Here is a 55,933-nt window from a genome sequence, read left to right on the forward strand (position 1 = left end):
GTCTCAGCGGACTGGTGACCTGCTCTCTCCGTCTGGGCACTCTCAGGTCGCTCCGTGGGATCAGGACTCGACTTCTGGAGTGGTGTATCAGCATCGCTCTCCGTCGTTGTGCTGTCCGGCCGCGCTGACGTTGCTGCCTCGTCTCCGGCGTCCAGGTCATCCGAATCTGACCGCTGGCGCTCGCCGTCGCTCGTTCCGTCCGATTCCGGCGTTATCTCCGTCTGCTCGGGTGCCGACCGGCCACGCGGCGCTGTCGAGCGCAGTAGCCCTTCCCGTAACAACGCGTCCTCGACGGCGGTCCGGACCTGCTCCCGAACGCCCTCGTCGTCGGCGAAGCGGACCTCCATTTTCCGCGGGTGAACGTTCACGTCCACGTCGCCCGCGGGCACGTCTAGAAAGAGGACGGCGAAGGGGTAGCGGTCCGGCGCGATCTGGGTCCCGTAGGCGTCAACGACGGCGTCTCGAACGGTTCCAGCCCTGACGTAGCGACCGTTGACGTACGTCGAGAGGTACTCGCGGCCGGAGCGGTTCGTCTCGGGGTGGGAGACGAGGCCGTGGACGCCGTCGAGTGGTCCGTCGGGGAAACTACCAGCGTCGTCTCCACCCGCGTTCGCTTCCGACCCCGCACCGACCGAAATCATCGACTCGGCGACCTCCCGCCCGTAGACGGACATCACTGTCTCTCGCAGGTCGCCCTGGCCGGTCGTCGAGAACGTTTCGCGGTCGCCGTGTGTCAGCGAGACGGCCACGTCCGGGTTAGCCAGTGCGTAACTGGCGACAACGGTGTTGACGTGTGCGAACTCCGTCGACTCCTGTTTGAGGTACTTCCGGCGGGCCGGGACGTTATAGAAGAGGTCTTCGACCGCTATCGTCGTCCCTTCCGGACAGCCGGCGGGACCGACTGACGTGACGTCGCCGCCTTCGAGAACGAGTTCCGTCCCGACGTCGCCGCCGCGGGGTCTGGTCCGGATCGTCAGCCGCGACACTGCCCCGATTGCGTGCAGCGCCTCGCCGCGGAACCCGAGCGTTCCCACGCCACCTTCTAGGTCCGCAATGTCGCGGATCTTCGATGTCGTGTGTTTCTCGACGGCCGTCTCGACAGCCTCGCGATCCATCCCGACACCGTCGTCCGTGACCTGAATCCCGTCGGTTCCGCCGGCTTCGACGACGACATCGACCCGGTTCGCGTCGGCGTCGATGGCGTTCTCGACCAGTTCCTTGACGACGGAGGCCGGTCGCTCGACCACCTCGCCGGCCGCGATGCGTTCGACGGTCCGGTCGTCGAGTCGCTGGATATCGGTCATACGTGCCTCCGCATGTGATTGCCACGGGCTAACGGACGGAGCGACTTGATACTGTCTGCCCTCGTCCCGCCTATCAGCATAGTCATGAAAATAGTTAACACAAAACAGTCCTGACCGTCGCATGGTGACGACCCATGTGCCACCACAGAGAACGCTCTTGGACAGAAGCGACGGCGGACGACGAGGCAACTGACGAGGACGAGGAGGAACTCCCGTCCTTCCTCAACGAGGAGGCGACCGAAACCGAGGTGCTGACCGACGGCGGCGACGAGGCGTAGCAGGGTTTCCCCTCGGCAGCGGTGTTGGCAAACCAGCTTTTTTTATCGTGTGTGCGTTTCGCAAACCCGATAGCTAAAGTACGCTCGCCATCAGTCGCCACTATCCTGTGGATATCGACATGGAACAATACGACCAACTCTACCGGCTCTACAAGAGCGTAGACACGACGACGCTGCGCGGCTATCAGGAGTTCGTCGACCTGTTTCCCCCGCTCAGCTCGACTGTCGCGCTGGAACAGTGGGAAACCGCCAGCGACCGCCTGGATGAACTCAAGGCCGACATCACCGAGGAGTTCCCCGGAACCGGCGAGACCTACGCGGAAATCGCGGCCCGGCTGACCCGCGACGAGGCCTTCACCGCGCTCGACCTCTACTCGAAGTACGACCGGTCGGTGAACGTGCTTGTGCTGGACGTCGACGAGACGCTCCGGTCAGCGGGCGACACCGACAACGAAATACCCCGCGATACGCTATATCTTCTGACGCAGTTTCACGAAGCCGGCGTCCCCATCGTCGTCTGTACCGGCCAGACCCTGGAGAACGTCAAGGGATTCATGATACAGGGCCTTGGCAACGACCTCGTCTCCTCCGGGCGGATGAGCATCGTCTACGAGTCCGGCAACGGCGTGTTCACGCCCAAGCACGGCGAGGACACCAAGCGCCTCCTCTACGAGCGCCTCGACGGCGCGGTCGTGGACGTGTTCGAGACCGTCCGCCGCCGGGTCCTCTCGGAGGCCCCCGACGTCGTCGGCAAGCGCTGTCACCTCCAGGGCAACGAGTTCAACGTGACGCTGAAACCCAACGCCGAGGTCGGCAGCGACAACGCCGTCGAAATCATCGACGAGTCGTTGCGGTACCTCTGTGGTCTGGTCGGCGACGCCATCGCCGCACAGGTCGACGCCGAAGTCGAGGACCCCGCAGGCTACGCGCGGGCCTACTTCAGCCGCGATCCGGAGATTCTCGACGTGTTGGCGGCCGGCGGCCTGTCGACCGACGCCGACATCGACGACGCGCCCGATGCGTTCCGCGAGGTCCTCGAACGCGTCGATCTGGGCTACTACGAGGGCGACGCGGCCGAACTCGTGAGTCTCGAACTGGACAAATCCGCCGGGGTCGAGGAGGCCTTCGACGTCCTCGGCATCGACGACCCGTTCGCGCTCGTGATGGGCGACAGCAAGAGCGACCTGCGGGTGATGCGCTGGGTCGACGAGAACGACGCTGGCGTCGCCGCCGCGCCCGCACACTCCTCGCCGGACGTCCTCGACCACGTCAGTTCGAGGGACGATTTGGTGTACGAGGCCGGCGACGCCAGTACGGTCCTCCGGACGATCTACGGGCTCAGTCTCATCGAGGAGTTGGGCGAGGAGAGCGAGTGAGCTACAATTTCCCGTTTTCTAACGGTCTCGAGCGACTGAATCGGACGGGCTTTCCACCCAACAGTTAGGCGTCCACCGACCGAACTGCTACCATGAGCCTCGATAACGTGTTCGGACAGGTACCGGACCCGCAGTCGTACTCCTTCCCGGACTACTCGCTCCCGCAGGGCGACCCCGTCAAACCCATCGCGCTGACCGACGACGAACTGACGGCGCTGCTCGACCTGTACGACGCGTTCAGCGCCGTGGACCCGACGGGTATGGACTCGAACCCGTTCCTGCGGGCCACCAGCGAGTTCCTCCAGCAAACGCTCGGTGCGCCGCTGTCCCGCCCCGACGAGGAACTGAACGACGACATCGCCGCCTTGCTCAACGACTTTTCGGACGATCTGGGCGGGCGGTCGATGGGCGTCGTCGACGCCACGCCGGCCCACCACCGCACGCTGTACTTCTTCCTGACCAGTTGCAAGGCGTACCACATGGCCCCGCATCTGCAGTTCGACCCGGACTCGGCCGCCGTCGAGACGCTGTATGCCGTCTACGAACGCGTCACCGACCAGGCGTTCTATCTCAAACGGCCGAAAAGCGTTTTGGAGTGAGTTCGGGCGTGTGCCAGGCAGACGCTCCGGTCCGTTTATCGGGGAGCGAAAGAAACTGCCGGCAATGACAACCGACCAGCCCGAGATTCCGGTCGTATGCGAGGCCTGTGGGACGCGGACATCGGTCGCATTCGAGGACGTCGAGGACGCCGTCGCGCGCCACAACGAGCAGCTTCACGACGGCGAGCCGGTCGCTGAGGTGGATCCCGACGTACTGGAGGAACTCGCTGACCGCCTGGCAAAAGATATCGGCCTGCTAGAGTAATCAGCCGTCCAGCGGGAGCCGCTCGTAGGCCTCACGGTCAGCGTCGGCGGCGAGCGTGCGCGGCCGCAGCCGGCAGACGTTCTTGACGGTTCGCGGGCCGAGGACGTGCGGCGAGACGAACCGCGGTCGCTCCGGCGCGGTTCCGGGGCCGTCGCCCAGTGCGAGGACCGCGCCGCTGAGGTCGGTGAGCGGGATACACGCCAGGTCGCCGTTCGCCGATTCGAACTGGACGTGGGTCGTCTCGCCGGGCATCGACGCCGCCTCTAGCAGGTCGAACACGGCGACGCCGGTGTACTCCCGTTCGATACGGTCGCCGGAGGCACACTCGAACGCGACCGGTCCGGAGACGACATCGAACGGGAGCCGCTCGGGTGCAACGTCCCAGGGGAGCAGTATCGGGTCAGCCCCGTCGATGCGGACCGTTGGCTGTCCCTCCGGTGTCTGCGTCATACATCTCCTTTCTGCCTGAGAACCTTCAGCGGTTCGGGACGGCCGTGATTCGCCATCCACATCTGACACTCACTCCCGAGAGTGGAGCGAGTACGCGATAAAGAGGACGCCGACGAACTGGAAGGCGCGAGTGACGAGCGTCAGCGGTTGCTGGAACTGACTGGAGAGCAGGCCCTGGCGAAGGAAGACTGAGCCGGCGAACGCGACGACGAAGGCCACCGCCGTGAGGCAGAACAGCCCGACGGAGAGGTACTGCATCGCACGGCTGTTGTGTCGCCGATACCCCCGGTAGGCCTGGTAGCCGACGTACCCACCCAGTACTGTCGAGCCAAACGCCAGGGCGGTGATGAGCCAGTTCATGAGCGTCTCTATGGCGACCATGTCAGAGGTTCTCCCACATTTTTGTGAATCGGTCCGCGGTGTCCTGTTCGTCCTGTCCCGGGAACGCCGGCGGTTCGGCCCGCTCGATTTCGGTTTCGAAATCACCGTCCGCAAGCGCCAGCGAGAACTCCGAAAGCGTGGCAGCGAACACGCTGTAGTCGTTGCCGCCCGTCTCTATCTGGGTCTGTTCCTCGATGAGGCCGTACTCCTGAAGCCACTCAACCCGTCTGTACACGGTCGGTTGTGACATCTCACACTGGTCGGCGAGCTGTTTCGCGGACATGGGTTTGACACTCGTTGCTGCGAGGATGTCCCGGGCGTACTCGTCACTGAGCAGGTCGAGGATGTCGCCCACGGCCGGGTCCTCACTCACGTACTGGACCAACGTCCCGTCCCCGAATAAAAGGTCCCGTCAGTTTCCGAGTCAGAAGTCAGCTGCGTCATAGAAGGGCACAGTGTCAGCGGAGACCGGCGGGGTCAGGGACCCGCCTTCGGGCGAAGTGGGGCAAGGGGACCAGTTCGCGGGCGGCCTGGCCCACATTCCTCCCAGGGTGGCAGCCCTAGGGAACCATAGGGCAGTGTGGTGGACAGACAGCGGCCATCGCTGGAGGGCGCTGGTGGCACGGTGTTGTTAGGGCCGCTGCAGTCAAAGCAAGGAGGGGTTCCATAATATAACGTGCAGTCGAACTTCTGACCCAGAAAACGGCGGTTTGATATGCCAGTGTGGGCTTTCACTCGCCGTTGGGACAGCCGATTGACTGGCCGACCGTGACGAGTCGGTCCGCGGACACGCCTCTACCGCGAACCTTGTACCGGTAGCGCTCACAGCTCCACGACACTGATGTTGTCAGCCCGTGGCTGACCTGTGCCGGTTGTCCGTCGATCGTCAGCGCTTCGCTGGCGTTGTCCCCGTCAGTGGGTCGGTCGTATTTGCCCACAGTGATCAGACTGGTCCGGTTCATATAGCGGAGGCCGACGCTGTGGACCTGTCCCCGTGTCTGGGTCGCGTAGGTCAGTTCATATCCTGGCGGGATGTCGGGCTCCGGAACCTGGACCTCGGTGTCGGCTTCGAGCGCCCCGACCGACTCGTAGGTCTGCTGGTCCGGCGTCTCAGGGACCCTGACAGTCGTGTTGTCCGGGAAGTTAGGGGTAAACACATCCTCGGAGACACCGGTGTCGTAGGTGACGTTCGTGTGCGTCGTTGTCACGACTGTTCGCTCACCGTCGGCTGTCCATGCAGTGCGCTTTTTGACCGGGAAAAACCGCTCCGTGTCTACCCATATCGTCTGCTCGTAGGCCGCTGTGCCGTCTTTCGGTGCCACCTGAATGACGTAGGCTTCACGCCCATCGATTGATTCAGTACCGCGGTAGCTGACGGTCATCGAGCCGGCAGAGACGGTCGGCCGCTGCTCGCCGCGGGGAACAACGGGCAACGGCTCAACCGACGGTGAATCGGTTGTCGTGTCGGTTGCCGTCTCCATGTTAATATTCGAAAGCAGACGCTGCAGCCGCTCACCCTGGTCTGAATCGGTTCTACTGAGAGAGATACGTGTGGCGTTCGTGCGGTGCTGGTCGTACAGCCACAGCATCGACCCGTTCGACACCCGGTGGTCGTATCGCTCGACGGTGCTGTTGACGACCGCCAGCCGTTTCTTCTGGGTCCCCGGCCGGAGCGCGGCGTCGTAGGTCGTCCGGCTCGCAACTGTCCCGTTCCGGGTAATCGTCGTCGTCTGTGTCGCGTTCACGCCGTCTATCGACTGGTAGCGTTGTTGCACATCCGCATCGATCTGGGGCTGATCGGCGGTTCCGGTACTCGCGAACGCAAGCGACCAGGTCGCAACAGCCAGTACACCAACAACGACTACCGTCGCGATGGTAAGAACCAGTCGTTCCGATGTGAGGTGTCGAGTGACCATATCTCGGGCTACCGGGCGCAGGGGACTGTCCGGCTACGTTTGATCTGTCTGAGCAACAATATTACGTAGCACATAATTGGCAGCGCAGGTAAAACCTCCTATCTGATGGTTCCGGAACGCTGACTGCTGTGTCGTCAGGGAAGTCGGGGGAAAACACGTCCTGGGGAACTCCGGTGTCGTACGTGACGTTCGCATACCTCGTCGTCACGACTGTGTGCTCCTCATCTGCCGTCCAGGCAGTCCGCTGCTTGGCCGGGAAAAACCGCTGTGTGTCGACCCAGACCGTTTGCTCGTATGCTTTTGTCTCGTTTCTCGGCGTCACATGGACGACGTATGCTTCACGACCGTCAACCGGCTCCGTGCCCCGGTAGCTGACGGTCATCCCCTCGATAGAGTTGACTGGCCGCCGCTCACTTCGAGGGACAACGGGTAGAGGTTCAACTGACCGGGGATCCGCTGTTGACTCGTCGAGTTTCGTGAAGAGGCGCTGTAACCGCTCACCTCTGTCGGACTCAGTCTCGGAGAGGGGAATTCGTGTCACACTTCGACGGCTTTCGTTGTACAGCCACAGCGTTGCCCCGTCCGAGATCCGTACATCATTCGCCTGTGACGTACTGTTGATGAGTACGAGCCGTTTCTTCTGGGTCCCCGGTTGAAGCGTCACGTCGTAGGTTGTTCTGCTCGTAATTGTCCCGTTCTCTGAGACTACCGTCGTCTGGGTTGCGCTGACGCCGTCTATCGACTCGTAGCGTTGCTGTACGTCCCCGTCAATCTGGGGTTGGTCGGCGGCGTCATCACTCGCGAACACAAGCGACCATGTCGCAACAGCTAGCACACCAACGACGACCACTGTCGCAATGGTGGGAACCAACCGTTCGGATGAGAGATATCGAGTGACCATTTGTCGGGTACAGGGCTGGGGCCGTCCGACGCTGTGTGCGCAGCCCGAGCGGGAGTGTTACCTATCACATAACCGGCATCTCAAGTAAAACCTCCTGTCCACCGCAGTCAGTAGTCGCCGAGTACGCCGAGTCGTCTGGCCCGCCGGGTCGTGTACTGAAACACGACGTACCCCAGCAGTACGTAGCCGGCCGGGACACCGACGAGGAGCCCCAGGTCGAGGGCCGAGAACTGCCAGATTCGGGTCCCGTCGACCATCGCCCGCTGGAGGAGCGCGCTCCCGTGGGCCAGCGGCAGGACCCGCGTCCAGCCGAGTTCGAACACGGGCGCGGAGATGAGGATGATGAACCCGAACTGGAGCAGATTGAGCCAGTTCCCGATACGCTTGTACAGCACCGCGACGCCGCCGGCAGCGAATCCCAGACCAAGCACCGAGGCGATAGTCAGCGACGCGACGACGACAACAGTAAGGACGTTCAACTGGAGCGTCGTCCCGGTAATCGCAAGCATCACCGCAAGCACCACCGTGGAGGTGAGGAACGTCCGGACGACTTTCGCGACGCCCTTGCAGAACGCGACCGGTGCGAAGCCAAACGGCGTCATGACGTGCCGTTCGAGCGTTCCCCACTGGGCCTCGCTCCCGATATCGTTCGAGATTGACTGGTACGCGCCGACGGAAAGCGACCACAGGAAGTAGCCGACGATGATGCCCTCGATAGAGTCTGTTATCGCCTGCCCGGCAAGCATCCGACCGCCGTAGAACAGCAGGCCGAAGAAGAACACCGAGATGACGATGCCGCCGATGGCGTTGGCCGGATAGCGGACGAAGATGAGGTACTCGCGGTACAGCACCGCCCGTGCGAGGTCGAGATAGCCTGCTCGCATGGCGGTGTTGTCCGCGCGGTCAGCACTCGCAGTCATCTGCCTGATTCCGCCTCCCTCATCGTTCTTGCCCCGTGATTTCGACGAACACGTCCTCCAGGTCCGGTTCGACCGTGCCGACACCGGTCAGCGTCACGTTGTGGTCCCGGCACAGGGCCAGCAGGCGGTAGAACCCGTTACTGTCGGTCGCTACCTCGACGCGCTTGCCTCGTTCGGCGCTCGTCACATCGACCACCTCGAAGCGCTCCCGGATCATCGTCAGCAGGTCATCGGTGATATCCGGACTGGTAACGGCGAACGCGTTCGCGGTGAACTGGTCGAGTACGGCCGGCACGCTGTCATCGGCGATGATCTCTCCCTCATTCATGATGATGACCCGGTCACAGACGTCTTCGATGACGTCCATGTCGTGGCTGCTGACGACGGCCGTGAGATCGCGCTCGTCGACGATGCGGCGTAGTTCCCGACGCAGCGTCAGCGAGCTCTCCACGTCGAGTCCCAGCGTCGGTTCGTCGAGAAACACTAGGTCGGACTCGCTGGCCAGGACGCTAGCCAGCGACACCTTCTGTTTCATCCCGCGTGAGAGGTCCCGAACCGGCTCGTCGGCCTTCTCCAGGAGGTCGAGTTTCGCCAGCAGGCGCTCGTGCCGGTCGGCGACGGCATCCGGCTTGACACCCTTGATCGTCGAGAAATAGCGCAGGTTCTCCCGGACAGTCAGCCGCCAGTAGTCGTTTCGCGCCCCTTCGAGCATCCCGTCGACGTGACGGTAGGCCGCTCGCGGGTGCTCGCTCATGTCGATACCCTGTATCCGAACACTCCCGGAATCAGGCAACACCAGCCCGAGAATTGATTTTATCGTCGTCGTCTTGCCCGCGCCGTTGGGTCCCAGCAGGCCGACGACCGTGCCCTGCTCGATACGAAACGACACGTCGTCGACGGCCGTCACCGCATCCGCACCGCTGCCGAACTGCTTCGATAGCCCCTCGACGGCGAGTGCGGGCGTCGCTCCGTCCCTCGGCGCAGCCGACTGCTCGGCGGTCCGCGAGCCCTGCCGAGGAGGGCGCTGGGATGACATTACCATCACTGAGGGCTTCAGACCCAAAAGGTCAGTCACGTCCTGTGGCGGGTCTGCCGTCGGTGTCGCTGTTCCGCACTCGGCGACTGGCCTGTCTGCTCAGGCAGGTTCGAGACCCGTCACCTCGAAGCGCGCGCCGCCGGCCTCGCTCTCGGTGGCTGTGACCGTCCACCCGTGGACCTCTGCGAGCCGCTGAACGATTTTGAGCCCGAACCCGGTCCCGTTCTCGCCGGTCGAGTAGCCCTCTTCGAACACCTGCTCGCGGTCGTCCTCCGGGATGCCTGGCCCGTCGTCGGCGACATAGAAGCCGTGTCGATCCGCGTCCTCGACGGCCCCGACTTGCACGGTTATGTTCTCCCCGTCGTGTTCCGCGGCGCGGCCGGACGGTACCTGAGCGTCAGTGGACCCGTGTTCCACGCTGTTCCGGAGGAGGTTCGACAGCAGCCGGCGGAGTTTCGCCGTATCAGCTTGGATCTGACAGTCGGTTTCGACGACGAGCGTCCCCCGGTCCCCTTCCACGGTCTGCCAGCATTCTTCAGCGATGTCTGCGAGCGCGACGGATTCGAGGTCAGTCGCCGTTTCGCCGGCGCGGGCGAAGGTCAAGAGGTCCTCTATCAGCGCTCGCATTCGCTCGTGGGCGCGCGATACCTTGTCGAGCGCGTCGCTGTCACATTCTGTTTTGGCCAGTTCCAGATTCCCCTCCGCGACTGTCAGCGGGTTTCGGAGGTCGTGGCTGACGATGCTTGTAAACTCATCGAGGCGCTCGTTCTGGCGTTCCAGCCGCTGTTCGTAGGCCTTGCGCTGGGAGATGTCCCGTCCGATACCGACCGCTCCGGCTATCTCTCCGTCGGTATCCGTCAGCCGGGTGCCGGTGAACTCGTAGGGGACGAGCTCACCGTCGGCGGTCCGGATCTCGGCTTCGACGGTCGTCCGCCCCTGATTTAGCGCCTGGTCTATCGCCCCGTGAATCGTTTCCCGCTCGTCCGCGGGGAAGAACTCACAGACTTCCAGCTCAGTAATCTCGGCGTCGCTGTACCCCGTGACCTCGGGGAGGCGCTTGTTCCACCGCCGGAAGCTCCCGTCCGCGTTGATGACGTAGAACAGGTCATCGAGGGTGTCGAGCGCCTGGTCGATGAACTCCCGTTCCTCGCGGAGCTGGCGCTCGCGGTCGAGGCGGTCAAGCGCCGCTTTCGCATGGACTGAGAGCGTCTGTGCGAGCGTGACATCCGTGTCGTCGAACGCACTGACCTCGCATGAGCCGATGAGGAGGACGCCGTGGTCCCCGAGCGGGAGCAGGAGTTCGCTGCGGATGTCCGTGTCCGGATTGTACCGGTTCGGGTTCGAACTGATATCGTCGTGGATTCGCGTCTCGCCGGTTTCGAAGGCCTGCCACGCAAGCCCGTCACCGGGCGTGAACACCGGCGGGACGCCGATGAGTTCCTCGACCTGGTCGGTCCAGGTGACCGGAGACAGGCCGTTGTCGTCGGCGAAATGCACCGCGTTGGCCGGCATATTGAGGATGGTCCGTGCCGCATCGACCATGATCTGGGCGATTGCGTCCTCGCTTGTGGCCCGCATGAACGCCCTGGCGGTGGTGTGTAACTCTTCGATAGCGCGCTCGCGCCGCGTGTCGTCGCGCGCGTCACCGCCGGAGCGGGCGGTTTCGTCACGCTCGCGCGTCCGTTCGACAGCACCGACGACGCTGTCCGCGAGTCGTGCGTACGGGTCGGATCCGGCGTCGGCCCGGACGTACTCGGTGACACCGGCCGAAACCGCTTTGCTGGCGACTGCCTCGCTCCCTTCGCTGGTGAACAGGACGAACGGCAGGTCCGGATACCGTTCGCCGACCGCTTCGAGGAACCCGAGACCGGTCCGTTCCGGCAGGTCGTAGCCGGAGACGACGCAGTCGAACGCACCGCCGTCGAGTCGCTTGGTTCCGTCAGTGACGCTCGACGCCGTCTCGACCGTGACACCGTCGTGCTTCCGTTCGAGAGCGGTTTCGGCCGCCTCGACAACAGTCGGATCGTCGTCGACGTGGAGCACGCGGATCCGGTCAGTCATTGCCTCTCACCAGTGACAACTACCGTATAGATGTTCGGGCGCGAGTATCGCCGTTGAAAATCAGCCGACGCCGCTACGCGTCGTCCAGTTCGGCCTGCCACTCCTGCACTTTCGCCATCAGCTCGACCGGCGGCGTCTCGTTGACATCTAGGTCGGTCAGCTCCGAGAGAACGGCCTCCGTCTCAGGGTCGAGCGACGCTGCTCCCTCGTCATCGGGGGCCTCGACCGTGTCCTCTCCGGGCACGTGTTCCGGGCTGCCGTCAGTCGCTACCGGCTCGTCAGCGCCGGCCGATGCGTCGCCCGACTGGCCCGCACCGTCCCTGAACTGCCCCGAATCCAGGTCGAAGACGGCCTGTGTCGTCCCGCCGCTGTCCCCCTCGCTTCCACGAATCTCGATAGCTTTGTCGTCGCGTAGCCGGTCGAGTACGTCCTGTGACCGGTCGACGACCGGTTCGGGGACGCCGGCGAGGTCGGCGACGTGGACGCCGTAGGAGCGGTCGGTCGGCCCGTCCCGAACGGTCCGGAGGAACGTCACATCGCCGTCCCCTTCCGCAGACCGCGGCTCGCCGTCGACCGCGACGTGGACGTTTTCGACGGTCGGCAGTTCCTCGCCCAGCGCCGTCAGTTCGTGGTAGTGGGTCGCAAACAGCGTCTTCGACTGAATAGAGTTGACGATGTACTCCGTTGCCGCCCAGGCGATAGAGATACCGTCGAAGGTAGCCGTCCCGCGGCCCACCTCGTCCAGTATCACGAGTGATTCCTCGGTGGCCGAGTGGAGGATGTTCGACAGCTCCTGCATCTCGACCATGAACGTCGAGCGGCCCTGTGCGAGCTCGTCCAGCGCGCCGACACGCGTGAAGATGCCGTCTACGAGGCCGACCGTCGCCGACCGCGCCGGCACGAAACTGCCTACCTGGGCGAGCAGCGTGATGAGCGCGGCCTGGCGCATGTACGTCGATTTCCCGCTCATGTTCGGCCCGGTGACGATGAGGAACTGCCGGTCGTCGTCCATGTAGAGGTCGTTCGGGACGAACTCGGTAGTCTGCTCGACGACCGGGTGGCGGCCAGCTTCGATGGACAGTTCGTTGCCCTCGGCGACCGCCGGCCGGGTCCAGTCGTTCTCGACGGCGTGGACTGCAAGCGACGCGAACGCGTCCAGTTCCGCCAGCGTTCGGCCCACGTCCTGCAGCAACGTCGCGCGCTCGGCCACCCGCGCTCGGAGTTCCTGGAACCGCTCGTACTCCATGTCGTGGCGGCGCTCCTCCAAGCGTAACACGTCCCGTTCTTTCTCGTCGAGTTCGGGCGTCGTGTAGCGTTTGGAGTTCTTCAGCGTCTTGATATGCTGGTACTTCTCGGGAACGGCGTCGGTTTCGCTCTTGCCGACCTGAATGTAGTAGCCGTCGGTCTTGTTCCGGTCGACCGAGAGGTGGGTGATGCCGGTCCGCTCCTTCTCGCGGTCCGGCAGGGTCTCCAGCCACTCTAGGGCGGCCTCGTGCTCGTCGATGATCTCGTCGAGGTCGTCGTCGTACCCCCGCTTGAACAGGCCGCCCTGGCGCACTGTCCCCGGCGGGTCCGCGACCAGCGCGCTGTCGAGTTCCGCCGCCGTCGAATCGGCTGCCTCACGGTCAGCCCCGTCGAGGGCGTCGGCAAGGGGCGACTCGGCCAGCCGCTCGGTTTCGGTCACGGCATCAGCGACCTGCCCCAACAGTGACAGGGTCTCCTGGACCGCTCGCAGGTCCCGCGCGTCCGCACTGCCCGACGTGGCCCGCGCCGCCAGCCGTTCGAGGTCGTATGCATCCGACAGCGTCTCCCGGATCCGCTCGCGGGCCATCGCCGCCTCCGACAGCGCCGCTACGCAGGACTGCCGCCGTCGGAGCTCAGCCCGGTTTCGCCGTGGTCGCTGGAGCCATTGCTGGAGCAGTCGCCCGCCGGCGGCCGTGACCGTGTGGTCGATGGTGTCGAACAGCGATCCCGAGCTGTCGCCCTGCATCGTCTCGGTGAGTTCGAGGTTCCGCTGGGTCGTCGCATCGAGGTCGACGTGGTCGCGCTCGCCGTACGCTTGCAGGCGCGTGACCGCCGCCAGCGTCCCGACGCCGGTGTCCTCAACGTAGGATAGCACCGCCCCGGCGGCTCGCAGTGCCACGTCTTGATCACCGATACCGACGCTGTCGACCGTCTCGCTCCCGAACTGTTCGCGGACGGTATGGCTCGCTCGACCCGGCTCGAACGACGCCGAATCGTGGAGCGTCAGCGCTGCGTCCGTCCGATCGCGTAACCGGTCCAGAAACTCGTCGTCGTTCCGCAACTCCGGTCCGGGAAGAATCTCTGCCGGTGCGAACGTGTAGAGTTCGGTCAGCGCCTCGCCCGTGTCGGCGTCATCAAGCTGTGTGACTTGGAACTGGCCCGTGGTCACGTCTGTCGCGGCGATGCCGTAGGTGTCACCGCCGTCCCGGCTGGTCTCCCGGACAACCGCGGCGAGGTACTGCGCCGATTCGTCGCCGGTCTCCAGATGTGTCCCCGGCGTCACGACCCGCGTTATCTCGCGGGCGTGGCCGTTTTCGGTTTCGTGTTGGTCAGCAATAGCGACCCGGTAGCCCCGCTCGACCAGTGCGGAGACGTACGGCGTCAGGTCGTCGACCGGGACCCCCGCCATCGGATACGACGAGCCGTGCGAGGATTTCTGGCTCACCTTCAGGTCGAGCTCGTCGGCGACGATCTCGGCGTCCTCGGCGAAGAACTCGTAGAAGTCGCCACACTGCATCGCCAGCAGGTCCGCGTCAGTCCCCTCCTTGAGTGTGAGGAACTCCCCGACGATTCCCGTCGCCTCTGTCATACACGTCCGTGTGGCCGTCCCGGGCGTAAGGATTGCGGGTCGGTCGCGGCCGCCGGGCGCGGCCAGTGAAGGGGCTACAGGCCGTAGAGCCGAGTATGAACGCAAGCGCGACTATCGAGGCCTACTACGAGGCGCTCCGGGCCGGCGAGCCGCTCGGCCCCTTTTTCGCCCCCGATACGGACCGCTCGGTCGTCAAGTTCGGCATCTCCGAACAGCTGGTCGGGACTGACGCCGTCAGAGCGGGGCTGCGAGCGCAGACCGAGACGACGATGGACTGGACCGTCGACAGCCGCGCGCTCCGGGTGACGGAACGCGAGGGCTACGCCTGGTTCAGCGACGACGTGGTACTGTGCTGGACCGACACCGAAGGCACGGTCCGTCACGAGTACGGCACCCGCTGGAGCGGGACCCTCGAAGCCACCGGTGGGGCGCGCGAGTGGCAGTTTGTCGGCATGCACGTCAGCACGGCCGACTCGATCGAGGGCTGACCCCGTCTGGAACTGGAGCGGGCGAACGGATACGGCCCGGTTTGGCTTACTTCTCCGTGACAAGCGCTCAGTAAGGGTACTGCCATTCAATGCCATTCCGGTTCTCGACGGTCGGCGAACGACTAACTGAGATCTGGGTTAACTTTTATTAAGTATCCCTCTGATGACAGCAATGATGGTTGATGAACAATTACCTCTCAACTCCAGTCAGAGTCGAAGACAGTTCCTCAGGGGCGTCGGGTCGCTGCTGGCCGCATCAGCGTTCTCGGTCTCCGTGTCCGACGACGCTGCCGCACAGGTAACAGACGGCGACGATTCGCCCACACGGACCGTCCCGTCGCCCGACGGGACGGTGACGCTCTCCGTGGACGTCTCAGACGGCGTGGTAACGTACGAGGTCACGCACGACGACACCACGCTCATCGAAGAGTCCGAACTGGGCTTCGAGTTCCAGAATCAGGACGCCTTTGGCTCCGGTCTGGCAGTGACAGGGAGCGAGCGGACCGAAGTCGACACCACCTGGACGCCGGTCTGGGACCGCTACGACGAAATTCCGGAGCGGTACACGGAGCTCCGTCTGGGAATCGCGGAATCGGCCGGCCCGGAGCGGTTCGGTACGCTCGTCTTCCGGGTGTTCGACGACGGTGTCGGCTTCCGGTTTATCTTCGGAGAGCCCTTCGGCGACCAGTTCGTCATCACCGCCGAGCGGACCGAGTACAACTTCGCCGGGGACTACACCTCCTGGTGGATCCCCAACGACTACAACAACTTCGAGGTGGAGTACGAGGAGACGCCGCTGAGCGAGGTCGCTGGCGAACTGGACGACACCAGTTTCGACGGCGTCCACACGCCGATGACGATGCGGACCGATGACGGCCGCTATCTCGCCGTCCACGAGGCCGACCTCACCGACTACGCCTCGCTCGCGCTCACGTCGTCGGACGCCGGCGACACGACCTTCGAATCGACGCTCGCGCCGCTACCTGACGGGACGAAGGTGTCGGCCTCGGCCCCGCACGTCACCCCGTGGCGCACGGTCCAGGTGGGGACCAGCGCCGGCGACCTCGTCGAGTCGAACCTGGTGGTGAACCTCAACGATGACTACGACGAGTCGGTGTTCACCCAGGGCGTCGACTGGATCGAGCCCCAGAAGTTCATCGGCGTCTGGTGGCTGATGATCACCGGCCGCGCGCAGTGGGAGTACACGACGAACGATGACGGCACCGTCACCGGCAACCACGGCGCACAGACCGGCCGCGCCAAGCAGTACATGGACTTCGCCAGCGAGCACGACATCCCCGGCGTTCTCGTCGAAGGGTGGAACGAGGGCTGGTCGAGCTATCCGGGAGATGGCAGCGGTTTCGATTTCTCCACACCGTATCCGGACTTCGACCTGGCGGAAGTGACCGACTACGGGCCGAGCCTCGATCCGCCCACCCAGATGACGATGCACAACGAGACGGCGGGGGACTTCCGGAACTACGAGTCCCAGTTAGACGATGCCTTCTCGCTGTACGACGACTTGGGAATCCGGACCATCAAAAGCGGCTATGTCTCCGACAGCGGCGACCTCGCGGGCGAGGGGTTCAACCACCACAACCAGGTGCTCGTCAACCACCACACGCTGGTCGCCGAGACCGCGGCGGCCAACCGTCAGATGCTCGACGTCCACGAGCCGATTCATCCGACCGGCCGCCGACGGACGTATCCCAACCTGATGACCCGCGAGGGGGTCAAAGGCCAGGAGTACGACGCCTTCGGCGACGTGAGCCCCGAGCACCACGTCACGTTCCCCTTTACGCGGATGCTAGGCGGGCCGGTCGAGTACACGCCGGGCATCTTCGACATGGACTCGGGGTCGGGCGGCATCGAGACCACCCGCGCGAAGCAACTGGCGATGTACCCGACGTACTTCAGCGGCCTCCAGATGGCCGCCGACTTACCCAGTTCCTATCTGGCCGACCAGCCGTCGACGACCGCTGTCGGCGAGGTCGCCCAGGCCGAGTGGGGCGACACCGAGGGCTTCTCGACGGCCGCTCGCTGGGCCAACGCCCAGGGCGAGCAGTACGTCGCCATCGACCCCAACAGCGCCGCGCCCGGCGCGACCGTCTCCTGGACCGTCGAGGACGCCGGCGAGGGCGAGTACGACCTCCACTTCCGGTACGCCAGCGACGCCGAGGAGAACGCCGTCGGTCCGGATACTGACCGCACTGCGACGGTACTGGTCAACGGCTCCGCGGCCGGTCAGCTCACGTTCCCGCCCACCGAGTACTGGAACGTCTGGGAGAGCGTCTCGACGACCGTCTCGTTGACGGGCGACGGGGACGAGATCGCGCTCTCGCTGACCGCCGAGGACACCGGCGGTTTCAATCTCGACTCGATGGCGGTCACCGAACCCAGCGCGTCGATGCCCGAACCTGAGACGGTGCCCATCCGCGGTGAGACCGTCGATGCGTTCCAGTTCATCGAGGACGTGCCGGCCGCCGGCTGGGACGACACGCGCGTCATCGACGCCGAGATCGGCGACTACATGGTCACCGCACGGCAGAAAGGCGAGGAGTGGTATCTCGGCGCGATGACCGACGAGGGCGGCCGCGCCGTCGACGTGCCCCTGGAGTTCCTCTCGCCCGCCTCGGACAGCGACGGGCAGGGGCCGGGGAACGATAACGGGGAGAAGAACGGAACGAACGGGGCCAGCGGCAACGAGAAGGGCAACGGTAACGATACCGGTCCCAACGGCCCGAAGTACGTCGCCGAGATCTATGCCGACGGCATCGACGCGGCCTACGACGAGAACCTGACCGACGTTCACGTCGACGAGGCCGTCGTCACACCGGAGACCACCCTGCTCGCGTCGATGGTCGGCAGCGGCGGGACGGCCGTCCGCTTCCGACGCGCAACGGGCCAAGAGATCAACGACCTGCCCGAGTACGAGCGGCCCGAACAGAACGTCGATGTCGATATCAGCGACGAGGTGTTCATTCAGGAGCCGTTCATCCGGGCCACCGGGCGCAACGACGGGGCGTTCATTGGCGGGACCACGGTGACGCTCCACGTCGACGGCGAGGCCGTCGGAACAGAGAACGTCCGATTCCCGCCGAACGCCGGCGACGCCACGTACGAATTCGGCTACAGCATCGACGCGGCCGGCGACTACGACGTATCGGTCACGCTCCCGGACGGCACGACGCTGGTGAGCGAGACGGTGACGGTCAAGCCACCGGCGACGGTGGCCGAACTCGCCGACCCGTCCGGCGACGACACCGGTCCCGGCGGGTACACGTATCCGACCAACGGTGACTTCGAGGACGGCGCGTTCGACTTGGAGTCGCTGACGGTCGAACAGACGCCGAGCCTCCATCGCTTCACCTTCGAGGTGGCAAACCTTTACAACGCCTTCGGCAGCAGCCGCGACTTCTCGCCGCAGTGGTTCGTCCTCTGGCTTCGCGACCCGAGCGCTGACAGCGGGGCGACGAGCAGCCTCGATGACCTCGGCGCGAACGTCGACTTCGAGTCGCCGTGGCAGTACCGCCTGGAGATCAGCGGCTTCTCCAAGAGCGCGGCCGACGCCAGCGGCACGGCGCTGACCGACGCTGACGGGGGCCCGGTCTCCCTCGGCGAAGCCGTCGACGTGGACGCGGGGACAGTCACGCTTACTCTCGACAGAGAGGCCGTCGGCGGCGCTGACGCGGGGGACCTCGAAGTCGTCGCGATGGTGCAGTCCGAGGACCGCGGGTCGCTACGGCCCGTCGCCGAAGAAGCCCAGAGCTACGTCTTCGGCGGTGCCAAGCCGGACGCGGTCGAGAACGCCCCGCGAATCATGGACCTGACGACGCCGGCGGGTGTCAGCCAGTCCGACGCGCTGGCCTACAGCGCCGACTCGCGGGCGACGCTGCCGTTCGTCTCGCTCGATTAGCCCTCGTCGAGGGCGTCTATCGCCGCTTCGAGCGTGAACTGTCCCTCGTAGAGCGCGCTGCCGACGACGACGGCGGCGGCCCCGGCCGACCGGAGCGCCAGCACGTCGTCGATCGTCGCGACGCCGCCGCTTGCGATGACTGGGATGTCGACGCTGTCGACCAGCCGGCGGACCGGGTCAGTCCGAACCCCTTCGAGTTGCCCTTCCACGTCCACGTCGGTAAAGAGGATGCCGCCGGCCCCGAGGTCGGCGTAGCGGGCGGCGGCTTCGGCGGGGTCCAGGCCGGTTCCTTCAGTCCACCCGGAAACGACCACCTCGCCGTCCTTCGCATCGAGGCTCACCAGCACGCTGCCGGGGTGTTCGTCGCTGATCTCGCGGACGACCTCTGGCGTCTCGACGGCCGCCGTACCCAGGATGACGCGGTCCAGCCCGCGGTCCAGCAGGCTGACGGCGTCCTCGGCGGTCCGGATGCCGCCGCCGAGCTGCACGTCCACGTCAGACCCCACCGCGTCGAGGACGCTTTCGATGGCCGCCGCGTTCTGTCGCTCGCCCTCGAACGCGCCGTCGAGGTCGACGAGGTGGAGCGTCCGCGCGCCGGCGTCGACCCACCGCTGTGCGGCCTCGACCGGGTCGCCGTAGGTCTTCTCCGTACCGCGTTCGCCGCCGACCAGCTGGACCACCTGTCCGTCCTGCATGTCGACCGCGGGGACGACCTCGAACTCGGGAAACATGGGCGGTGGTCCGGCGGCGGCGGTCGAAAGCGTGTCGGTCCGATGCGTACAGACGGCTGTCTGACCCAGTGTACCCCCATGCTTTTACGCCGTGATAGGAAAGTTCAGCTATGGTTTTGGCAACATCTGTCCTCACACCGCTCGCCCGTCGGCTCGAAGCAATCATGTTTGGGCGGTACGAGCGCGAATACCAACTCTTCGAACAGGCCGTGCTGGTCGTCGCTGTCGGTCTGGCGCTGGCCTGGGGACTGGCCGCGTTCGGTGTTCTATCGCTTGGTACCGGCACGGAGTCACTGCTTGCGACCGCTGCGAGCATCGCCATCTCGGCGTTCGTCGTTGTCGGCTTGCTGCAGTTTCTCGTCCTTGCGAACGTCCTCGAGCGGACAAACGAGGACGTCGCTACCAAGGCCGCGGAACTCGAAGAGGCAGCCGAGCAACTAGAGACGACTGCCGAGGAGCTAGAGACGACCGCCGACGAGGTCGAAAACGCCGCTGAGACGGTCGACGAGGCCGCCGAGGATGTTGAGCAGACAGCGGACGAAGTCGAGCAGACGGCGGATGAGGTCGAACAGACGGCTGACGAGGTGGAAGAAACCGTCGACGAGGTCGAACAGACAGCCGACGAGGTCGAGCGGACGGCTGACGAAGTCGAACAGACTGCGACCGAGACCGGTGACGAGGACGCCGCCGAGAAGGTGACCGAAGTCAAAGACAAGACGACCGAAGTCAAGGATAAGACGACCGAAGTCAAGGACAAGACCACGGAGGTCAAAGACAAGGCGACGGAAGCGAAAGACAGGACGACTGAAGTGAAAGACAAGACCACGGAGGTCAAAGACAAGACCAGCGACGCGAAGCAGACCGCCGAATCGGTTACCGACGAGGTCGAAGCGGCCAAGCAGACAGCGAGCGAGGTCGAGGAGACGGCAGCGGAAGTCGAGGAGACGGTGCCGGCCGACGAGGACCGCCTCGCTGACGAGACTGCCGAGTCGGACACCGCCGACAGCGGCTCGGACGAACGGTCCCGCTAGCGGCTATCGCCGGCGCTAGACCGATTATCCGTTCGGTACGTTTTAACCCGGTGAGAGTCTGGCATCCGTATGGTCGAACTTCTCTTTGCCCTCGGTGTTCTGGTGGCTATCTTCGTCGGCTTCAACATCGGTGGCTCCTCTACGGGCGTCGCGTTCGGCCCCGCCGTCGGGTCGAACACGCTCTCGAAGCTCTCGGCGGCCGCCCTGATGACGATATTCGCCATGGCCGGCGGCCTCCTCGTGGGCCCCGCCGTCGTCAAGAGCCTGGGCAGTGACCTCGTCGCGACGCAGTTCTCGCCGCTCATCAGCATCGTCGTGCTGTTTTTCATCGGCGTCGCGCTGTTCCTCTCGAACGTGGTCGGCGTTCCGGCGTCAACATCGATGACCGCGGTCGGGGCCATCGCGGGGCTGGGACTGGCACGCGGCACGCTCAACGCCGCCCTGATGCTCGAAATCGTCTCGTGGTGGCTCGTCTCGCCGATCATCGCCTTCTGGGTCAGTGGCGTCATCGGCCGGTACTTCTACCCCCGTCTCGTCGAGTGGTTCGCCGTCTCACAGAGCGAGGGGTCGCTACTGGATTTCGACCGGTCTGGAGCCGTTCCCCGCCCGAGCCTGGGTGAAAACACGACGCCACGCGAGTTCGTCGGCACCGTCGTCGTCATCGGTATCGGCTGTTACATGGGCTTCTCGGCGGGGGCATCGAACGTCGCCAACGCCGTCGCACCGCTCGTGGGCAACGGCTCGCTGGACCTGTACCCGGCTATCTTGCTCGGCGGCGGCGCTATCGGCCTCGGTGCGTTCACCATCGCTCGCCGGACGATGGACACGGTCGGCAACGACCTGACCGACCTCCCGCTGGTCGCCGCAATCGTCGTCGCGGCAGTCGCCTCGACTATCGTCACCTTCCTCTCCGCGCTGGGTATCCCGGCGAGTTTCGTCATTATCGCCACGATGAGCATCGTCGGACTCGGCTGGGGTCGTGCGACGCGAACGACGCGCCTCTCCGACACCGTGCAGGGAGAGGCTCCTGTCGCCTCCGTCGGTGCACTGACCACCGACGCGGAAGCCGCGGACGCCCCGACTGTCGGCGGCAAGAAGGGGACGCCAAAGCAAGCAGAGACCGAACCCATCGGCGAGGAATCGCGGGATGACATCCCGTCAGCGTCGGATCTGTTCGAACCCGGGACTACTGCCAGAGTGATCTTCCTCCAGAACATCGTCCCCTCGATTGCGACGCTCGCTGCCTATCTGGTGTTCAAGTTCCTGCCGATCGCCTGAGTGGTAATCGGCCCCGAACAACTGCCGTCAGTTTCCGACGAATCCCCGCGTTGTCCCTCATTATTTTGCACGGCCTAAAACCGAAGGGCAAAGTCTAACAGGGCGGGGTTCGAACCAATCAGGTGATGCCCACGGTAGAGTACCTTAACTACGAAGTAGTGGACGATAACGGCTGGGACATGTACGACGACGACGTCTTCGCAGAGGCGTCAGATATGGACCTCGACGGTGAGGACTACGGGTCCCTCGAGGTGAACGAAGGCGAGTACATCCTGGAAGCCGCCGAGGCGCAGGGCTACGACTGGCCCTTCTCGTGTCGCGCCGGTGCCTGTGCGAACTGTGCCGCCATCGTTCTCGAAGGCGACATCGACATGGACATGCAGCAGATCCTCAGCGACGAGGAAGTCGAAGACAAGAACGTTCGCCTGACCTGTATCGGCAGCCCGGACGCCGACGAGGTCAAGATCGTCTACAACGCCAAGCACCTCGATTACCTGCAGAACCGCGTCATCTAACGCGGCTCCTGCAGCGCACTACACTTTCTTCTTCCAGCAGCAACTGCATCCGACAGCCGTCGTACCGGAACCATTAGGGGCACCCCTGTATTGCGTATAGCCGTGCTCGGGTCGATACCGGACCTGCTTCGGCTGGTCGCCGTCCCGGTGTTCGGGTGGGCGGCCTACCGTGATGTGAAAACCCGCCGGGTGCCGAACCGGACCTGGACCCCGCTTGCTGCGCTGGCGGTCGTACTCCTGCTGTGGGACGCCTACTCCGTTTGGACCGGCCCGACAGCGGTCGGCCAGCGCCTGTTTCTCATCAGGGTCGCGATCAGTCTCGGCTTCGTCATTCCGCTGTCGTACGGCTTCTGGCTCATCGGCGGCTTCGGCGGTGCTGACGCGAAGGCGTTCATGCTCGTCGCCGTTCTCTTTCCCGTCTATCCGGTGTACTACCTGCCCATACCAAGCGTCGCGCTCCCGCTCCAGCAGACCGCTATCGGCGTGTTCTCGCTGACGGTGCTCTCGAACACTGTGCTTGCCGGCGTCGTCTACCCGCTGGCCGTCGCCGCCGGAAACCTCGCCAGAGGACGGTTTTCGCTGGCGATGTTCATCGGGCGGCCCGTCGCCGCCGCCAGCGTCACCGAGGAGTACGGCCGGCTGCTCGAATCGCCCGACGGGTTCGACCGCGGCGGCCTCGACCTTGATGCCCTCCGGATGTACCTCCAATGGCGCGGCTGCTCACTCGCTGATATTCGTGTCGACCCCGAGCAGCATCGGCGTCCGATCTCTCTGCCGGCGGTCCCGAACGATCCCGGCGACGGCTCGCTGGCGACCGACGGTGGCGACCCGGTGGCCGGCGACGGGACGAACGGTCGTGATGACGGTACCACGGCGGAGGCCGTGACTGATGCCACCGACCAGATCGACGATCCGTGGGGTGCCGAGCGGTTTCTCGCGGACATCGACCACTCGGCCTACGGCACGTCGCCGGAGCAACTCCGTGATGGACTGGACGTGCTTGTCGAACAGGACGAGGTGTGGATTTCGCCGGGGATTCCGTTCCTCGTCCCGATGTTCGCCGGGCTTGTCGTTTCGCTCACCTACGGCGACGTGCTGTTCTCGCTGTTGCAGGCGGTCGGGCTGGCCTAACGGCAGTGTTTAATTTAGCACAAGCACTTAACAGAGCCAGAAAGCCCCCGTGCTATCGGCTCCTGCGACTCGCTGCGCGCGCTTCGCGTGCTTGCGTCGTCGGAGCCGATAGCACGGCCCCTTTCAGTCCCATGCCAAGCCGGTTGGACAATCCAAATAGGCGGGACTGAAAGGGGGCGGCTGGCTGCACTCCTGCGGCTCGCTCCGGTCCTCGGTCGTTTCACTCTCTCCGTTCCTTACGTCGCCGGGGTTCGTGCAGCCAGCCGGGGCTTTCTGGCTGTTGAGAACTTCTAGTGGCTTAACAGTTGTTGGTAATACGGTTTCATTATTCAGAATGGATACTGGAATTAGTAGTCTGAACGAAACGGTTATGACTATCCCACTCTAAGTGGGAATATGGCTAAGGTGGATTCAAAAGGTCGAATTGTCCTCCCACAGGAGGTGCGAGAACGTCTTGGTATAAACCCCGGTACAGAGGTAGACATCCACGAAGAGGGCGGGAAAGCTATCGTTGAACCAGAAGACAACCCCGAAAAGATTATCGAACGCATGGAGCAACTCGTTGAAGAAACGTCTTCAGAACGTAGAGAGACGACCCCGCTCGACAGGGGAAGTGACCCAATTGCTCAGAAACACAGAGACGCTGTTCGAAGAGGAGTGGAAGAAAACAGTGATGAGTGACGTTGGTGGCCCGTATCTTTTCGATGTCGGTGTGATTGCACTTGCACACACAGAGGCTCCTGTTCGTGATGCAGCACTCTCATACGTCCGTGATGCCATCACTGGTGACATAGATGCCGTTGTCCCATATCCCACGCTGTTGGGCGCACACACTGTCCTGACGACGTACTACGGACGGTCAAATGCAGATGCGTCCCGACTGCTACAGAATTTTATGGACGCGAAACGAATCCATTGGTACGACGGGATGACCGAAGACATAGTTCAAGGAGCTTTTGCTCAGGCGAGTGAAGCCAATGTTGGTGGATGGGACGGGTACTATGCTCAGGTAGCGATTGACGAAGGGGTGGAGACAGTTTTGACTATTGATGACGACTTCAAACGATTTGATGTGTTCGATACCGAAGTCATTCTTTCATCCGACGAATTTAGAGAACTGAACAGGTTCCTTGAAAACTAATTCCAGAAGTTACTCTGAATAACGAAACCGTATTACCAACTACTGTTAACGAAATATCGTTCCACCTGACCTCCTGTTGCAGAAGACCTATTTTGCGGACACGCCTCGGCCCGAGTATGACCGACGTCGACCTCGCGTTCGACGAGCAGGAGTACATCCCGGCGGTCGCGCAGGACGCCGACACCGGTGAGGTGCTCATGCTCGCCTACGTCACCGAGGAAGCGCTCCGGAAGACCCGCGAGACGGGGGAGGCCCACTACTACTCGCGGAGCCGGGACGAACTCTGGCACAAAGGGGCCACGAGCGGCCACACGCAGGCCGTCGAGGAGGTGCGAGTCGACTGCGACGGGGACGCGCTGCTGTACATCGTCGACCAGGCTGGCGGGGCCTGCCACACTGGCTACGAGTCCTGCTTCCACCGGACTGTCGACGGCGAGACGGTCGGTGAGCAAGTGTTCGACCCCGACGACGTGTACTGATGGCTCGATCCGATACCGATATCGAAATCAGCGCGGGAACCCCCGATTCGGTGGAACGCCTCGAACAGGCTGCCGAAGCCCACGAACGGGCACAGGCACGCGTCGAGGAAATCGGTGCGGACGCGCTCCGTGACTGCCGTGAGATCTACCGTGAACTGTGGAACCTGCTCGAGAGCTACGACGGCCGGGCGACCGGCGGTGGCGACTTCGAGGCGTTCATGGAGTTTCAGGGCCAGGTCGGGACGCTGACCGACGACCTCCCCGACGATCTGCCCGAGCGCGATACCTTCGAAGAGATCGACGATTTCCTCCAGCAACGGCGGCTCACCGAGGATGATTTCGAGCAGGCCCGCGAGATGCTGTCGCCCATCGGCGACCTCGTCGGGCGGTTGGCTGAACTCGACGACGCACGCGAGCAGTACAAGAAAGCTCGGACCGATGCGAACCGTCGACGCGGCGAACTGAGCGACCGCATCGACGACCTGGAACGCCTCCAGCGGCTCGGCGACGCCGATCTCGATGCCCCGGTCGAGCGGCTCCGTGACCCTATCGAGCGCTACAACGACGCCGTCACCGAGGCGTTCACCGAGTTTCGGCGCAACACACCGGCCAGAGACGCGCTGGCGGTTATCGAACGGGCGGACGCGTACCCGCTTGTCGAGTTCCGGCCCCCACCTTCGGAGCTACTGACGTACGTCCGCGAGCACGACGCCGGAACCGAGCCGATTCCGAAACTACTGGAGTTCGCCGACTACTCCGCCTCGAAACTGGACCACTACGTCGACGACGCCGCGGCGCTCCGGAGCGCCGTCGCCACTCGGCAGACGTACCTTCGGCGTCTCGACGCTGAGCCGGTACGGATCGACTGGCCGCCGCCAGCGGCCAACGCCCTGCCGTGGTTTTGCCGCGAGTACCGCTCGGTCGTCGCCCGCTTCGCCGACGAGTCCGTCGTCGCAGCCCTACGGGAGGTGCGAGAACTCGCAGAGCGGGACGACTACGAACGGCTTCGGGAGAGCGCCGTCGCTCGTTCGGAACTCACAGAGACGGAGCGCGAGCGGCTGGCGAGCGGTGCTGTCGAGCAGGAACTGTCGGCCGCCCGCGAGGCCAGCGCGGCTATCGAGGACGCGCTGGACACTTATTCGTCGCTGTAGGTATTCGTCTGCTGGGTCGCTCTGCTGACCATCGTCTCGGCGAGTTCCTCGGCGCGGTCGAGCGTGCGCGCTTCTGCGTAGACGCGGACGACGGGTTCTGTGCCCGACGGTCGGGCAAGCACCCAGCCGTCACCGTAGTCGAGGCGGTAGCCGTCAGTCGTGTCCAGGTTGGCCGTCGCGTCGTTGGCGTGCGATTCGATGCCTTCGAGCATCGCCTCGCGCTCTTCTTCGGTCTCGTATTCGAGGTTCCGTCGGACGTTGTAGTAGTCGTCGTAGTCCGCGGCGACTTCGCTTGCGGGCCGGTCAGCGACGAGTTCGAGGAACTTCGCGGCGGTGAACGCACCGTCTCTGGCGATGCGGTAGTCGGGAAAGAGGATGCCGCCGTTGCCTTCGCCGGCAATCGCGACGTGGGTCCCCTCGTTTTGCAGTTTGCGGATGCGGCTGACGATGTACGTCGAGCCGATGGGAGTGAGCGAGAGGGTCGCGCCGGCGTCCTCGACCACGTCGACCAGCCGCTGGGAGGCGTTGACCGCCGAGACGACGCCGTCGCCGGACTCGATTTTCGCCGCCGCGAGCGCGGCCAGCGCGGCGTCGCCCTCGATGTGGGTCCCTGTCTCGTCGACGAACATCCCGCGGTCGGCGTCGCCGTCGTGGGCGAATCCGAGGTCGGCGTCGGTCGCGCGGACGAACGCCCGGAGGTCTCCGAGGTTCTCGGCAACGGGTTCGGGGTCGCGGCCGGGGAAGTGGCCGTCGGGCTGGCTGTTGACGGTGTGGACCTCACAGCCGAGTTCGCGGAACAGGTCGGGGCTCGTGAGCGAGCCAGCCCCGTGGCCGGAGTCGACGACGATAGTGAGGTCGGCGTCGGCGATGCGGTCGCGGTCGACGGCAGCAAGCACCTGCTCGCGGTATCGGCGGCGGGCGCTCTCGATGGCGGTGTCTGATCCGACAGTCTCCCAGTCCGCGTAGCTCGGGGTGTCGTCCCGAAGCGACTGTTCGACGTGATCGAGCGTGCCCCGTGTCAGTTCGACACCGTCCGCACCGATGAGCTTCACGCCGTTGTACGCAGCCGGATTGTGGCTGGCCGTGACCATCACGCCCGGGACTCCCTCGCGCTCGCAATAGGCCTGCAGTCCCGGCGTCGGGACGATGCCGAGGCGGTCCACGTCGAAGCCGACCCCAGTCAGCCCGCTTGTCGCGGCGTTGATAAACGTCCGCCCGGTCGTCCGCGTGTCCCGGGCGATTGCGACGCGGTCGTGGTCGTCACGCCAGACGTCCCCGGCGGCCTGTGCAACCCGAAGGACGTACCGTGGTGTCAGCTCATCGCCCGCGACACCTCGGACGCCGCTCGACCCGAACACTTGCATTCGAGCGAGTGTCTGAGGCGGAGGGGCTTAGGAATGTCGCTGTCTGAATCCAACAGTCATTAGCCCCGTGACCATCCAGTGAGCGTATGGCAAACGACGCACTCATCGCGGCGCTGCGAGACGCTGACGCCGTCAAATTCGGAGAGTTCGAGCTCTCCCACGGCGGCACGTCGAGCTACTACGTCGACAAGTACGTCTTCGAGACCGATCCCGACTGTCTGGACCGCATCGCCGGGGCCTTCGCCGAGCGTATCGCCGAGTGGGACACGGACGCCACACTCGCTGGCGTCGCCCTCGGCGCGGTCCCGCTAGTCGCGGTCACCAGTGTCGAAACCGGCATTCCCTACGTCATCGCCCGCAAGCAGGCCAAGGAGTACGGGACGGGCAACCGAATCGAGGGCGACCTGACCGACGGCGAGGAGGTCATCATCCTCGAAGACATCGCGACGACCGGCCAGAGCGCGGTCGACGCCGCCGAGGCGCTCCGCGAGGCCGGCGCTGTTGTCAACCGTGTCCTCGTCGTCGTCGACCGTGAGGAGGGGGCCACTGAGAACCTCGCCGACCACGACCTCGAACTGTCGTCGCTCGTGACCGCGTCGGACCTGCTCGCCGACGCGCCCGACGACATCGACGTGTAACACTGGCCGGAACGCTCTCGCCCCTGCACGGCCGGGACACACCACCGATGTGTTCTTGACGCTGGCTCGCTTACGAATGGGTGTAATGGCCAATCTCGAACTCTACGAGCTCGAAGGCTGTCCGTACTGTGCAAAGGTAATCAAGAAACTCGACGAGCTGGGTCTCGACTACGAATCTCACATGGTTCCGCGGTCCCACGGCGAACGGACCGAAGTGAAGGAGGTCTCGGGCCAGACCGGTGTTCCGGTACTCGTTGACAAGGACAACGGCGTCGACGGGATGCCCGAATCCGACGATATCGTCGAGTACCTCGAAGAGACGTACGGGCAGTAGACCCGGCACTTGCGGTCTTTCTCGTTTTTAGCTTGCAGCGAAGACGGGAAGCGCCCGCTCAGGCGACTTCTTCGCGGTCCTCGCCACGTTCCATAATCAGGTCCCGCAGGTCGGTTGCGTCTTGGATATCGTCCATCTCGTCTTTCTCGATGAGCGCGGTCCCATCGACGGATTCGCGTCGGAGTTCGTCGACGACGTACACCGACCGGGTCCGGGTCACTTCGCCGACTGATGACATAATGCGGGCCCGTTTCTCTGCCGTTTCGGTGAACGCCGAGTGACCGGCGAGGACCTGCCCGTGCTCGTCGTCGCTTTCGTTGACGCTCTTGAACGGCGCGCGGTCCGTCGGGTGGACCTCGAAGCCGATACGGGTGAACACTGTTACAATTGGCTCGTCTTCCGGTGCGACATCGGGGTCGTCCGGTGTCGGCTCGTCGTCCCGAACTTCTTCGGCCCCGTCAAGGACGCTCACTGGCGAAGTCAGCGGCGCGTCGAACAGGTCTTCGAGTTCGGCGGCCACCTCGACCGAAGCGTCCATCCCATCCTCGTATTTCGAGACTGTCCGCCGAGAGACGCCCAGTTCCTTCGCCAAGCGGCCCAGCGACCAGTCGCGGTCCTCGCGCACGTCGGCGAGAATCTCGGAGTCGATGTTGACGTAGAGTCCGCCCGGCGCGGCGTAGATGAGCGGTGGGACCTCCTCGACGAACAGGTCCATCGCGGTGTCGGGCGACAGCACGGGAACGCCGTGCCGGAAGTAGACGACACCGGGTTTCAGCTCCTCGTCGCGCGTTCGGAGGCCGATCACGATCGGGGTGGCATTCAGATACGTGCCCAGTCGCCGCATCTCGCCCCCGGTCTGTGCGTCGAAGGCGTCGATGTTGCCCAGTATCTTCAGGAGCAACACGTCCTCACCGCGACGGGCAGCGATGTCGAAACTCTTCGGACGAATCGCACAGCGGTCGCTGACGAGGAAGCCAGCGTCTTCGAGCATCGCCATGACGTTTTCCACCAGCGCCGACCGTGACATAGTACTCTGTACCTCTACTGAGTCTAGCCCGCTCACCCATTATATGTATTGCGCCGTCCGTTCCCTCTCAGGCTGAATCGAGGGCTGGGCGTGACGAAAGGCGTTTGACTGCTTCGGGGCTACAGCGTAGCGTGACCGTCGTCGGCCTCGATGATACGGACTCGCGCGAACGGGGAATGTGTACGACCTACGCCGCCGCGACCCTCGCCGAGTCGATACGGGACGCTGGGGGCATCGTCGAGCGACTGCTCCTCGTCCGGCTGAATCCCGCCGTCGAACACAAGACCCGTGGGAACGCGGCGCTGGCGGTGCATACGGACCTCGACGCCGACACAGCGCTTGGACTGGCCGGAGACGTGCTCGACATGGCTGAAACCGACGACCCACGGACCAACCCCGGCGCAATCGTCGCCGACTGCGACCCCGAAGATGTCCCGCCGCAGGTCGCAACGTTCTCTCGTGAGACAATCCAGTCGATACAGGACCCGATGGCCGCGACGACGCTGGCTGACGTGGTCGGGTTCGCTCGCTGCCAGCGGGGCAACGGCCGCGGACTCGTCGGCGCGCTCGCGGCGGTCGGTGCTTGGGCCGCGCTGTCGGACTGGACCTACGAACACATTGCCTACCGGGAGCAAGACCGGTGGGGCACTGAGCGCGCGGTCGACAGTGAGAGCGTCCGTGCGGCGGCTGATGAGTACTACCCCGAGGTGTGGGACACCGTCGACCACGAATCGGGCTATCCGGTCTGTGTGCCACGAACCCCGTGCCCGATCCTCTACGGGATTCGCGGCGACGACCCCGACGCCTGCCGCGCCGTCGCTGACGCCATCGACAGCGAACCCATCGCTCGCCGGGCGACGTTCGTGACGAACCAGGGGACCGACGTACATCTACAGGACGCCGCTGTCGACGCTGTCAGGGCCGACAGCGCCTACCGCGTCACCGGAACCGTTGTCGAAACCCCGGAGACGCGGGCGGGGGGACACGTGTTTTTCACCCTAGAAGGCGACGGCGCGACCCTCGACTGTGCGGCCTTCGAGCCGACAAAGGGCTTTCGCGACCGGGTCCGCTCGCTCAGAGTCGGCGACCGAATCACTGCCTGTGGCGAAGTGAGCGAAGGAACGCTCAAACTGGAGAAGTTTGCGGTCCGGGAACTCATTCGGACGGAATCCGTTACGCCGGACTGTCCGGACTGTAGTCGGTCGATGAAATCCGCCGGCCGGAATCAGGGCTATCGGTGTCGGGACTGTGGGACCAGCGCTGACGGCAAGACTGAGCAGTCCATCGAGCGGGGACTGGAACGCGGCTGGTACGAAGTGCCGCCGGTCGCGCGCCGCCACATCGCGAAGCCGCTGGTCCGCGGCGGGTTCGATGCGCCTCCCCACCCATCTCGCTGAGACGGAGCGGTTCGAACCGGCTACCGGTGAGTAAGCACCACGAATATTCCGGTAATACAGGGATATAACTCGATTTAGACTACGGATAACAATATTGATATACCGTTATCTGCGGCCATGAGCACTGAAGGGCCAGACACCCAGCAGCAAAATGCGGCGGACGGCGAGGTCACCGAGAAGCTATTGACTGTCGAACACGAGCCGGCTGCGGGTGGCGGCCAGCGCTCGATCCTGTATCCACCCGGCAGCACGGGCTCCGAACTGGAAGCGAACTGGCTGGCCGTTTCGTCGACCCTTCTGGTCTCTCTTGACGACGTTCAGTAGTCCTTACGCCCGATAATCGACTGGTAACAATAATAACACCTGTCGTGACTCGTGACATGGACTCCGATACCCGGTCGACGAGCGAGGTGACGGCGGCGGCTGACGCTGACGAGGGAACGCTGCCTGCCGTGGTACGCTCTCGTCCCGACGGCAGCGAGCGACTCATCTGCTACGCCCCGGATGTCGACACGGCAGACGTAGAGGACCAGTGGCTCTCCGTCGATGCCGACTTTCCGGTCTCGACGCTGCTGATGCGTTAGTCGTTCCGTCCGGTCAACGCGACAACCACGTCGTCACCGTCCTGGAGTTCTCCCCGCTTTCTGAACTGGGTTAGCGCCGCTGTCGCCGTTGCACACGTCGGTTCGACGTGAAACCCTGCCGCACCGAGCCGATCACGTTCCCGCTCCGTTGCCACCGCGGAGACGGCGACGGCGGCACCATCGGCCTCGTCGATAGCCTGCCGTATTTGCCGACCGCGCGGCGGGTCCCGGATGTGGATACCGTCGGCGAGGTCGTTGGCGGCAGCGTCGTCCGGCACATTCCCGCTCTTGTCCTCGTCGGCGATGGGACTGTACCCGACTGCTTGCGTTCCCAGTATGCGCGGAACAGCGTCCGTCCACCCAGCTTGCTCCAGTGCCCGGAATCCGCGGTAGAGGCCGAGAAACAGCGTCCCGTGACCGAGCGGCGTGACGACGGCGTCCGGAACGTTCCAGTCTCTCTGGGCGGCAATCTCGTAGGCGGCCGTCGCCGTCCCGGCGAAAAAGGCGGGGTTCCAGGCGTGGCTGGCGTACCAGCCCGCGCCGTTTTCGACGGCGTCGATACAGGCCGCGGTTACGGACTCTCTGCTCCCCTCGACCGGGACCACGTCTGCGCCGGTCCGCTCGATGCGGCGAACCTTCGCTTCCTTCGCGCTCGCGGGAACGTAGATCTCCGCGTCCAGACCCGCCCGTGCCGCGTAGGACGCGACTGCCAGCCCGGCGTTGCCCGAGGAGTCTTCGAGCACGCGGTCGGCCCCGACTTCGAGCGCCTCGGCGATGACCGTCGCCGCGCCGCGGTCCTTGAAACTCCCCGTCGGGTGGAGATACTCCAGTTTGAAGCTGGCGTCCCACTCGGGGGCGTCGACCAGCGGCGTCCAGCCCTCGCCGAGGCTGACTCGCTCGTCCATCGGAAGGAACTCGGCGAAGTCCCAGACGCCGCTGGCCCGTCCGAACTGTGCCGGTCGGCTGTCGGGCAGTGGCTGAGTGGCATACTCCAGCGGTGCCCCGCAGGAACACCGCCAGGGTTCCCCACGCGGATGCTCCCGGTCACAGACGCTACAGGTGCGCATAGGGCTACTGAGGCGCTGATCGTTCAAAAACCGGCGGCATCTCCGGCCGCAGTCATCGGTGTCTACGACCGTGACGGAGCGGACACAGCGGTGGCCGGGCGGCCGCTCCGTCGGCCGCCACGGGGAAAGGCAGGTCTGCGAGCGGGCATACGCGGCGCTTGGCGCTGTGTTTCACGGTCCTGAGCGAAGCGAACCCCTGCAGTAAACAGTGGTTTCTAGTAGGTGTCGATGTTCGTCCCGACCGAGCAGACGTACTCGCCGGTTGCGACCTGTGGGAGCCGGCGGGCGCGCCAGAACACGCCGCTGGAGTCGGCAGTGATTTCGGCCTTCGGCTCGCCGAACACGTCGGTTACTTCGAACAGCGTCTCGCCGCGGGAGACACGGTCACCGAGGTCGGGCTTGAGGTCGATGAGGCCACCGACGGGAGAGCCGTACTGTTCGAATCCGGTGGCGCGGGTCTGGGGTCGCGCATCGTGGTGGCCATCGAGGAAGCCGTAGTAGCGCAGTACGTTGAATACGCCGTCGACGCCCCGCTGGATGGAGTCTTCGTCCCAGCCGACACAGCCGCCGAGTTCGGGGTCGATTGTCGGAACGCCCTCGTCGGGCGCAGCGCGGGCCAGCTGTCCGTCGGGGCCTTTCTGGTCGAGGATGTAGCCACAGCCGAACACTTTCGCGAGTTCGAGACACTCCTCGTGGAGGCGATGGCGGGTGCCACACCGAACCCGCACCTCGTCGATCATCTGCGAGGTCGACCCCTGATGCAGGTCGAGGACGTAGTCGGCGCTGATGGCGGCGTTGAACGTCGCCGCGGCGATGCGCTCGCTCGATGTCCCCGTTTTGTCGCCCGGATACGCCCGGTTCATCTTCGTGTCGTCGACCGGATTGCGGTGCTCGGCGACTTGGAACGCGTGGTAGTTGACGACGCCACAGACCAGAATCGTCCCTGACAGTTCCGTCGGGTCGAGTTGCGGGAGCGTTCGCTGGATGACGCCGACGCCGTTCAGTTCGTCGCCGTCGCTGGCCGCCTGTATGTAGAGCGTCCGTCCGTCGTCGACACCGTTGACGACGGCGACCGGTAGCCCGAACGTCGACCCGTCGCGGGTCTCACCGACCTCCAGCCGCCCCGTGTCTTTCTCACCGGGAGCGGCGGTCGCCGTACCGAAAGTAACCATTGTTCTCACGTTTGCCTTGGGAGCCTTTACTGGTTCGGATTTCGCCAACAGTTGTGCCGGACCGACGGCATCTTGGGGCCGCCGACCCTACCAGTCGGTGTGTCCCAGTCCGAGCCACAGAGCGGCAAGGCGGCGATGGTCGCGGCGCTGAACGTGCCACGCAACGCGAAAATCGGCTTCGTGCTCGCCGGCCTGTTTACGGCGGGGCTGTTCGCCCTATTCGTCCTGCCGGGAACCCAGCGGCCAGTCGGATTCTACGTGGCGCTTTCGTTCGTCCTCGCGACATCGCTGGGCGGCCTGCTGACGGCGCTGTTTACGGCGGTGTCGGCCGTCCGTCTCGCCAGGCGCTGACACCGCCGTTCGCCTATCCCTCGGCCAGTTCTGTGAGCCGGTCGCCGCCGGTCCGAGTTCCCTTCGCGATGAGTACGTCACCCGTCTGGATCCCCGTTTCCGGACCCGGCGAGACGACCCAGTCGCCCCCCTCGCGTCCGGTCCGCTCGCTCTCCCCAGCGCCGCGCCGTATCGCGATGATGCGCATGCCCGTCGCCGTCTTCACCTTCGCGTCCCCGATGGTCGTCCCCGCGAGGTCGCTGTCGGGGTACACCGTGGTCCGGACGATGATCTCGTCGGACTCCTGGACGGCCTCGGCGACGACGGGATGGGTCGACAGCCCCCGCAGGACGCCCTCGCTCATCTCCAGTGCGGCGTCGGAGATGACCTCCGTCGACCGAGCCAGGTGGACGAGGCCCCGCAGCGACACGGGGTCGTCGATGTCGGCAGCGGCCCGGAGCGTCCACGCCTCGAACCGGGACTGGAGCGCGTCGACCTCGGCTTCGAGTTCGACGACTTCCTCGGCGACCTCCGTGCTGTCGAACAGCACCGCACCGTATGCCAGGTCGACGGCTAACTCGCCCATGTCCTTCATCAGAACGATGGAATCGACGGCGCGTTCGAGGTCTCGGACGCCCCCTTCCGGCGGCTCCGGCGGTTCGTACACGTCGCCGGTCGCATCCCGATACACCTCGGCGATACCGTCCTCGGGGCCGCGGAACAGCACCACGTCGCCCGCTTCGAGGCGCGTCTCCCGGTCGGGGTTGAGCAACCAGTTCCCCTGCCGGCGTATCGCCAGCGCACGCACGCCCGTCTCGGTTTCGAGGTTCAGGTTCCCAAGCGTCTCGTCGGCCAGCGGGGAGTCCGACCCAACCGTCGCTCGCACGAGCGTCTCGACGGCCTCGGGCAGGGCCGCCCGCATCGTGTCCGGGAGGCCGATGTCCTCCAGCACTATCTTGGCGATGTCGCCGGCGGCATCGCTGATCTTCTCCGCGGCTCCGACCATCCCCAGGACGGGGGCCAGCGACTCCGCGTCCGCCGTCGACCGGCAGGCCATCAGGAGGCTCATGCGCGCGCGCAACTGGAGGACGTCCATCTTCTCCTCTAACTCCAGTACCTCCGCGGCCACGTCGTCGCTACCCAGCAGGACGGCCGAGTACGAGAGGTCGATGAGCAACTCGGCGGTGTCTTTCATCTCGGCCAGCACCTGCTTGACGCTGACCGGTTCGTACTCGACCGTCCCTGTCGGGTCCATAACGGCCGATTCGACGGCCCCGAGCAAAAGCGTTCCTCACTGTGTGAGGCGGTCGCGTGACCTGCTGTCGGTCGCCGAGTGTCGGTGTCACTGCCGGAGTGGACAGTGCACGGTTCCGACCGATTCAGTGTCCTTTTCAGTGTGGCGAAAGGTATTCTTGCATGTCCAATATTGCCGACATTATTCGGGACTTCGGGGAGTCTAGGCCCCGTGTCGTTGCCGACCTGCACAGCACCACTTTCGAAATCAAGTACGTACGTGAGGACGTAGCGGGCAGGTACTCCGACAGGGACTTCGACGAAGCGTACAAACTGATAATGGCCAACACGGTCACTGGAGATGAGTTCAAATCACTCATCGGGGAGGGTCAGTTCAATGCACAGACGTTGTTTTTCGACGATATCGTCGTGTTTTTCTTCCCCTCGCAGCGATACGAGGGCGTCTTCGCGTCCTTCGATTACGACGGGAGTTTTCCTGTGAACGAACTGGTGAAGCAGGTCTCGGAGACTCGGACGGAATCCTGACTGACTCCCCGACGGCGTCTCGTATGTAGGCTGAACGGCCGCGTCGGCGACTCTGTAAACGCCGAAACCGTATCCAAGACGAACATCAACTGGACATCCGTCCAATAACAGTTCCTGACATTGTGCCACACACGCTTGGAAAGAAAATGTTTTTCCCGGCAGGTAGGGAACTGATTGCGTATGTCCGACGACCTCAAGAAGGGACTCGAGGGTGTCATCGTCGCCGAGTCCGAACTCAGCGTTATCGACGGCGACGCTGGCAAGCTCGTGTATCGGGGGTACACCATCGAGGACCTCGCGAAGGGTGCCAGCTACGAAGAGGTGCTGTACCTGCTCTGGCACGGCTACCTGCCGAACCGGGACGAACTCTCCGAGTTCAAGGAGGCGATGGTGGCCGCACGCGAGGTGGACGACGACGTCATCTCGACCGTGCGACAACTCGCCGAAGCGGACGAGAACCCGATGGCAGCGCTCCGGACCGCGGTGTCGATGCTCTCGGCGTTCGACCCTGCGCCCGAGGACGCCGAGCCGACCGACGAGACGGTCAACCTCGAAACTGGGCGGCGGATCACGGCCAAGATCCCGACCATCATCGCGGCGTTCACCCGTATCCGCGACGGGAAGGACCCCGTCGACCCCCGCGACGATCTCGACCACGCGGCGAATTTCCTCTACATGCTCAACGGTGAGGAGCCGGACGACGTGCTCGCCGACGTGTTCGACCAGGCGCTCGTGCTCCACGCCGACCACGGTCTCAACGCCTCGACGTTCTCGGCTATCACGACCGCGTCGACGCTGTCGGACGTCCACAGCGCAGTCACCTCCGCCATCGGGACGCTGAAAGGACCGCTCCACGGCGGGGCCAACCAGGACGTTATGGAGATGCTAAAGGAGGTCGACGACGCCGAATCCGACCCGCTCGACTGGGTCAAGAACGCCCTCGACGAGGGCCGCCGCGTCTCCGGCTTCGGCCACCGCGTCTACAACGTCAAGGACCCGCGTGCGAAGATTCTCGGCGAGCGGTCGAAGGAACTCGGCGAGGCCGCGGGCACGCTCAAGTGGTACGAAATGTCAACCACTATCGAGGACTACCTCATGGAGGAGAAGGGGCTGGCCCCGAACGTCGACTTCTACTCGGCATCGACGTACTACCAGATGGGCATCCCCATCGACATCTACACCCCCATCTTTGCTATGTCCCGCGTCGGTGGCTGGGTCGCCCACGTCTTCGAGTACATCGAGGACAACCGCCTGATCCGACCCCGCGCCCGCTACGTCGGTGCGAAGCCGGAAGACACGACGTTCGTGCCGCTGGACGAGCGGTAGGACGATTCCGCTGTCAGTCGTCCGTAGCCTGTTACTACCGCGTGGCCGTGACTGCGTTTTATCGTACGAATTCTAGCCATAGCAACGCTCTAATGGGTCTTTGTTCGCTCCGCTCGGCAGGACCACGTTTTTGCGCCGAGGGGTGCGTGAAGCGCACCCGAGACGGAAAACGGAGGTTAGCCAAACACCGACTTGAACCGCGTCACGCCGTCGTCGGTGCCCGCGATGACGAGCTTGTCAGTCGGTTCGATAGTCACGTCAGGGCCGAGATCGGTGATGACTTGGCTGTCGCGTTCGATGGCGACGACCGTACAGCCCGTCCGTGAGCGGATATCGGCTTCGCCGAGCGTCGCATTACCCAGGCCGTCAGCGGCGATCCGGATAACCTCGACTTGCTGGTCCATCGAGATGACGTCTTCGTCTTCCAGAACGGTCGAGGCGAGCATCCGGCCGCTGACCGTCGACAGCGCGAGGACGTAGTCCGCACCCGCCCGGTACATCTTCTGGACGTTCTCGCTTTCCTCGGCACGGGCGATGATTTCGACGTCCGGATTGAGGTCACGGATGACCAGCGTCGCGAACTCGGTGTCGGTATCCTCCGAGAGGGCGAGAATAACTGTTCTGGCGGCGCTGATGCCGGCGTGTCGCAGGTCGTCGGGCTCCGTGGCGTCGCCGACGACATCGACGCCCTGCTCGTCGGTCTGATCGAGTACCGTATGCGGTACCCCGGCGCTCGTAAGCGCTGACGTGATCGTCTGCCCGACTTCCCCGGCACCGATGATTACCGTCTCCCCGCGGCGGAAGCCACGCACGCTGGAAAGAGTCATTTGCTTGAGCTGCTCCAGTTGGGACTCGGTCCCCGAGACCAGCAGGACTGTGCTGCCGTCGAGCTCGGCGTCGGGGTCGGGCGGACTCACGAACTGGCCGTGGAACCACGCGCCGATGACGTTGACGCCGGTCTCCTCGCGGATGCCGCTGTCGGCCAGCGTGGTTCCGACGAGCTCGCTCCCGCGGTGGATCGGCAGTTCGGCGATGTCGAAGTCCTCACCGATCTCTATCGAGTCCCCGAGCGTCGTCGAGACACCGGTCGTCACCTTGCTTGCGAGACTCTCGCCGAGCAGGCCACGCGGCGAGAGGACGGCGTCGGCGCCGGCAAGGTCGTGGTACTTCGCGCGGTCTGGCTCCTTGACGACGCTGACAGTCTGGACGGATTCGTCGACTTCGCGGGCGGTGAGGATGATACTGGTGTTCACCTGGTCGGATGCGTCGGCCACGACCGCCCTGGCGGACGACAGATGGGCTCGTTCGAGCCCGTCGACGGATTGCGGGTCAGCGTGGATGACGTAGTATCCGTCCTCGTAGAGCTCGTTGGCCCGGTCCCGGTCCGGTTCGACGATGACGTAGTCGACGTCCCAGGTGTCGAGTTCGGTGACGAGCGTCTCACCGCGAGGAGAGAACTGACAGATGACGACGTGATCGCTGAGGCCGTTCTCGACCGTGTTCGGCGCTTTCGTCTCCATCGCCTCTTCAAACAGCGGAAACAGCAACACCGGCAGTGCGAGAAAGATGAGCACGACGCCTGTGATATCCATCACGATGATGAGTAGTAACATCTCCGTGCTCTGCCAGTCTCCATCCGAACCATAGCCCGTCGTGGTAAACGTTTCCACGACGATTTGCAGCGATTTCAGAAACGTACGCGGCTCGTTCTCGAAGGCGGACATCCCGTAGTCGTAGGCCAGCGCGTAGACGAGGATGATGCCAATGAGTCCGAGAACGTACAGCCCCGTCCGCCGCTGCCAGGTGTCCATCTACTACGTGCTTGCACAGCGGGAGTATAACAGTTCTGTCCGACTAGTGGTGACCATACCTCGGCACGGATGGCAGAGTGGGTAACACTATCCGTACGCTGTCTTGCACTTTCACTTTCACCGCGCTACGACGGGATTTAAGTCAATCGCGTTCGTTTCCCCGCGTGCAGTCACACGCTCCCCCTTTCCGTTTCAGGCCACTACCCGCTTAGTTGCGACTGTAACACCCGTCGATACCGCATAGTCGGCCCACAGTATAACATGGTCCGGTGAATAGCCCCTCCCATGCTCTCATTTGAGGATGTCCTCGCGGCACAGGACACCGTCTCCGAGACGGCCAGACACACACCGCTCGATTACTCGCACACGTTTTCGGCGATGACGGGCGCGGATGTCCACCTCAAACTCGAACTGTTCCAGCGCACGGGGTCGTTCAAGATACGGGGCGCGACCAACCGCATCGCGTCGCTTTCAGACGCTGAACGGGAGGCCGGCGTCGTCACGGCCAGCGCCGGCAACCACGCCCAGGGGGTCGCGCTGGCCGCGACGCGAATCGGCGTCGACTCGAAGATCGTGATGCCGGAACGGGCCCCGGTTTCGAAAGTGAAGGCGACCCGGAGCTACGGCGGCAACGTGGTCCTCCACGGTCGGGACTACGACGCGGCCGCCGAACACGCCCACGAACTCGAACGCGAGGAGGGCCGGACCTACGTCCACGCCTTCGACGACGAGAAAGTAATGGCGGGGCAGGGGACCATCGGACTGGAAATCTACGAGGACCTCCCCGGCGTTGATACGGTCGTCGTTCCCATCGGCGGCGGCGGACTCATCAGCGGTATCGCGACGGCGCTCAAAGGTAAGGACGAACGCATCCGCGTCATCGGCGTGCAGGCCGAGGGAGCGTCCAGCGTGGCGGAATCTCTGGAGAAGGGCCACCGCATCGAACGTGACAGCGTCGAGACCATCGCCGACGGTATCGCCACCCGTACCGTCGGCGAGCAGACGTTCGACGTCATCAGCGACCGCGTCGACGAGGTCGTAACGGTGTCGGATTCGGAAATCGCTGTCGCCCTGACGACGCTGTTAGAGCGCTCGAAAACGCTTGCCGAGGGCGCGGGTGCCGTCGCGCTGGCCGCCGTCATGGAGGAGAAGTTCGACTTCGAGGACGACGAGACGATCGTCCCCGCGCTGTGTGGCGGGAACATCGACCTGAACATGTTGACCAACGTCATCATGCGCGGTCTCGTCGAGACCGGCCGCTATCTCAAGATACGGACTGTACTTCAGGACCGCCCCGGCGCGCTGGAGGAACTCGTCGAGGTCCTTTCGCGCGAGCAGGTCAACATCTACGGCATCGAACACGACCGGACCAGTCGCGACGTGGCGATGAGTTCGGCCGAGGTCGAACTGGACCTGGAGACTCGCGGCCACGACCACGTCGATGAACTCATCGACTCGCTCACCGACGAAGGGTACGAGGTCGACGTGCTCGTCTGACTGCTCCGCCCGAGACACCAGATGGCCTGCATATGAAGGCCCTGCTGGACCAATAGGGCCTGAACTATCACGCCCGCGTCATCGCAACCCAACGGGACCGTTTCTGACCGGTTCCACTGCACACTGTCCCGCCCTCGCAAGCACAACACTGGCGCTGCAACGGCCGGAACAGGTGTGTATGTCATCACTGGCATCGCTGCACGCTAGTACTGCGCTCCAGATCTCTCGACATCCCCGTAACCGGTGGTCTGGATGGTAGCACTCCCGTTCGCTGCGCCATCGACTGTAACCGTGCCGCTGCAGTCCGGTGGCGGGCTGTTGTACTACGCGGTCGTCTTGGTGATTCTCGCCGTCGTCGCTGGGATTGCCGGGTTCCGTGGCATCGCCGGGCTGAGCTTCCGCGTCGCGAAGTTCCTCATCGTCATCTTCCTGGTGCTGGCGCTCGTCACGCTCCTGCTCTGATTCCGGCGATGTTTTAGCTGCAGCGACCACCACTTTGTGTATGCGATGGTCTGCACGTACAGTACCTGCCGACACAACAGCACGGAACGGAGGGCGCTGATGGACCCACGAACGAAGGCTAGCCTTCTGTGGGGCGTCGTTGGGACCCTCGCGTTTCTGGTTCTCACCCAGGGCTACGAACTGCTGGCCGGGATGCCGGTGTCGATCCCGGTCAAAGCCGGCGTCGCCGTAGCCGTCGGTGTTGGGGCGACGTTCGCATCATACCGCATGCAGCCGAGACTGTTCGGAAACGAAAGCCCTTAATCGCCCGCCCTCACACTCTCGAAGTACGAGCCAGGATGGCCGAACGGTAAGGCGCACGCCTGGAAAGCGTGTTCCCTTTCGGGATTCTGGGTTCAAATCCCAGTCCTGGCGTTTTCTGTGACTGACTGCGAGTGAAGAGCGCCCGCTTCTGGCACATCGGTGCGTCTCTCACCACCGAACCACCGCACCGTTTTCCCGCCCCCAGCACTGATACTCGGTCGATGGTCGAACAGCGCGACGGCGACGAGATAGACCTGCTGGACTCCTCGATTCGGACGACCAGCGGGGCGCTGTTCTCGACGACGCTGTTCGTTCTCAGCGGCATCGTCTACGCGTTCGTCACATCGCCTGGAGCCACCGGGACGTATTTCTTCGTCAGCATCTCGGTCTCGCTCGTCCTCCGTCCGATTCGGGGCATCAGCCAGACGCTGCAGAAGGTCGGCAGCGAACGGGGCGAAGCCGTCGGCCCGTATCTCGGACTAGCAACGCTATTCGCCCTCGGCTATCTCCTCGTCGCCGGTGTGGCTGTGGCCGTGCTGGCCGGTGTCATCGTCCGCAATACGGTGGTGTCACCGGGACTGCTCGTTCCCGTCGGTCTGTACGCCTTCGCCGTCGCGCTGTCGATGATTGCGACGAGCTTGGTCGGTGCCATTGGCTATCCGAGCGTGGAGACGTGGCTCACCGGAACACAGAGTGCTATCCAGCTCATCGTCCTGCTGGCGCTGGCCTCGACAGTGACGACTGCCGGCGACTTGCTGCTTGTCGTGGCTGGGGTTCGGCTGGCGGTGCTCGTCCCCGTTACCGTCGCGCTGGGCGTCGTCCCGAACCTGCCGGACCGACACGCCGTCGAGCGCGCCTGGAACTTCGCCAAGTGGAGCGTCCCGGACCAGATCTTCGACCGCCTGTCGTACAACATGCCGGTGTACGTGCTGGGCGTCGTCGCGACGCCGGCGGCCGTCGGTATCTACGAGGCCGCTGACCGGTTCGCCGACTTCGGCGCGACGATTTCCTGGCGGCTCTCCTCGCCGCTGCTCACGAAGGTCAGCGGGGACTCCTCCGCTGGCGACACACAGCTCGCCTACCTCGACGGCGCAGTCACCGGCGGGACGGGTGTCACCTTCGTTGTTTTCGGCTACCTGTTGGCCGCCCACGACGTGGTCGCGCGGATTGCCTTCGCCGGCTCGGAGGGTGTCTTCTCGGCGACCGTCCTGCTCGTCGGGGGCGTGAACATCCTCCGTGGCTTCTGGACGCTCACGTCACACGCCATGGAGGGCGTCGGGAAACCGAGCGTGAGCTTTCGAACGAAACTCTACGGACTGGTGTTCAGCGTTCCAGTCCCAGCGATATTCGGTACGGAGTTCGGAGCCATCGCTGGGGCCGCCGGATACGGCGTGATGAATCTGGTCATCTTCGGGTACGTCCTCTATTACTCCCGGTCTGTCTTCGGACGGATTCCGCTCGAACCGCGGGTAGCAGCATCTCTCACCGTCGGCCTCGGCGTCTCGTTCGCACTCACGACCGGCGCGGTCGCCGGCCTCACGCGCGCCGGTCTTTCCCCGATTGCCGTCGCCAGCGTGGCCGCCGCGACGTGTCTCGTTGGCTTCGGCGGTTTCCTCGTCGCCGTGTCAACACCAGCCAGACTCGTCGCTGTTCGGACGGCAACACTGTGGCGCAGTCGCGCTCGCTCTCTGTTCGGGTGACCACTGCCCGTTCGTCACTGCCGCCGCGGCTCAGAGCCAGCGGTAGAATTCTAGCGTGTACCCTTCAGGGTCCTCGACGAACGCGGCGAAGGCATCGGCGGCATCGACTTCAGTCGGTTCGAGTACCGGCGCAGCGCCGGCGTCGATGGCTGTCTCGAAGGTTCCTTCAACATCATTGACAGTGAACGCGATGTGGTCCACGTCAGCGCGGTTCGGCGCGATTGGGGTGGTCCGGTCAGGATCGTGGCGCAGTTGCAGGTCACCGTCGCCGTCACGGCCGAGATAGACGTTTTCGACGCCGTCTAACGTGAACCGATTCGTCTCCTCAAAGCCCAGCGCGCCGTAGAACTCCATCGCACGATCGAGGTCCGAGACGCAGATAGCAGTGTGTGCGAGATCCATGCCGCGGCGTTGTGGACGGGGCGAAATGAGTGTGCCGGTACCGCGGCTGTTCCGGCCAGTTACAGCAGGTCGCCGCGAGCGACGGGAACGACGCTGCCGCCGACCCGGACGCTGATATTCTCGCCGTTGCCGTCAGTCGAGAGATGCAACAGCGACGGTCGCCCCATCTCGTAGCCCTGCTCGACACGGGCCTCGACGGCAGGGCTGCCGAGCATCTCGTGGCGACCGAGATATGCGGCCAGGCAGCCGTTCGAGGAGCCGGTCGCAGGGTCTTCCGGGACGTTGTAGAACGGCGCAAACACGCGGACGGCGAGATCGTTGTCGTCGCTTCGGGGCTCTCGGCAGACGGCGAGCACGTTCTTTGCCTCGCGGTCGCCGGTCACGGCGTCGTAGGCGTCCCGGTCCAGGTCGATGGCTTCCAGCGCGTCGCGGTCGGCCACCGGGACGACAATCGTCGCCAGTCCCGTGGAGACGATTTCGACCGGCCAATCGTGGTCCAGTCGGTCAGCCGGCAGGCCGAGCACGGCGGCGAGGTCATCGTGGGCCAACTGTTCGCCGAACTCGGGGGCCTGCTGTGTCATCCACAGGGTTTCGCGCCCGTCCCGCTCTCGCACTTCGACCGGGACCTCGCCGACAGGTAGGTCCAGCGTCACCGTTTCGGGATTCCCGTCAGCCAGATGGTCTCGAATGACCTGTACGGTCCCGAGAGTGGGATGGCCAGCGAAGGGTATCTCGGCGGCGGGCGTGAAGATGCGGACCGGCCACGCACTGTCGGCCGGTTCGCCGGTGACAAACGTCGTCTCGGAGTAGTTCATCTCGTCGGCGATGGCCTGCATTTCGTCCTCATGGAGGTCCCCGGCGTCCGTCACGACGGCGAGCTGGTTCCCGGCGTATCGCTCCCTGGCGAACACGTCGACGATGTGAAACGGGTGGGGCATATCCGTTTGCTCGGCGTCGCTCCCAAAGAACGCTCCGGATGCCTGGCGGATGGTATCAAGCCACGCACAATCACCGGGCTATTTGCCGCCGTCAACCGTGTCGTACGCATGGACACTGTTGCAATCGTCTGTTTCGACGGGTTCGACGAACTGGACGCCATCGGGCCCTACGAGGTGTTCGAGAACGCGGCGCGCTTTGGCGCGTCGTGGGACGTGACGCTCCGCTCGGTCCGAGAGACCGACAGCGTCACTGCGAGCCACGGACTCCGGGTCGAACCGGACGGACCGCTCGCTGACGTGACTCCGGACTTGCTTGTCGTGGCCGGCGGCGGGTGGAACGACCGGAGCGAGGCCGGCGTCTGGACGGAGACCGAGCGTGGGGACCTGCCCGACGCCGTTGCGGCGGCCCACGACCGCGGTGCGACCGTCGCCGGCGTCTGTACGGGTGGAATGGTCCTCTCCCGAGCCGGCTTGCTCGATGGCCGTCCCGCAGTGACACACGGCGGCGCAATCGAGGACCTGCGGGCGACCGACGCCACCGTCGTCGATGCCCGGGTCGTCGACGACGATGACGTGCTGACCTGCGGCGGCGTCACGTCCGGGCTGGACCTTGCCGTTCACCTCGTCGAACGTGAGTGGGGCGTGGACGTGGCCGCTGCTGTCTGTGAAGAGATGGAGTATGAGCCTCGTGGCGATGTCTTCAGCGGCGAATCGGCATAAGAGCGACCTGTTGCCCGTCTCAGGCGTTCGCGCGGGCGTCGTCGAGCAGCGCCTGCACATCGACGGCCTCGCCGGTTTCGCTGCTCTCGATGGCGGCGAAGACGATGGCCATCGACTGGAGGACGCTGTCGACGTTCGTCGGCATCGGCTCGCCGCCGTCGATCCAGTCACAGAACTGCTCGATGAGCCAGGCGTTCTTCCAGTGGGGCCGGTCGGCAAGCGGCACCGCCTCGCCGTCGCCCTTGCCGATGCTCTCGAAGTTCCCGACGTCGTACGCGTCGACGTGGAACCGCTCGACGTCGCGGCGGTCGAGAACGACGGTCTGGTCCGAACACTCGGCGCGGAACTGTTCGTGTCCCCAGCCGTTCAGCGTCGTCGCGTTGGCGTAACTACCCTCGTACTGGGCGCGGGTCCCGTCGGCGAAATGCAGCGTCACGAGGCCGCTGCAGTCTCCGTCGTAGTCGGCCTCCTCGGGCGTCCACGTCTCGGCGTAGACCCGCTCGCAGGGCGAACCGGCTAGCGACGCGAGGATGTCGAGGTGGTGGATTGCGCCGTCGAGCAGGAGCATATCGTCCATCTCGTAGACGTAGTCGGCGTAGAAGCCGCGTTCGCGGACGTTGCCCGTGTACCGGGCCGTCAGATAGTCGATGTCGCCGGCTTCCTCGACGGCCCGGCGGAACGTCGCCTTGTCCCGGTCGAACCGGTGGCTCATCGTGACACCCATCTTCTTGCCGGCCTCGTCGACCTTCTCGGCGACGCGGACCGACGCCTCCAGCGTGTCAGCAATCGGCTTTTCGGAGATGATATGTAGATCGTGGGCGAGTGCCGTCTCCACGACGGCCTCGTGGGTCGACGGCGGCGTCACGATAGAACAGATGTCGGCCGGCCGCTCAGAGAGCGCGGTTTCGAGGTCGGTGTAGCACTCCTCTGGCGACAGGCCGAGTTCCTGCTCTGCCAGTTCGTGCCGCTCCGGGTCGGTATCGACTGCGGCGACGACCTCGATTCGGTCGTCGTGAACGTTCGGTGGAATCGCGTCTGTCGCCCAGGTAGACCCCTGGCCACCCAGACCAACGTGGACTAATCGGTATGTCATGGCTCCGCTATTGCTTCAACGAATAAATGCTGCACTATCTCATCAGTACTCGTCCGCGTCCGGGAACTCGACACGTCGCTCCATCCCGTCTTCCGCGAGCACGACCTCGCCGTCGAACGCGTCGCGGGCTTCGTCGACTAGCTCATCGGCGCTCGTAGCGTAGCGCGTCGAGATGTGCGTCAGCGCCAGCGTCGACGCGCCGGCCTGTCGCGCTACGTCGGCGGCCTCCCGAGCAGTGGAGTGGGCCGTTGCCTTCGCCCGTTCCTTCCGGTCTTCGGCGAAGGTAGCGTCGTGGACGAGCAGGTCCGCGCCCTCGCTCCCCTCGATGACGCTCTCCGCCGGCAGCGTGTCGCCGGTGTAGACGAACCGCCGGCCGGGACGGGGTGGCCCGACAACGGCTTCCGGTTGGATGGTCTCGCCCTCGTGTTCGACGGCCTCACCGCGGTGGAGTTTGGAGTACTTCGGCCCCGGCGGGATGCCGAACTCCGCTTCAGCTTTCTCCCGGTCGAACTTCCCCTTCCGGTCGTCCTCGTCGAGGACGTAGCCGACGCTGGCACAGCGATGGGCTGTCTCGATTGCCCGAATCTCGTACTCCGACCGGTCGAGGACTACGTCTCCGGCCGATACTTCATTGACGCGGACGGGAAACGAGGGGGTCGTCCCGTTGGCTTGAATGAGCTGTTTGATGTTCCCGCGCGTGCCCGCCGGTGTGTGGATCGCGATGGCGCGCTCGCGCTCGTTGAAGTCCCACGTCTGGAGGAGCCCTGGAATCCCGAGTACGTGGTCACCGTGGCGATGCGTGACGAACAGGTGGTCGATAGCGAAACCGGTGCCGTAGCGCATCATCTGTCGCTGTGTGCCCTCGCCGCAGTCAAAGAGGAGGTAGTCGCCGTCGCGGTTGACGAAGATGCTGCTCGTGTTGCGCTGGGTCGTCGGCACGGCCCCACTCGTCCCGAGAAACGTCACGCGCATAGTCATCGCATCCTCTACTGTCGACGGGTAAACCGGTGTCGAAAGGGCGTCGTCACAGTAGCACTCTTCGTCTGGTCCACCTGGGTCGATACGACGGTCTTTGTGTGTCTAGTAGTGACATGACTATTCGTACTGGGCGGAAATAACGGCTGCTTTCCGCCATCTCGTGCTCTTTTCTGACGAGAGCTTAATCACCAGCAAAACAATTTAATAGTAAGTAAGTGTCGCTCAGTCTCACCTTTCCAATTCGGCGATAACAGAGATCGGCTTAGCAGGTTATTATGTTTTTCTGAACTGTCTCGCCGGTTTATGTGTCGTTCACCCGTCCAATCGTTCGCATTGCCTGCCGATCACCGCATGACCAACCCATGATAAACACTCGCACACTTGCCGTTTTCGCTGCGTTGCTCGTCGTCGGCGGCCTCACCGCACAGGTCGGGGCTGTACCGGGCGTGACAGCGCAACAGGAATCGCCGTCGGAACAGGCCGGGAACACAGGAGTCACCGTTGACTCTCTGACTGCTCCAGAGAGCGTCGCACCGAACTCGACTGCTGACGTAGCCGCGACGGTCACGAACAACGAGAACACCACAGTGACTGAATCCGTGGCGTTCCGGTTTGACGGGGCTGTCGTCGACCGGACGCTCGTCACGCTCGAGCCAAACGAGACCACCACAGTCCAGTTCTCCGCGGACACGACCGGCGTCGCGCCCGGTGACTATCGCCACGGTGTCTTCACTAGCGATGACGGTCAGATCGCGCCTGTTACCGTCTCCGAGTCATTCACGCTGGAGAGCCTCGACGCACCGACGAACGCTACCGCCGGTGACAACATCACCGTTGACGCAACCGTCGCCAACCCGAACGACTTCAACACGACACAGACTGTCGAGTTCCGACTGGGTGGCCAGCCGCTGGCCTCCGAGTCTGTGACGCTTGACGCGAACGAATCCACTGACGTGACGTTCACCGTCGATACGACCGGTGTCGAGCCGGATACGTACATCCATAGCGTCTTCACGCGCGATGACGGTGCGTTCGCCGAGATCACCATCGAGTCTGCTACCGACGCACCTGAAGAGCCGACTGAGAACGAGACTGAGGAACCGCCAACGAACGAAACTGAAGAACCGACTGAAGACGAGACAGAAGAGCCTCCAGTGGACGAAACCGAAGAGCCGCCAGCGAACGAAACTGAAGAACCGACTGAAGACGAGACCGAAGAACCGCCAGCGAACGAAACTGAAGAACCGACTGAAGACGAAACCGAAGAGCCGCCCGCAAACGAGACCGAGGAGCCGACTGAAGACGAAACCGAAGAGCCGCCAGCGAACGAAACTGAAGAACCGCCAGCGGACGAGACCGAGGAACCGCCAGCGGACGAGACCGAGGAACCGCCAGCGGACGAGACCGAGGAACCGCCAGCGGACGAGACCGAGGAACCGCCAGCGAACGAGACCGAGGAACCGCCAGCGAACGAAACTGAAGAACTGACTGAAGACGAAACTGAGGAGCCGCCAGCGGACGAAACTGAGGAGACTGACGAAACGGACAACACGACCGAAGAAGCCGCGACGACAGAAGGTTAACGCGCACCACCCTGTCACCCGTTCACATTTTTAATGGTGGCCGTCGTACCGTAGTCCATGAAGTTCGTTATCGTTGGCTATGGCCGCGTCGGCATCCGGACCGCACGGATCCTGCAGAGCGAGGGCCACGAGGTTGTTATCGTCGACAACGACCCTGTGAAAGTCGAACGGGCCACGGAGACCGGGTTCGAGACGATCCAGGGAGACGGCAACGAGGAGAGCGTCCTCATCGATGCTGGCATCGAAACTGCGGACGCTATCGGTGGTCTCACGGGCGACCTGAACACGAACTTCACCGCCTGTATGATCGGCAAGGAGTTCGGCTGTCGGACCGTTCTGCGGATCGACGCCGACTACCGCGAGGAGATCTACGAGAAGTACGCCGCCGACGTGGACGAGATCATCTACCCCGAGCGGCTGGGCGCGGCCGGCGCGAAGACAGCACTGCTGGGCGGTGACTTCAACGTCCTCGCCGACCTGACCGAACAGCTCTCGGTCGCGAGCATCCGTATCCCCGACGGCTCACCGTTCGTCGGGAAACGGGTCGTCGAGGTGGAGCTTCCCGGCGACGCTCACATCTACGCACACGGGAAGGACCACGAACCGATGACGATTCCACTCCCCCAGACCGAGATCGAACCCGGCGACAGCGTTGCGATCATGGCTGATCCCGGTGGGCTGGACGACATTCGAGCGACGCTCCGGGGCGACGCGTCAGCCTGAGGTTCCGGGGCTATATCCCGCGGTATCGTCTCTTTGCAGGTCAATAGCGCTTGCTGTCTGTGGCGAAAGCCGGGGGGAAGTAGGATATGAAAGGGAGGATCGCGGTGTCCGGGCGCGTCTGGGGAGGATAGGATGGCACGCAGTGGCACCGACATCCACTGGAGCCGTGGAAGCGCGCCCGTACCGGTTGGAATGCTACCGGTAAGCATAAATTCCCGTCAGACGAGCGGCCGACGGACGACAGACAGCACGGCTTTTTGCCCGTTCAGCCACTGCCTCCTGCTATGACCTGGGCGACGTTGTTCGAACGCGCGGTAGACCACCAGACTACAGTCGATGCTGTCCGCGTGGCCCTCGATGAGCACCGAGCGGAGGACGACGGCAATGCGTGAGCCGTCGCCAGCGCGCGTCGTCGCGGATGCCGATGTCCTCGCCGCCGATCTGCTGTGTGGGCCAGACAGCGATGTCTGTGCCGCTATCGATCATATCCGCCGGCACTCGTGGGTTACGCTCGTCGCGAGCGACCACTTGTTAGACGATGCTACTGCCGTCATCGCCGACCTCGCTGAGGACGATCTGGCAGCCGACTGGCGAGCCCGGATCGAAGCCGACTGTGACATCGTCGATCACCCGGCCGGTGACCACCCCGCGTTGGCCTCGGCCTACCGGGGCGGCGCACAACACCTCCTTTCTTACGATGACGACCTGCGCAGCGCCCGAACCAGCGCGTCGATCAACCGGCATATGTCTCTGAGTATCAGACCGCCGGATGCCTTCGCTCGCCTGTTCGATCCGGAATCACTGTACCCCGTCGTCGAGGACGGCGAGTATCCCGGTCCGGACCGGGACCCACGCGCGTAGCGAAAATCAGTCGTCAGCCATCGTTACCGTGGTTGCAGAAACTGTCCCCGACGGCCCGGCCGCGTCCTCGGCAACGTCGAATGCCGCAAGCACCTCACGCAACTCGTCGGTCTGGGCTGCCATCTTCTGTACCTCGGTGGTCACTTCGGTAATCGTCGCGGTCTGTTCCTCTGTCGCGGCGGCGACGGCCTCGGACTCCTCGTTGGTCTGCTCGCTCACTGACGCGACTTCGTCGACCATATCGACGACCTCCTGCGTAGTCTCTGCCTGCTCCGCGGTGGCTCCCGAGATTTCTTGAATCGAGGCGTTGACCTCGCCGAGCACGTCGACGATATCCTCGAAGTCACGGAGCGCAGATTCGATGGTCGTGGCGCTGTCAGCCACCTGCTGGTTCGTCGCCTCTACGTCGCTGACGGTTTCGCTGGCCTCGTGCTGGACTGATTCGATGCGGTCCGACACGTCCGTCGCGGCGTCGCGAGTCTCCTCGGCGAGCGTCTTCACCTCGTCGGCGACGACGGCGAACCCGTCCCCGCTTGCATCCGCGCGAGCCGCCTCGATAGAGGCGTTTAACGCGAGCATGTTCGTCTGCTCGGCGATATCTGTGATGACCTCGACGATGTCGTCGATCTCGCTGATCTGGTCGACCAGACTTTCGACCGCGATGGCGATATCGTCGATACGAGCCTCCATCTCGTCGAGTTCGTCGATGGCCTGCTCGGCGTCATCGCGTCCCTCTCGACCTCGCCGTGTCGCCTTCTCTGCGGTGTCGGCCGCGTTTTCGGCGGTGGCGGCGATCTCTTCGACGGTGGCAGACAGCGTGTTCATCTCCGAGGCGACGTCGTCGTGACGCGACGCCTGCTGGCTGGCTCCAGCCGAGATCTCCTGAATCGACCGGGAAATCTCGTCGCTCGCGTCGTCGATCTCTTCGATGCTTCGGGTGACGTGATCGCTCGTCTCGTCGACGTCCTCTGCGAATTCGGCGACGGTTGCGACCGTCTCTCCGAGCGTCGTCACGAGGTCGTTGTAGTTCTCGACGACGGCGTCGAACTGTTCGTCGTCGGCCTCGAAGTCCTCGTCGATGGTGGCCGTCAGGTCCCCGTCTTTCGCCCGCTCGGCGGCGTCACCGAAGGCGACGACGAGGTCGTTGAGCGCCTGGGAGCGTCGTTCGAGGTCGCTGGTCATCGTCTGGAGTTCGGTGGTGTAATCGTCCATACTGGCGGCCATCTTCTCCAGTGACTGCCCGAAGGTCCCGGGCACGTCCTCGTCGAGAACGTCGGCGTCGAACTCCTGCCGGGAGAGTGCGTCAGCCTGCTCGGATACTGTCTGCAGATAGGACTGCATCGAGCGAAACGACGAAAGCAGTTCGGCGACCTCGTCGCCCCGCTCGCTCTCGGGTAGTTCGACATCGAGTTCGCCGGACGCGATGTGGTCTGCACCCGCGGCCATCGCTGTGACAGGTTCGACGAAGTCTTCGCGGGTGATGAACACCGTGTTGGCAAACGCGACGATAGCGCCAGCCAGCAACACGCCCGTGACGACGAACCGGACGGTCCCGCTGGCGACGAGAGAGACGACTGCCAGCGCGACCGAGGCGGCGAACTGCAGACCGACGGCCGCGAGCACTTTCCGCTCGACGGAGCCGGAGACGCCGAAGAGGTCCAGTGATTCACGTATCACCGCTTTGTACTGTCCGACCGGGTCTGTGAGCATACGCACCTTTTTCTTACAGTGTATAATAAGGTTCGAGTCCAATTCTCGGATATTGAAAAGGAATCAATGGCCGGAAATCGGATAAGAGACGAAATACCCGTCGGAATCAACGCCAGTGTCGGAACTGATTCTCTACCTGTTCTGATTGACCAGCGCTGCGATGCGCCGGACAACCCAGCGCGGCGTCACCCTGACCAGTCGGTCGATAAGCCGCATCGACCGCCGCGGAATGACAACAGTCTCGCCAGCGGCGGCCCCTTCGTAGGCTGCCGATGCGACCGCCTCGGGCGTGTTCGTGGCGACCGACCCGACCGTCGAGTCTGCCATCCCAGCCCGTTCCTGAAACTCTGTGTCGACCGGACCGGGGCAGACCACCGTCACATCGACCGGTGTCTCACGGAGTTCCTCGGCCAGCGCCTCGCTGAAGCTGTTGATGTACGCTTTGCTCGCGTAGTAGCCAGCGAGGTTCGGCCCCGGCTGGAACCCGGCGACTGAACCCATGTTGATAACCGCCCCGCCGTCGTCGAACTCGTCTATGAACAATCGCGTCAGCTCGACGGGGAGCGTGACGTTCAGGCGCAGTTGCGTCCGTTCTTCCGACAGCTCACTTTCCGCGAACGGGCCGTAAGTCCCCACGCCGACGTTGTTGATGAGGACATCGATATCCAGTCCGCGCTCAATCACCTCCTCGTACAGGTTTTCAGCAGCCGACGGGCGGTCGAGGTCCATCGTGATCGGCGTCGCCGTGACGCCCCTCGTTTCGAGGTCCTCGGCCAGTCGCTCTAACTTCCGCTCGCTCCGGGCGACGAGCACCACGTCGTGCCCGCGTGCAGCGAACTCCCGTGCCAGCGCGTCGCCGATGCCCGCCGACGCACCGGTTATCAAGGCGGTGCCGCCGGTGCCGACGACCGGTACGTCGCTACCGCTCACCGTACCACTCCGCAAACTTCGCCAGCGCCCGACCCCGGTGGGAAATCGCGTTCTTCTGCTCGGTGCTCATCTCCGCGAACGTCGTTCCGTCGTGCTCGAAAATGGGGTCGAAGCCGAACCCGCCCTCGCCGCGGGGCGCGACAATCTCGCCGTTCACACGTCCCTCGAACAGCTTCACCGGCACTGTCTCGCCACTTTGCGCCGCGTTCCCGTTGTGGACCTGCTCGTCCGTCGTCGCTGCGCCGCGGTCGTCGGCCGACAGGTCCTGTCCGCGGCGGTCCTCGCGGTCGATGCCGCCTGGGTCCGGCGTCGCCTCGAACCCGTCGCCGTCGCAGTAAGCGATGACCGTTTTGAACGCCGCGCCGCGGTCGTCTTCCGGTTCGGTCATGCGCCAGACGCGCTCGACGCCGACAGTGTCCTCGACGTACGAGGAGTACGGCCCGGGGAACCCGTCGAAGGCGTCGATGAACAGCCCCGCGTCGTCGACGATGACCGGGCCGTCCGCCGCTTGGTAGGCCGCCCGTGCGCCCTCTGCCGCGACCGTCTTCAGGTCGTCGGCCTGGACCTCCGGGTAGTCGAAGTCGAACTGCTGGACATCGTCGTCGAGATACTCGGTCGCCTCCCGGACCTTCCCGAGGTTGGTCGTGACAAAATTGAGCATACCGGCACACGGCGACCGGCGATAAAAGAGCCGTCGAAACAGCGGTCAGTCGACGACGACTTCGACCGGCTCGTCCTCGCTCTCGGACTCGAACTCCTCGCTGCTCCCGCCGCGTTCGAGATACAGCATCACGCCGGCGACCGCCAGCACGACCCACGAGCGCCAGTTCGCCAGGTTCAGCGTGTAGCCGATGCCGAAGGGCTTCTCGACCAGCATGTCGTCGCCCGGCTTCCAATAGGCCGACACCAACCGCTTGAGGCTCGGTCGTTCGAAGTTGTACGGCACGCCGAACAACGTTCCCGACTGGGGTTTCTCTGCCATACCGAGTGCTATTCGTGCCGAGGTTAAACCATTTGTCCACCACCTTTTTCTTCGTCACCGTTCCTCGCTCTCTTCGCTCGCTGCGGGGACGGCTCCTCGAAAAACGTGGGCGAAAAAGGCGCGAATCGCTCCGTGATTCGCGTGAAACCGCGGCCGAAGGCCGCGGTATGCTTGCCGCCGCAGACCACCGCCCAGCCGATCGCTGCGTTGTATCCTCCCTACTGATACCGACCTCGGCCCTCGATATCGTCGAGGCTGGCGAACACCGCGTCGGCGTGGTCGCTCTCGGTCCGGTAGGCGTCCTCGGCGGCCGACAGCAGCGCCTCGGGATCGTCCGCGGTCCCGGCGAGCGACTGGGCGAGGACGTGGAGGTCCATCGCGTGGTCCTCGGTTTCCCGTGTGTAGTAGCCGAGGCCGAAGTCGATGAGAAACGTCCGGTCCGCCCGGTCGCCACGGCTACCGACCCGGACGTTCCGGGTCGTCGGGTCGCCGTGGACGAAGCCGGCGTCGTGGATGCGGGCGAGCCAGCGGCCCACGTCTGCGACGCGAGCTTCGGAGAGGCACTCGCGGAGGTCCGCATCGCCCACGCGCTGGAAGACGAGACGAGATTTCTGCGGGTCCACGTCCCGGACAAGCGGCGTCGGGACGCCGTTGCGCCGGGCCTCGCTGGTGAGCCGGGCTTCCTGCCGGGTCCGCTCGGTCCTGAGCCGCTCGTCCAGCGTCGGGTGGCGGTAGCTCCGCGGCACGCGCTCCTTGATGACCCGGTCCCCGTCGAAGCGGACGGTCGCTTCCGCGCCCTGGACCTCGTCGTCCGCCGTCCGATGGCGGTCGACTGACTCCTCGGCCCCCCGCCAGGTGACGGCCACCTCGTCCGGCCGGAAGTTCGAGTCGATGCGGGAGTCCTCGATGGGGATGGTGTCCCCGGCCGCGTACATCTTCGCGCCCAGCATCGCGATCATCCCGGCGTTGTCCCGCAGGAAGCGATGCTCGGGAGCGTAGAACTTCGCGCCGCGTTGCTCGCACATCTCGCCGAGCATCCGCTGGAGGCGGTCGTTCTGGCCGACGCCGCCGCCAAGCACCAGTTCGTCGGCACCGGTCAGCGACAGTGCCCGCTCGGAGACCTCCGTCAGCATCGCGAAGATGGTCTCTTCCATGCCACGGCAGACATCCTCGACCGGGACGCCATCATCGACGGCCTGCTTGGCGGCGCTCATGATGCCGGAAAACGAGAAGTCCATCCCCTTGACGACGTAGGGCAGTTCGTGGTACTCGCCGTCCTTGGCGTGCTGTTCGACCTTCGGTCCGCCGGGATGTGACCAGCCGATGTGGCGCGTGAACTTGTCGATGGCGTTGCCGACGCCGGTGTCCATCGTCTCGCCCAGCACGCGGTACCGGCCGTTCCGGTAGCCCAGAATGTGGGCGTTCGCACCGGAGGCGTTCAGACACACCGGGGAGTCAAAGCCCGAGCGGTGGCGGCCCACTTCGAGGTGGGCGACCATGTGGTTCACGCCGACCAGCGGTACGTCGAAGCGTTGGGCGACCGCTCTGGCTGCTGTGGCGACGATACGTAGACAGGGCCCTAGTCCCGGGCCGCGAGCGAAGGCGACGGCGTCGATTGGCGCGCTGTTTTCTCCGCTCCCGTTCGTACCGCCAGCGCCAGCCCGCTCGTGTGCGTGCTTGATAGCGGTCTTGACGACGGTCGGAATGGCCTCGCCCATGTGTTCGGCGGCCTCGCGCGGGTGGATGCCGCCGCTGTCCGGTGCGTACGCGTCAGTTTCGATGAAAACGTGATCGTCGTCGGTTACCTGCGCTGGGTCCGGCGTCTCAAAAACCGAAGCACTGGCTGCCCAGGCGGTACCTTCGATACCCAGAATACGCATCGGGCGGCCTTACTTCCACTCGGTGTAGCCGCACTTGCCGCAGTGCTGGCGGTCCTCGTGCTCGGCGAGGACGGTGTCACCACACCGGGGGCAGGTCTCGCGGTCGAGTTCGCCGTCGTCGCTGTAGTACTCGTTGTGTGGCATCTATGCTTCCTCCGCTT

At 64.3% G+C, this 55,933-nt stretch carries 58 protein-coding genes and 1 tRNA gene (2 of these 59 only partly in view); 31 read left to right on the forward strand and 28 right to left on the reverse strand.

All coding sequences use genetic code 11. The features are described from left to right. Positions 1-1,304: the 5' portion of a DNA mismatch repair endonuclease MutL gene (gene mutL, locus C444_RS01775; protein WP_004590503.1), read on the reverse strand. The gene continues 850 nt to the left of window position 1, outside the view; 1,304 of the gene's 2,154 nt are visible here — the first part of the coding sequence; it begins with the start codon at positions 1,302-1,304; the stop codon falls past the left edge of the window. Positions 1,305-1,438: 134 nt separating this feature from the next. Between mutL and C444_RS22145 the strand changes: the two genes are divergently transcribed. The 4 genes from C444_RS22145 to C444_RS01790 all read left to right on the forward strand — a co-directional run bounded on the left by C444_RS22145 (position 1,439) and on the right by C444_RS01790 (position 3,822). Next, positions 1,439-1,582 carry a hypothetical protein gene (locus C444_RS22145; RefSeq protein ID WP_004590504.1) on the forward strand — a complete coding sequence of 48 codons (144 nt, stop codon included), beginning with the start codon at positions 1,439-1,441 and terminating at the stop codon, positions 1,580-1,582. Between the two features lie 107 nt (positions 1,583-1,689). Next, the gene (locus C444_RS01780; protein ID WP_004590505.1) at positions 1,690-2,958 is read left to right on the forward strand and encodes an HAD family hydrolase; all 1,269 of its coding nucleotides are present in this window, start codon (positions 1,690-1,692) and stop codon (positions 2,956-2,958) included. 92 nt (positions 2,959-3,050) lie between these two features. Beyond that, a complete protein-coding gene (locus C444_RS01785; RefSeq protein ID WP_004590506.1) occupies positions 3,051-3,557 on the forward strand; it encodes a hypothetical protein in 507 nt (168 codons plus the stop codon). Positions 3,558-3,621: 64 nt separating this feature from the next. Next, a complete protein-coding gene (locus C444_RS01790) occupies positions 3,622-3,822 on the forward strand; it encodes a hypothetical protein (RefSeq protein ID WP_004590507.1) in 201 nt (66 codons plus the stop codon). Here C444_RS01790 and C444_RS01795 read toward each other — a convergent pair whose 3' ends face one another. The 9 genes from C444_RS01795 to mutS all read right to left on the reverse strand — a co-directional run bounded on the left by C444_RS01795 (position 3,823) and on the right by mutS (position 14,320). Then, positions 3,823-4,272, reverse strand: a complete 450-nt coding sequence (locus C444_RS01795) for a molybdopterin-binding protein (RefSeq protein WP_004590508.1) — start codon at positions 4,270-4,272, stop codon at positions 3,823-3,825. It lies immediately after the preceding gene. 69 nt (positions 4,273-4,341) lie between these two features. Beyond that, positions 4,342-4,653, reverse strand: coding sequence for a DUF7521 family protein (locus C444_RS01800; RefSeq protein WP_004590509.1), 312 nt, complete (start codon positions 4,651-4,653; stop codon positions 4,342-4,344). A gap of 1 nt (position 4,654) precedes the next feature. Beyond that, the gene (locus tag C444_RS01805; protein ID WP_049909028.1) at positions 4,655-5,026 is read right to left on the reverse strand and encodes an ArsR/SmtB family transcription factor; all 372 of its coding nucleotides are present in this window, start codon (positions 5,024-5,026) and stop codon (positions 4,655-4,657) included. A gap of 358 nt (positions 5,027-5,384) precedes the next feature. Further along, positions 5,385-6,569 carry a LolA family protein gene (locus C444_RS01810; protein ID WP_004590511.1) on the reverse strand — a complete coding sequence of 395 codons (1,185 nt, stop codon included), beginning with the start codon at positions 6,567-6,569 and terminating at the stop codon, positions 5,385-5,387. Positions 6,570-6,630: 61 nt separating this feature from the next. Beyond that, positions 6,631-7,404: a LolA family protein gene (locus tag C444_RS01815; RefSeq protein ID WP_239641248.1), complete on the reverse strand. Its 774-nt coding sequence runs from the start codon at positions 7,402-7,404 to the stop codon at positions 6,631-6,633. A 173-nt stretch (positions 7,405-7,577) separates the two neighbouring features. Then, the gene (locus tag C444_RS01820; RefSeq protein ID WP_004590513.1) at positions 7,578-8,390 is read right to left on the reverse strand and encodes a hypothetical protein; all 813 of its coding nucleotides are present in this window, start codon (positions 8,388-8,390) and stop codon (positions 7,578-7,580) included. A 19-nt stretch (positions 8,391-8,409) separates the two neighbouring features. Further along, complete coding sequence (locus C444_RS01825) at positions 8,410-9,426, reverse strand: ABC transporter ATP-binding protein (RefSeq protein WP_004590514.1); 1,017 nt, start codon at positions 9,424-9,426, stop codon at positions 8,410-8,412. 99 nt (positions 9,427-9,525) lie between these two features. Next, on the reverse strand, positions 9,526-11,487 hold the full coding sequence (locus C444_RS01830) for a hybrid sensor histidine kinase/response regulator (RefSeq protein WP_004590515.1): 1,962 nt from the start codon (positions 11,485-11,487) through the stop codon (positions 9,526-9,528). 73 nt (positions 11,488-11,560) lie between these two features. Further along, positions 11,561-14,320 (reverse strand): DNA mismatch repair protein MutS, encoded by a 2,760-nt coding sequence (mutS, locus tag C444_RS01835; protein WP_004590516.1) that lies wholly within the window; start codon positions 14,318-14,320, stop codon positions 11,561-11,563. A 95-nt stretch (positions 14,321-14,415) separates the two neighbouring features. On the opposite strand from mutS, the gene C444_RS01840 reads away from it, so the two are divergent. Further along, positions 14,416-14,808, forward strand: a complete 393-nt coding sequence (locus tag C444_RS01840; RefSeq protein ID WP_004590517.1) for a nuclear transport factor 2 family protein — start codon at positions 14,416-14,418, stop codon at positions 14,806-14,808. Between the two features lie 172 nt (positions 14,809-14,980). After that, positions 14,981-18,724: a glycoside hydrolase family 97 catalytic domain-containing protein gene (locus C444_RS01845; protein WP_004590518.1), complete on the forward strand. Its 3,744-nt coding sequence runs from the start codon at positions 14,981-14,983 to the stop codon at positions 18,722-18,724. Here C444_RS01845 and hisA read toward each other — a convergent pair. After that, positions 18,721-19,455, reverse strand: a complete 735-nt coding sequence (gene hisA / locus C444_RS01850; protein ID WP_004590519.1) for a 1-(5-phosphoribosyl)-5-[(5-phosphoribosylamino)methylideneamino]imidazole-4-carboxamide isomerase — start codon at positions 19,453-19,455, stop codon at positions 18,721-18,723. The genes C444_RS01845 and hisA overlap by 4 nt on opposite strands. A gap of 110 nt (positions 19,456-19,565) precedes the next feature. Here hisA and C444_RS01855 point away from each other — a divergent pair, with 110 nt between their 5' ends. The 8 genes from C444_RS01855 to C444_RS01885 all read left to right on the forward strand — a co-directional run bounded on the left by C444_RS01855 (position 19,566) and on the right by C444_RS01885 (position 26,181). Further along, on the forward strand, positions 19,566-20,486 hold the full coding sequence (locus C444_RS01855) for a hypothetical protein (protein WP_004590520.1): 921 nt from the start codon (positions 19,566-19,568) through the stop codon (positions 20,484-20,486). A 69-nt stretch (positions 20,487-20,555) separates the two neighbouring features. Beyond that, positions 20,556-21,764 carry an inorganic phosphate transporter gene (locus C444_RS01860; protein ID WP_004590521.1) on the forward strand — a complete coding sequence of 403 codons (1,209 nt, stop codon included), beginning with the start codon at positions 20,556-20,558 and terminating at the stop codon, positions 21,762-21,764. Positions 21,765-21,889: 125 nt separating this feature from the next. Continuing rightward, positions 21,890-22,279 carry a ferredoxin Fer1 gene (gene fer1 / locus C444_RS01865; protein ID WP_004590522.1) on the forward strand — a complete coding sequence of 130 codons (390 nt, stop codon included), beginning with the start codon at positions 21,890-21,892 and terminating at the stop codon, positions 22,277-22,279. A 102-nt stretch (positions 22,280-22,381) separates the two neighbouring features. Continuing rightward, entirely contained in the window at positions 22,382-23,410 is a 1,029-nt protein-coding gene (locus tag C444_RS01870; RefSeq protein WP_004590523.1) for an A24 family peptidase, read from the forward strand. A 396-nt stretch (positions 23,411-23,806) separates the two neighbouring features. After that, on the forward strand, positions 23,807-24,091 hold the full coding sequence (locus tag C444_RS20965; RefSeq protein ID WP_080509663.1) for an AbrB/MazE/SpoVT family DNA-binding domain-containing protein: 285 nt from the start codon (positions 23,807-23,809) through the stop codon (positions 24,089-24,091). Further along, a complete protein-coding gene (locus C444_RS01875; RefSeq protein ID WP_080509664.1) occupies positions 24,084-24,551 on the forward strand; it encodes a type II toxin-antitoxin system VapC family toxin in 468 nt (155 codons plus the stop codon). The genes C444_RS20965 and C444_RS01875 overlap by 8 nt, the downstream gene beginning before the upstream one ends. 116 nt (positions 24,552-24,667) lie before the next feature. Beyond that, a complete protein-coding gene (gene hisI / locus C444_RS01880) occupies positions 24,668-25,030 on the forward strand; it encodes a phosphoribosyl-AMP cyclohydrolase (RefSeq protein WP_004590525.1) in 363 nt (120 codons plus the stop codon). Next, a complete protein-coding gene (locus tag C444_RS01885) occupies positions 25,030-26,181 on the forward strand; it encodes a DUF7118 family protein (protein ID WP_004590526.1) in 1,152 nt (383 codons plus the stop codon). Before hisI ends, C444_RS01885 begins: the two co-directional genes overlap by 1 nt. On the opposite strand, the gene glmM is transcribed toward C444_RS01885, so the two are convergent. Next, positions 26,166-27,545, reverse strand: a complete 1,380-nt coding sequence (glmM, locus tag C444_RS01890) for a phosphoglucosamine mutase (RefSeq protein ID WP_004590527.1) — start codon at positions 27,543-27,545, stop codon at positions 26,166-26,168. The two genes, C444_RS01885 and glmM, sit on opposite strands and share 16 nt — an antisense overlap. A gap of 86 nt (positions 27,546-27,631) precedes the next feature. Between glmM and pyrE the strand changes: the two genes are divergently transcribed. Both pyrE and C444_RS01900 read left to right on the forward strand, forming a co-directional pair. Further along, complete coding sequence (gene pyrE / locus C444_RS01895; protein WP_004590528.1) at positions 27,632-28,183, forward strand: orotate phosphoribosyltransferase; 552 nt, start codon at positions 27,632-27,634, stop codon at positions 28,181-28,183. An 85-nt stretch (positions 28,184-28,268) separates the two neighbouring features. Then, on the forward strand, positions 28,269-28,517 hold the full coding sequence (locus C444_RS01900) for a glutathione S-transferase N-terminal domain-containing protein (RefSeq protein WP_004590529.1): 249 nt from the start codon (positions 28,269-28,271) through the stop codon (positions 28,515-28,517). Positions 28,518-28,575: 58 nt separating this feature from the next. On the opposite strand, the gene C444_RS01905 is transcribed toward C444_RS01900, so the two are convergent. Beyond that, entirely contained in the window at positions 28,576-29,544 is a 969-nt protein-coding gene (locus C444_RS01905) for a transcriptional regulator (protein WP_004590530.1), read from the reverse strand. 131 nt (positions 29,545-29,675) lie between these two features. Here C444_RS01905 and C444_RS01910 point away from each other — a divergent pair, with 131 nt between their 5' ends. The 3 genes from C444_RS01910 (at position 29,676) to C444_RS01920 (ending at position 31,525) form a co-directional block, all read left to right on the forward strand. After that, on the forward strand, positions 29,676-30,941 hold the full coding sequence (locus tag C444_RS01910; RefSeq protein WP_004590531.1) for a tRNA(Ile)(2)-agmatinylcytidine synthase: 1,266 nt from the start codon (positions 29,676-29,678) through the stop codon (positions 30,939-30,941). Positions 30,942-31,058: 117 nt separating this feature from the next. Beyond that, on the forward strand, positions 31,059-31,265 hold the full coding sequence (locus tag C444_RS01915) for a hypothetical protein (protein WP_004590532.1): 207 nt from the start codon (positions 31,059-31,061) through the stop codon (positions 31,263-31,265). Positions 31,266-31,321: 56 nt separating this feature from the next. Beyond that, positions 31,322-31,525, forward strand: coding sequence for a hypothetical protein (locus C444_RS01920; protein ID WP_004590533.1), 204 nt, complete (start codon positions 31,322-31,324; stop codon positions 31,523-31,525). Here C444_RS01920 and C444_RS01925 read toward each other — a convergent pair. Both C444_RS01925 and C444_RS01930 read right to left on the reverse strand, forming a co-directional pair. After that, positions 31,522-32,592: a pyridoxal-phosphate dependent enzyme gene (locus C444_RS01925; protein WP_004590534.1), complete on the reverse strand. Its 1,071-nt coding sequence runs from the start codon at positions 32,590-32,592 to the stop codon at positions 31,522-31,524. The two genes, C444_RS01920 and C444_RS01925, sit on opposite strands and share 4 nt — an antisense overlap. A 215-nt stretch (positions 32,593-32,807) precedes the next feature. Then, positions 32,808-33,764, reverse strand: a complete 957-nt coding sequence (locus C444_RS01930; RefSeq protein ID WP_004590535.1) for a succinylglutamate desuccinylase/aspartoacylase family protein — start codon at positions 33,762-33,764, stop codon at positions 32,808-32,810. Positions 33,765-33,863: 99 nt separating this feature from the next. Here C444_RS01930 and C444_RS01935 point away from each other — a divergent pair, with 99 nt between their 5' ends. Continuing rightward, positions 33,864-34,115: a DUF7536 family protein gene (locus tag C444_RS01935; RefSeq protein ID WP_239641249.1), complete on the forward strand. Its 252-nt coding sequence runs from the start codon at positions 33,864-33,866 to the stop codon at positions 34,113-34,115. 13 nt (positions 34,116-34,128) lie between these two features. Here C444_RS01935 and C444_RS01940 read toward each other — a convergent pair whose 3' ends face one another. Continuing rightward, entirely contained in the window at positions 34,129-35,349 is a 1,221-nt protein-coding gene (locus tag C444_RS01940) for a potassium channel family protein (protein WP_049909033.1), read from the reverse strand. A 161-nt stretch (positions 35,350-35,510) separates the two neighbouring features. Between C444_RS01940 and C444_RS01945 the strand changes: the two genes are divergently transcribed. Together C444_RS01945 and citZ are read left to right on the forward strand one after the other, a co-directional pair. Further along, positions 35,511-35,873: a hypothetical protein gene (locus tag C444_RS01945; protein WP_004590538.1), complete on the forward strand. Its 363-nt coding sequence runs from the start codon at positions 35,511-35,513 to the stop codon at positions 35,871-35,873. A gap of 180 nt (positions 35,874-36,053) precedes the next feature. Beyond that, complete coding sequence (citZ, locus tag C444_RS01950) at positions 36,054-37,199, forward strand: citrate synthase (protein ID WP_004590539.1); 1,146 nt, start codon at positions 36,054-36,056, stop codon at positions 37,197-37,199. A gap of 176 nt (positions 37,200-37,375) precedes the next feature. Here citZ and C444_RS01955 read toward each other — a convergent pair whose 3' ends face one another. After that, a complete protein-coding gene (locus C444_RS01955) occupies positions 37,376-39,010 on the reverse strand; it encodes a potassium channel family protein (protein ID WP_004590540.1) in 1,635 nt (544 codons plus the stop codon). 285 nt (positions 39,011-39,295) lie between these two features. On the opposite strand from C444_RS01955, the gene ilvA reads away from it, so the two are divergent. The 5 genes from ilvA to C444_RS01980 all read left to right on the forward strand — a co-directional run bounded on the left by ilvA (position 39,296) and on the right by C444_RS01980 (position 42,972). After that, positions 39,296-40,507: a threonine ammonia-lyase gene (gene ilvA, locus C444_RS01960; RefSeq protein ID WP_004590541.1), complete on the forward strand. Its 1,212-nt coding sequence runs from the start codon at positions 39,296-39,298 to the stop codon at positions 40,505-40,507. Between the two features lie 252 nt (positions 40,508-40,759). Next, a complete protein-coding gene (locus C444_RS01965) occupies positions 40,760-40,969 on the forward strand; it encodes a DUF1328 family protein (RefSeq protein ID WP_004590543.1) in 210 nt (69 codons plus the stop codon). A 99-nt stretch (positions 40,970-41,068) separates the two neighbouring features. After that, complete coding sequence (locus C444_RS01970) at positions 41,069-41,272, forward strand: hypothetical protein (protein ID WP_004590545.1); 204 nt, start codon at positions 41,069-41,071, stop codon at positions 41,270-41,272. A 29-nt stretch (positions 41,273-41,301) separates the two neighbouring features. Further along, positions 41,302-41,383: transfer RNA gene (locus C444_RS01975), tRNA-Ser, on the forward strand. Between the two features lie 110 nt (positions 41,384-41,493). Then, positions 41,494-42,972: a polysaccharide biosynthesis protein gene (locus C444_RS01980; RefSeq protein WP_004590547.1), complete on the forward strand. Its 1,479-nt coding sequence runs from the start codon at positions 41,494-41,496 to the stop codon at positions 42,970-42,972. Positions 42,973-43,002: 30 nt separating this feature from the next. On the opposite strand, the gene C444_RS01985 is transcribed toward C444_RS01980, so the two are convergent. Together C444_RS01985 and C444_RS01990 are read right to left on the reverse strand one after the other, a co-directional pair. Further along, positions 43,003-43,374: a VOC family protein gene (locus C444_RS01985; RefSeq protein ID WP_004590550.1), complete on the reverse strand. Its 372-nt coding sequence runs from the start codon at positions 43,372-43,374 to the stop codon at positions 43,003-43,005. A 59-nt stretch (positions 43,375-43,433) separates the two neighbouring features. Beyond that, positions 43,434-44,312: a PhzF family phenazine biosynthesis protein gene (locus C444_RS01990; protein ID WP_004590552.1), complete on the reverse strand. Its 879-nt coding sequence runs from the start codon at positions 44,310-44,312 to the stop codon at positions 43,434-43,436. A 108-nt stretch (positions 44,313-44,420) separates the two neighbouring features. On the opposite strand from C444_RS01990, the gene C444_RS01995 reads away from it, so the two are divergent. Then, the gene (locus C444_RS01995; RefSeq protein ID WP_004590554.1) at positions 44,421-45,032 is read left to right on the forward strand and encodes a DJ-1/PfpI family protein; all 612 of its coding nucleotides are present in this window, start codon (positions 44,421-44,423) and stop codon (positions 45,030-45,032) included. Positions 45,033-45,051: 19 nt separating this feature from the next. Here C444_RS01995 and C444_RS02000 read toward each other — a convergent pair whose 3' ends face one another. Further along, positions 45,052-46,125, reverse strand: coding sequence for a Gfo/Idh/MocA family protein (locus tag C444_RS02000; RefSeq protein ID WP_004590556.1), 1,074 nt, complete (start codon positions 46,123-46,125; stop codon positions 45,052-45,054). 42 nt (positions 46,126-46,167) lie between these two features. Next, the gene (rnz, locus tag C444_RS02005) at positions 46,168-47,103 is read right to left on the reverse strand and encodes a ribonuclease Z (protein ID WP_049909035.1); all 936 of its coding nucleotides are present in this window, start codon (positions 47,101-47,103) and stop codon (positions 46,168-46,170) included. Positions 47,104-47,465: 362 nt separating this feature from the next. Here rnz and C444_RS02010 point away from each other — a divergent pair, with 362 nt between their 5' ends. The 3 genes from C444_RS02010 (at position 47,466) to C444_RS02020 (ending at position 50,270) form a co-directional block, all read left to right on the forward strand. Continuing rightward, a complete protein-coding gene (locus C444_RS02010) occupies positions 47,466-48,686 on the forward strand; it encodes a hypothetical protein (protein ID WP_004590560.1) in 1,221 nt (406 codons plus the stop codon). A 57-nt stretch (positions 48,687-48,743) separates the two neighbouring features. Then, the gene (locus tag C444_RS02015) at positions 48,744-49,409 is read left to right on the forward strand and encodes a potassium channel family protein (protein ID WP_004590562.1); all 666 of its coding nucleotides are present in this window, start codon (positions 48,744-48,746) and stop codon (positions 49,407-49,409) included. 384 nt (positions 49,410-49,793) lie between these two features. Continuing rightward, positions 49,794-50,270: a PIN domain-containing protein gene (locus tag C444_RS02020; protein WP_004590566.1), complete on the forward strand. Its 477-nt coding sequence runs from the start codon at positions 49,794-49,796 to the stop codon at positions 50,268-50,270. A 6-nt stretch (positions 50,271-50,276) separates the two neighbouring features. Here C444_RS02020 and C444_RS02025 read toward each other — a convergent pair whose 3' ends face one another. From C444_RS02025 to C444_RS02055, 7 genes are all read right to left on the reverse strand, one after another. Beyond that, complete coding sequence (locus C444_RS02025) at positions 50,277-51,980, reverse strand: methyl-accepting chemotaxis protein (protein ID WP_004590568.1); 1,704 nt, start codon at positions 51,978-51,980, stop codon at positions 50,277-50,279. Positions 51,981-52,112: 132 nt separating this feature from the next. Continuing rightward, the gene (locus C444_RS02030; RefSeq protein WP_004590570.1) at positions 52,113-52,910 is read right to left on the reverse strand and encodes an SDR family NAD(P)-dependent oxidoreductase; all 798 of its coding nucleotides are present in this window, start codon (positions 52,908-52,910) and stop codon (positions 52,113-52,115) included. Further along, positions 52,900-53,571: a non-canonical purine NTP pyrophosphatase gene (locus tag C444_RS02035; protein WP_004590572.1), complete on the reverse strand. Its 672-nt coding sequence runs from the start codon at positions 53,569-53,571 to the stop codon at positions 52,900-52,902. Before C444_RS02035 ends, C444_RS02030 begins: the two co-directional genes overlap by 11 nt. A gap of 45 nt (positions 53,572-53,616) precedes the next feature. Continuing rightward, positions 53,617-53,892: a DUF5808 domain-containing protein gene (locus tag C444_RS02040; protein ID WP_004590574.1), complete on the reverse strand. Its 276-nt coding sequence runs from the start codon at positions 53,890-53,892 to the stop codon at positions 53,617-53,619. A gap of 218 nt (positions 53,893-54,110) precedes the next feature. Beyond that, positions 54,111-55,772, reverse strand: a complete 1,662-nt coding sequence (locus tag C444_RS02045) for a bifunctional N(6)-L-threonylcarbamoyladenine synthase/serine/threonine protein kinase (RefSeq protein ID WP_004590576.1) — start codon at positions 55,770-55,772, stop codon at positions 54,111-54,113. Positions 55,773-55,781: 9 nt separating this feature from the next. Then, positions 55,782-55,916, reverse strand: coding sequence for a 30S ribosomal protein S27ae (locus C444_RS02050; protein WP_004590578.1), 135 nt, complete (start codon positions 55,914-55,916; stop codon positions 55,782-55,784). Further along, positions 55,917-55,933, reverse strand: the 3' portion of a protein-coding gene (locus tag C444_RS02055) for a 30S ribosomal protein S24e (RefSeq protein WP_004516108.1). Its footprint extends 292 nt past the window's final position; the window shows 17 of its 309 coding nt (coding positions 293-309); the start codon falls outside the window, past its right edge; the stop codon is at positions 55,917-55,919.

It is taken from the genome of Haloarcula japonica DSM 6131 (genome assembly GCF_000336635.1).
GTDB lineage: Archaea > Halobacteriota > Halobacteria > Halobacteriales > Haloarculaceae > Haloarcula > Haloarcula japonica.

Excerpts from the sequence above, each read along its gene's own strand:
- C444_RS22145 (WP_004590504.1), top strand. The coding sequence starts at position 1,439 with ATGTGCCACCACAGAGAACGCTCTTGGACAGAAGCGACGGCGGACGAC.
- C444_RS01785 (WP_004590506.1), top strand. The coding sequence starts at position 3,051 with ATGAGCCTCGATAACGTGTTCGGACAGGTACCGGACCCGCAGTCGTAC.
- C444_RS01790 (WP_004590507.1), top strand. The coding sequence starts at position 3,622 with ATGACAACCGACCAGCCCGAGATTCCGGTCGTATGCGAGGCCTGTGGG.
- C444_RS01795 (WP_004590508.1), bottom strand. The coding sequence starts at position 4,272 with ATGACGCAGACACCGGAGGGACAGCCAACGGTCCGCATCGACGGGGCT.
- C444_RS01800 (WP_004590509.1), bottom strand. The coding sequence starts at position 4,653 with ATGGTCGCCATAGAGACGCTCATGAACTGGCTCATCACCGCCCTGGCG.
- C444_RS01810 (WP_004590511.1), bottom strand. The coding sequence starts at position 6,569 with ATGGTCACTCGACACCTCACATCGGAACGACTGGTTCTTACCATCGCG.
- C444_RS01820 (WP_004590513.1), bottom strand. The coding sequence starts at position 8,390 with ATGACTGCGAGTGCTGACCGCGCGGACAACACCGCCATGCGAGCAGGC.
- C444_RS01825 (WP_004590514.1), bottom strand. The coding sequence starts at position 9,426 with ATGTCATCCCAGCGCCCTCCTCGGCAGGGCTCGCGGACCGCCGAGCAG.
- C444_RS01830 (WP_004590515.1), bottom strand. The coding sequence starts at position 11,487 with ATGACTGACCGGATCCGCGTGCTCCACGTCGACGACGATCCGACTGTT.
- mutS (WP_004590516.1), bottom strand. The coding sequence starts at position 14,320 with ATGACAGAGGCGACGGGAATCGTCGGGGAGTTCCTCACACTCAAGGAG.
- C444_RS01840 (WP_004590517.1), top strand. The coding sequence starts at position 14,416 with ATGAACGCAAGCGCGACTATCGAGGCCTACTACGAGGCGCTCCGGGCC.
- C444_RS01845 (WP_004590518.1), top strand. The coding sequence starts at position 14,981 with ATGATGGTTGATGAACAATTACCTCTCAACTCCAGTCAGAGTCGAAGA.
- hisA (WP_004590519.1), bottom strand. The coding sequence starts at position 19,455 with ATGTTTCCCGAGTTCGAGGTCGTCCCCGCGGTCGACATGCAGGACGGA.
- C444_RS01855 (WP_004590520.1), top strand. The coding sequence starts at position 19,566 with ATGGTTTTGGCAACATCTGTCCTCACACCGCTCGCCCGTCGGCTCGAA.
- C444_RS01860 (WP_004590521.1), top strand. The coding sequence starts at position 20,556 with ATGGTCGAACTTCTCTTTGCCCTCGGTGTTCTGGTGGCTATCTTCGTC.
- fer1 (WP_004590522.1), top strand. The coding sequence starts at position 21,890 with ATGCCCACGGTAGAGTACCTTAACTACGAAGTAGTGGACGATAACGGC.
- C444_RS20965 (WP_080509663.1), top strand. The coding sequence starts at position 23,807 with ATGGCTAAGGTGGATTCAAAAGGTCGAATTGTCCTCCCACAGGAGGTG.
- C444_RS01875 (WP_080509664.1), top strand. The coding sequence starts at position 24,084 with ATGAGTGACGTTGGTGGCCCGTATCTTTTCGATGTCGGTGTGATTGCA.
- hisI (WP_004590525.1), top strand. The coding sequence starts at position 24,668 with ATGACCGACGTCGACCTCGCGTTCGACGAGCAGGAGTACATCCCGGCG.
- C444_RS01885 (WP_004590526.1), top strand. The coding sequence starts at position 25,030 with ATGGCTCGATCCGATACCGATATCGAAATCAGCGCGGGAACCCCCGAT.
- glmM (WP_004590527.1), bottom strand. The coding sequence starts at position 27,545 with ATGCAAGTGTTCGGGTCGAGCGGCGTCCGAGGTGTCGCGGGCGATGAG.
- pyrE (WP_004590528.1), top strand. The coding sequence starts at position 27,632 with ATGGCAAACGACGCACTCATCGCGGCGCTGCGAGACGCTGACGCCGTC.
- C444_RS01900 (WP_004590529.1), top strand. The coding sequence starts at position 28,269 with ATGGCCAATCTCGAACTCTACGAGCTCGAAGGCTGTCCGTACTGTGCA.
- C444_RS01905 (WP_004590530.1), bottom strand. The coding sequence starts at position 29,544 with ATGTCACGGTCGGCGCTGGTGGAAAACGTCATGGCGATGCTCGAAGAC.
- C444_RS01915 (WP_004590532.1), top strand. The coding sequence starts at position 31,059 with ATGAGCACTGAAGGGCCAGACACCCAGCAGCAAAATGCGGCGGACGGC.
- C444_RS01920 (WP_004590533.1), top strand. The coding sequence starts at position 31,322 with ATGGACTCCGATACCCGGTCGACGAGCGAGGTGACGGCGGCGGCTGAC.
- C444_RS01925 (WP_004590534.1), bottom strand. The coding sequence starts at position 32,592 with ATGCGCACCTGTAGCGTCTGTGACCGGGAGCATCCGCGTGGGGAACCC.
- C444_RS01930 (WP_004590535.1), bottom strand. The coding sequence starts at position 33,764 with ATGGTTACTTTCGGTACGGCGACCGCCGCTCCCGGTGAGAAAGACACG.
- C444_RS01940 (WP_049909033.1), bottom strand. The coding sequence starts at position 35,349 with ATGGACCCGACAGGGACGGTCGAGTACGAACCGGTCAGCGTCAAGCAG.
- C444_RS01945 (WP_004590538.1), top strand. The coding sequence starts at position 35,511 with ATGTCCAATATTGCCGACATTATTCGGGACTTCGGGGAGTCTAGGCCC.
- citZ (WP_004590539.1), top strand. The coding sequence starts at position 36,054 with ATGTCCGACGACCTCAAGAAGGGACTCGAGGGTGTCATCGTCGCCGAG.
- C444_RS01955 (WP_004590540.1), bottom strand. The coding sequence starts at position 39,010 with ATGGACACCTGGCAGCGGCGGACGGGGCTGTACGTTCTCGGACTCATT.
- ilvA (WP_004590541.1), top strand. The coding sequence starts at position 39,296 with ATGCTCTCATTTGAGGATGTCCTCGCGGCACAGGACACCGTCTCCGAG.
- C444_RS01965 (WP_004590543.1), top strand. The coding sequence starts at position 40,760 with ATGGTAGCACTCCCGTTCGCTGCGCCATCGACTGTAACCGTGCCGCTG.
- C444_RS01970 (WP_004590545.1), top strand. The coding sequence starts at position 41,069 with ATGGACCCACGAACGAAGGCTAGCCTTCTGTGGGGCGTCGTTGGGACC.
- C444_RS01980 (WP_004590547.1), top strand. The coding sequence starts at position 41,494 with ATGGTCGAACAGCGCGACGGCGACGAGATAGACCTGCTGGACTCCTCG.
- C444_RS01985 (WP_004590550.1), bottom strand. The coding sequence starts at position 43,374 with ATGGATCTCGCACACACTGCTATCTGCGTCTCGGACCTCGATCGTGCG.
- C444_RS01990 (WP_004590552.1), bottom strand. The coding sequence starts at position 44,312 with ATGCCCCACCCGTTTCACATCGTCGACGTGTTCGCCAGGGAGCGATAC.
- C444_RS01995 (WP_004590554.1), top strand. The coding sequence starts at position 44,421 with ATGGACACTGTTGCAATCGTCTGTTTCGACGGGTTCGACGAACTGGAC.
- C444_RS02000 (WP_004590556.1), bottom strand. The coding sequence starts at position 46,125 with ATGACATACCGATTAGTCCACGTTGGTCTGGGTGGCCAGGGGTCTACC.
- rnz (WP_049909035.1), bottom strand. The coding sequence starts at position 47,103 with ATGACTATGCGCGTGACGTTTCTCGGGACGAGTGGGGCCGTGCCGACG.
- C444_RS02010 (WP_004590560.1), top strand. The coding sequence starts at position 47,466 with ATGATAAACACTCGCACACTTGCCGTTTTCGCTGCGTTGCTCGTCGTC.
- C444_RS02015 (WP_004590562.1), top strand. The coding sequence starts at position 48,744 with ATGAAGTTCGTTATCGTTGGCTATGGCCGCGTCGGCATCCGGACCGCA.
- C444_RS02020 (WP_004590566.1), top strand. The coding sequence starts at position 49,794 with ATGCGTGAGCCGTCGCCAGCGCGCGTCGTCGCGGATGCCGATGTCCTC.
- C444_RS02025 (WP_004590568.1), bottom strand. The coding sequence starts at position 51,980 with ATGCTCACAGACCCGGTCGGACAGTACAAAGCGGTGATACGTGAATCA.
- C444_RS02035 (WP_004590572.1), bottom strand. The coding sequence starts at position 53,571 with ATGCTCAATTTTGTCACGACCAACCTCGGGAAGGTCCGGGAGGCGACC.
- C444_RS02040 (WP_004590574.1), bottom strand. The coding sequence starts at position 53,892 with ATGGCAGAGAAACCCCAGTCGGGAACGTTGTTCGGCGTGCCGTACAAC.
- C444_RS02045 (WP_004590576.1), bottom strand. The coding sequence starts at position 55,772 with ATGCGTATTCTGGGTATCGAAGGTACCGCCTGGGCAGCCAGTGCTTCG.
- C444_RS02050 (WP_004590578.1), bottom strand. The coding sequence starts at position 55,916 with ATGCCACACAACGAGTACTACAGCGACGACGGCGAACTCGACCGCGAG.